The sequence below is a fragment of the Pseudomonas sp. GW823-FHT04A03 genome, from assembly GCF_058796615.1.
The window spans coordinates 1-57,671 of sequence record NZ_JBXAIV010000002.1; the positions used below are offsets into that span (position 1 = coordinate 1).

48 protein-coding genes and 1 pseudogene (1 of these 49 running past the window's edge) are annotated in these 57,671 nt (G+C 60.9%); 27 read left to right on the top strand and 22 right to left on the bottom strand.

The features are described from left to right. Both AC1Q9F_RS05860 and AC1Q9F_RS05865 read left to right on the top strand, forming a co-directional pair. Positions 1-663 (top strand): annotated as a pseudogene (locus AC1Q9F_RS05860) (hypothetical protein); the annotation flags it as partial. Between the two features lie 726 nt (positions 664-1,389). Next, on the top strand, positions 1,390-1,767 hold the full coding sequence (locus tag AC1Q9F_RS05865) for a DUF6124 family protein (RefSeq protein WP_492619784.1): 378 nt from the start codon (positions 1,390-1,392) through the stop codon (positions 1,765-1,767). Between the two features lie 62 nt (positions 1,768-1,829). On the opposite strand, the gene AC1Q9F_RS05870 is transcribed toward AC1Q9F_RS05865, so the two are convergent. Further along, positions 1,830-10,487, bottom strand: coding sequence for a retention module-containing protein (locus AC1Q9F_RS05870; protein WP_492619783.1), 8,658 nt, complete (start codon positions 10,485-10,487; stop codon positions 1,830-1,832). Positions 10,488-11,018: 531 nt separating this feature from the next. Between AC1Q9F_RS05870 and AC1Q9F_RS05875 the strand changes: the two genes are divergently transcribed. Genes AC1Q9F_RS05875 through AC1Q9F_RS05885 form a run of 3 tightly spaced genes read left to right on the top strand, consistent with a single transcriptional unit; the run spans position 11,019 to position 15,942 of the window. Beyond that, on the top strand, positions 11,019-12,377 hold the full coding sequence (locus tag AC1Q9F_RS05875) for a TolC family outer membrane protein (protein WP_492619782.1): 1,359 nt from the start codon (positions 11,019-11,021) through the stop codon (positions 12,375-12,377). Between the two features lie 33 nt (positions 12,378-12,410). Beyond that, complete coding sequence (locus AC1Q9F_RS05880; RefSeq protein WP_492619781.1) at positions 12,411-14,570, top strand: type I secretion system permease/ATPase; 2,160 nt, start codon at positions 12,411-12,413, stop codon at positions 14,568-14,570. Positions 14,571-14,580: 10 nt separating this feature from the next. Continuing rightward, a complete protein-coding gene (locus AC1Q9F_RS05885; RefSeq protein WP_085605682.1) occupies positions 14,581-15,942 on the top strand; it encodes an HlyD family type I secretion periplasmic adaptor subunit in 1,362 nt (453 codons plus the stop codon). Positions 15,943-16,087: 145 nt separating this feature from the next. Here the strand turns inward: AC1Q9F_RS05885 and AC1Q9F_RS05890 are convergent, their stop codons facing one another. Beyond that, entirely contained in the window at positions 16,088-16,681 is a 594-nt protein-coding gene (locus tag AC1Q9F_RS05890) for a tRNA-uridine aminocarboxypropyltransferase (protein ID WP_492619780.1), read from the bottom strand. Positions 16,682-16,687: 6 nt separating this feature from the next. Further along, positions 16,688-17,581: a LysR family transcriptional regulator gene (locus AC1Q9F_RS05895; protein WP_039772530.1), complete on the bottom strand. Its 894-nt coding sequence runs from the start codon at positions 17,579-17,581 to the stop codon at positions 16,688-16,690. 293 nt (positions 17,582-17,874) lie between these two features. Here AC1Q9F_RS05895 and speB point away from each other — a divergent pair, with 293 nt between their 5' ends. The 6 genes from speB (at position 17,875) to AC1Q9F_RS05925 (ending at position 23,387) form a co-directional block, all read left to right on the top strand. Further along, on the top strand, positions 17,875-18,825 hold the full coding sequence (gene speB, locus AC1Q9F_RS05900) for an agmatinase (protein ID WP_007956591.1): 951 nt from the start codon (positions 17,875-17,877) through the stop codon (positions 18,823-18,825). A gap of 10 nt (positions 18,826-18,835) precedes the next feature. After that, positions 18,836-19,258: a YybH family protein gene (locus tag AC1Q9F_RS05905; protein ID WP_007956584.1), complete on the top strand. Its 423-nt coding sequence runs from the start codon at positions 18,836-18,838 to the stop codon at positions 19,256-19,258. A 55-nt stretch (positions 19,259-19,313) separates the two neighbouring features. Then, positions 19,314-20,825, top strand: coding sequence for a purine-cytosine permease family protein (locus AC1Q9F_RS05910; RefSeq protein ID WP_492619779.1), 1,512 nt, complete (start codon positions 19,314-19,316; stop codon positions 20,823-20,825). Positions 20,826-20,904: 79 nt separating this feature from the next. Further along, complete coding sequence (locus tag AC1Q9F_RS05915) at positions 20,905-22,284, top strand: sodium:solute symporter family protein (protein WP_492619778.1); 1,380 nt, start codon at positions 20,905-20,907, stop codon at positions 22,282-22,284. 84 nt (positions 22,285-22,368) lie between these two features. Then, positions 22,369-23,094, top strand: a complete 726-nt coding sequence (locus AC1Q9F_RS05920) for an MBL fold metallo-hydrolase (protein ID WP_492619777.1) — start codon at positions 22,369-22,371, stop codon at positions 23,092-23,094. 44 nt (positions 23,095-23,138) lie between these two features. Then, positions 23,139-23,387 (top strand): hypothetical protein, encoded by a 249-nt coding sequence (locus tag AC1Q9F_RS05925; RefSeq protein WP_007956577.1) that lies wholly within the window; start codon positions 23,139-23,141, stop codon positions 23,385-23,387. Between the two features lie 94 nt (positions 23,388-23,481). On the opposite strand, the gene AC1Q9F_RS05930 is transcribed toward AC1Q9F_RS05925, so the two are convergent. Continuing rightward, the gene (locus tag AC1Q9F_RS05930) at positions 23,482-23,610 is read right to left on the bottom strand and encodes a PA1414 family protein (RefSeq protein WP_003184145.1); all 129 of its coding nucleotides are present in this window, start codon (positions 23,608-23,610) and stop codon (positions 23,482-23,484) included. Positions 23,611-23,752: 142 nt separating this feature from the next. Then, positions 23,753-24,646, bottom strand: a complete 894-nt coding sequence (ptrR, locus tag AC1Q9F_RS05935; RefSeq protein ID WP_007956575.1) for a putrescine utilization regulator PtrR — start codon at positions 24,644-24,646, stop codon at positions 23,753-23,755. A gap of 104 nt (positions 24,647-24,750) precedes the next feature. Here ptrR and AC1Q9F_RS05940 point away from each other — a divergent pair, with 104 nt between their 5' ends. Next, positions 24,751-25,932: an MFS transporter gene (locus AC1Q9F_RS05940; RefSeq protein WP_492619776.1), complete on the top strand. Its 1,182-nt coding sequence runs from the start codon at positions 24,751-24,753 to the stop codon at positions 25,930-25,932. Here the strand turns inward: AC1Q9F_RS05940 and AC1Q9F_RS05945 are convergent. The 3 genes from AC1Q9F_RS05945 to AC1Q9F_RS05955 all read right to left on the bottom strand — a co-directional run bounded on the left by AC1Q9F_RS05945 (position 25,877) and on the right by AC1Q9F_RS05955 (position 28,245). Then, complete coding sequence (locus AC1Q9F_RS05945; protein ID WP_492619775.1) at positions 25,877-26,809, bottom strand: DMT family transporter; 933 nt, start codon at positions 26,807-26,809, stop codon at positions 25,877-25,879. The genes AC1Q9F_RS05940 and AC1Q9F_RS05945 overlap by 56 nt on opposite strands. Before the next feature lie 164 nt (positions 26,810-26,973). Then, positions 26,974-27,363: a DUF2177 family protein gene (locus AC1Q9F_RS05950; protein ID WP_085605668.1), complete on the bottom strand. Its 390-nt coding sequence runs from the start codon at positions 27,361-27,363 to the stop codon at positions 26,974-26,976. Between the two features lie 45 nt (positions 27,364-27,408). Then, positions 27,409-28,245, bottom strand: coding sequence for a CvfB family protein (locus AC1Q9F_RS05955; protein WP_127797242.1), 837 nt, complete (start codon positions 28,243-28,245; stop codon positions 27,409-27,411). 351 nt (positions 28,246-28,596) lie between these two features. On the opposite strand from AC1Q9F_RS05955, the gene AC1Q9F_RS05960 reads away from it, so the two are divergent. The 3 genes from AC1Q9F_RS05960 (at position 28,597) to AC1Q9F_RS05970 (ending at position 30,665) form a co-directional block, all read left to right on the top strand. Beyond that, positions 28,597-28,785, top strand: a complete 189-nt coding sequence (locus AC1Q9F_RS05960; RefSeq protein WP_016985943.1) for a PFL_1563 family small protein — start codon at positions 28,597-28,599, stop codon at positions 28,783-28,785. 216 nt (positions 28,786-29,001) lie between these two features. Next, on the top strand, positions 29,002-29,718 hold the full coding sequence (locus tag AC1Q9F_RS05965) for a TorF family putative porin (protein ID WP_115076941.1): 717 nt from the start codon (positions 29,002-29,004) through the stop codon (positions 29,716-29,718). Positions 29,719-29,795: 77 nt separating this feature from the next. Beyond that, positions 29,796-30,665 carry a DUF6279 family lipoprotein gene (locus AC1Q9F_RS05970; protein WP_492619774.1) on the top strand — a complete coding sequence of 290 codons (870 nt, stop codon included), beginning with the start codon at positions 29,796-29,798 and terminating at the stop codon, positions 30,663-30,665. A 62-nt stretch (positions 30,666-30,727) separates the two neighbouring features. Here AC1Q9F_RS05970 and AC1Q9F_RS05975 read toward each other — a convergent pair whose 3' ends face one another. Continuing rightward, positions 30,728-31,120 (bottom strand): transcriptional regulator, encoded by a 393-nt coding sequence (locus AC1Q9F_RS05975; protein ID WP_127797239.1) that lies wholly within the window; start codon positions 31,118-31,120, stop codon positions 30,728-30,730. 177 nt (positions 31,121-31,297) lie between these two features. Here AC1Q9F_RS05975 and AC1Q9F_RS05980 point away from each other — a divergent pair, with 177 nt between their 5' ends. The 4 genes from AC1Q9F_RS05980 (at position 31,298) to AC1Q9F_RS05995 (ending at position 33,834) form a co-directional block, all read left to right on the top strand. Beyond that, positions 31,298-32,032 carry a DUF899 domain-containing protein gene (locus AC1Q9F_RS05980; protein ID WP_492619773.1) on the top strand — a complete coding sequence of 245 codons (735 nt, stop codon included), beginning with the start codon at positions 31,298-31,300 and terminating at the stop codon, positions 32,030-32,032. Between the two features lie 80 nt (positions 32,033-32,112). Continuing rightward, on the top strand, positions 32,113-32,388 hold the full coding sequence (locus tag AC1Q9F_RS05985) for a hypothetical protein (RefSeq protein ID WP_492619772.1): 276 nt from the start codon (positions 32,113-32,115) through the stop codon (positions 32,386-32,388). Positions 32,389-32,637: 249 nt separating this feature from the next. Beyond that, positions 32,638-33,222, top strand: a complete 585-nt coding sequence (locus tag AC1Q9F_RS05990) for a papain-like cysteine protease family protein (RefSeq protein WP_207985355.1) — start codon at positions 32,638-32,640, stop codon at positions 33,220-33,222. Positions 33,223-33,234: 12 nt separating this feature from the next. Further along, entirely contained in the window at positions 33,235-33,834 is a 600-nt protein-coding gene (locus tag AC1Q9F_RS05995; RefSeq protein ID WP_492619771.1) for a hypothetical protein, read from the top strand. Between the two features lie 63 nt (positions 33,835-33,897). On the opposite strand, the gene AC1Q9F_RS06000 is transcribed toward AC1Q9F_RS05995, so the two are convergent. Continuing rightward, on the bottom strand, positions 33,898-35,238 hold the full coding sequence (locus AC1Q9F_RS06000) for a DEAD/DEAH box helicase (RefSeq protein ID WP_085605653.1): 1,341 nt from the start codon (positions 35,236-35,238) through the stop codon (positions 33,898-33,900). A 191-nt stretch (positions 35,239-35,429) separates the two neighbouring features. Between AC1Q9F_RS06000 and AC1Q9F_RS06005 the strand changes: the two genes are divergently transcribed. Beyond that, on the top strand, positions 35,430-36,728 hold the full coding sequence (locus AC1Q9F_RS06005; RefSeq protein ID WP_492619770.1) for a mechanosensitive ion channel family protein: 1,299 nt from the start codon (positions 35,430-35,432) through the stop codon (positions 36,726-36,728). A gap of 67 nt (positions 36,729-36,795) precedes the next feature. On the opposite strand, the gene AC1Q9F_RS06010 is transcribed toward AC1Q9F_RS06005, so the two are convergent. Continuing rightward, a complete protein-coding gene (locus tag AC1Q9F_RS06010) occupies positions 36,796-38,274 on the bottom strand; it encodes a S41 family peptidase (protein ID WP_492619769.1) in 1,479 nt (492 codons plus the stop codon). Between the two features lie 196 nt (positions 38,275-38,470). After that, on the bottom strand, positions 38,471-39,115 hold the full coding sequence (locus AC1Q9F_RS06015) for a hydrolase (RefSeq protein ID WP_179692324.1): 645 nt from the start codon (positions 39,113-39,115) through the stop codon (positions 38,471-38,473). A gap of 169 nt (positions 39,116-39,284) precedes the next feature. Between AC1Q9F_RS06015 and AC1Q9F_RS06020 the strand changes: the two genes are divergently transcribed. Next, the gene (locus AC1Q9F_RS06020) at positions 39,285-40,190 is read left to right on the top strand and encodes a LysR family transcriptional regulator (protein ID WP_007956547.1); all 906 of its coding nucleotides are present in this window, start codon (positions 39,285-39,287) and stop codon (positions 40,188-40,190) included. Here the strand turns inward: AC1Q9F_RS06020 and AC1Q9F_RS06025 are convergent. From AC1Q9F_RS06025 to AC1Q9F_RS06035, 3 genes are all read right to left on the bottom strand, one after another. Continuing rightward, positions 40,135-41,016 carry a carboxylate/amino acid/amine transporter gene (locus tag AC1Q9F_RS06025; RefSeq protein WP_085605643.1) on the bottom strand — a complete coding sequence of 294 codons (882 nt, stop codon included), beginning with the start codon at positions 41,014-41,016 and terminating at the stop codon, positions 40,135-40,137. The genes AC1Q9F_RS06020 and AC1Q9F_RS06025 overlap by 56 nt on opposite strands. 212 nt (positions 41,017-41,228) lie before the next feature. Continuing rightward, on the bottom strand, positions 41,229-41,828 hold the full coding sequence (locus tag AC1Q9F_RS06030; protein WP_007956545.1) for an FMN-dependent NADH-azoreductase: 600 nt from the start codon (positions 41,826-41,828) through the stop codon (positions 41,229-41,231). 159 nt (positions 41,829-41,987) lie between these two features. Then, a complete protein-coding gene (locus tag AC1Q9F_RS06035; RefSeq protein WP_492619768.1) occupies positions 41,988-42,302 on the bottom strand; it encodes a 3-phosphoglycerate kinase in 315 nt (104 codons plus the stop codon). 49 nt (positions 42,303-42,351) lie between these two features. On the opposite strand from AC1Q9F_RS06035, the gene AC1Q9F_RS06040 reads away from it, so the two are divergent. The 5 genes from AC1Q9F_RS06040 (at position 42,352) to aqpZ (ending at position 47,464) form a co-directional block, all read left to right on the top strand. Next, positions 42,352-43,275 (top strand): PA3225 family LysR-type transcriptional regulator, encoded by a 924-nt coding sequence (locus AC1Q9F_RS06040; RefSeq protein ID WP_007956543.1) that lies wholly within the window; start codon positions 42,352-42,354, stop codon positions 43,273-43,275. A 14-nt stretch (positions 43,276-43,289) separates the two neighbouring features. Beyond that, complete coding sequence (locus AC1Q9F_RS06045; RefSeq protein ID WP_007956542.1) at positions 43,290-44,093, top strand: alpha/beta fold hydrolase; 804 nt, start codon at positions 43,290-43,292, stop codon at positions 44,091-44,093. Positions 44,094-44,096: 3 nt separating this feature from the next. Continuing rightward, on the top strand, positions 44,097-44,660 hold the full coding sequence (locus tag AC1Q9F_RS06050; protein ID WP_093103676.1) for a peptidylprolyl isomerase: 564 nt from the start codon (positions 44,097-44,099) through the stop codon (positions 44,658-44,660). A gap of 87 nt (positions 44,661-44,747) precedes the next feature. After that, entirely contained in the window at positions 44,748-46,580 is a 1,833-nt protein-coding gene (locus tag AC1Q9F_RS06055) for an ABC transporter ATP-binding protein (protein ID WP_102685995.1), read from the top strand. A 188-nt stretch (positions 46,581-46,768) separates the two neighbouring features. Next, on the top strand, positions 46,769-47,464 hold the full coding sequence (gene aqpZ / locus AC1Q9F_RS06060; protein ID WP_064383176.1) for an aquaporin Z: 696 nt from the start codon (positions 46,769-46,771) through the stop codon (positions 47,462-47,464). Positions 47,465-47,479: 15 nt separating this feature from the next. Here aqpZ and AC1Q9F_RS06065 read toward each other — a convergent pair whose 3' ends face one another. Next, positions 47,480-48,604: a GNAT family N-acetyltransferase gene (locus AC1Q9F_RS06065; protein ID WP_492619767.1), complete on the bottom strand. Its 1,125-nt coding sequence runs from the start codon at positions 48,602-48,604 to the stop codon at positions 47,480-47,482. A gap of 283 nt (positions 48,605-48,887) precedes the next feature. Between AC1Q9F_RS06065 and AC1Q9F_RS06070 the strand changes: the two genes are divergently transcribed. Next, complete coding sequence (locus tag AC1Q9F_RS06070; protein ID WP_039772596.1) at positions 48,888-50,210, top strand: putative porin; 1,323 nt, start codon at positions 48,888-48,890, stop codon at positions 50,208-50,210. 129 nt (positions 50,211-50,339) lie between these two features. Here AC1Q9F_RS06070 and AC1Q9F_RS06075 read toward each other — a convergent pair whose 3' ends face one another. From AC1Q9F_RS06075 to AC1Q9F_RS06100, 6 genes are all read right to left on the bottom strand, one after another. Then, entirely contained in the window at positions 50,340-50,576 is a 237-nt protein-coding gene (locus AC1Q9F_RS06075) for an anti-sigma factor family protein (RefSeq protein ID WP_273902230.1), read from the bottom strand. Then, the gene (locus AC1Q9F_RS06080; protein WP_492619766.1) at positions 50,570-51,181 is read right to left on the bottom strand and encodes an RNA polymerase sigma factor; all 612 of its coding nucleotides are present in this window, start codon (positions 51,179-51,181) and stop codon (positions 50,570-50,572) included. The genes AC1Q9F_RS06075 and AC1Q9F_RS06080 overlap by 7 nt, the downstream gene beginning before the upstream one ends. Positions 51,182-51,316: 135 nt before the next feature. Continuing rightward, positions 51,317-52,438, bottom strand: coding sequence for a beta-ketoacyl-ACP synthase III (locus AC1Q9F_RS06085; protein WP_007956533.1), 1,122 nt, complete (start codon positions 52,436-52,438; stop codon positions 51,317-51,319). Between the two features lie 330 nt (positions 52,439-52,768). Further along, the gene (gene hrpA, locus AC1Q9F_RS06090; protein ID WP_492619765.1) at positions 52,769-56,680 is read right to left on the bottom strand and encodes an ATP-dependent RNA helicase HrpA; all 3,912 of its coding nucleotides are present in this window, start codon (positions 56,678-56,680) and stop codon (positions 52,769-52,771) included. An 81-nt stretch (positions 56,681-56,761) separates the two neighbouring features. Next, positions 56,762-57,340, bottom strand: coding sequence for a DUF4276 family protein (locus AC1Q9F_RS06095; protein WP_492619764.1), 579 nt, complete (start codon positions 57,338-57,340; stop codon positions 56,762-56,764). After that, a protein-coding gene (locus AC1Q9F_RS06100; protein WP_492619763.1) for an AAA family ATPase crosses the window boundary here: on the bottom strand, positions 57,337-57,671 show its 3' portion. The gene runs 853 nt beyond the window's last position; the window shows 335 of its 1,188 coding nt (coding positions 854-1,188); its start codon lies beyond the right edge, outside the window — the gene reads right to left on this strand; its stop codon occupies positions 57,337-57,339. Before AC1Q9F_RS06100 ends, AC1Q9F_RS06095 begins: the two co-directional genes overlap by 4 nt.

Here is a 57,671-nt window from a genome sequence, read left to right on the forward strand (position 1 = left end):
GCCGTGCATCACAGCTTCACCGCCAAGGCGTTGTATGGAACAGGGGCGACCTCGGCTGCGCGGACCTTCACCGTAACGCCTGTGGTTGTACAGACCATCGACAATATTCTCGACAACGCGGGCAAGGAAATACCGGAAGGCGGGACAACCGTCAGCCCCACCGTGACGGTGAGGGGCAAGGCAAGCAAAGGGCAGAGTGTCGAGATCTGGGAGGGAGACGGAGCCACCGCCGTCCTCATGGGCACGGCAATCGCAGACCGGACCACCGGCATCTGGGAAAAAGCGTTCCCGCTGGCCTTAGGTCTTCGCCGATTGGCTGCGAAACGCCTGTACGTGGGCGCTCCTCTCTGGAGCAATGTTCGGTTGTTGACGGTGGTTACGCTCGTTAAACCCAGGATTACTTCGATACAAACTGCATCAGGGCAGTCGATTCCCCACAATACGATAACAAGCGATCGGAACGTCACGGTGTTCGGAAGAACCACTGCATGGCTGGAGAGCCAGCTTTTCGATGGCGAGGAACCAAAAGGTAAATCATCGGCAAACGGATCTGGTGACTGGTCTGTGCATGCACTGAATATGGGCGACGGTCACCACAGTTTCACAATAAGAACAACGGATGGATCCGACGCGGTTTCAGATCCACATATAGTGAGAGTCTAACAGTGGCAAATCCTTTACGGCACAGGTACGTGGTCATATGACGGGCAAGGCAGGCTCTTGGAAGAGACAATTGGAGTCAGGGTAAATAACGCCACTTTTACCGGTACTTTGTCTATTCACCCGGCAGCCGCAAATGGAAACGCAACGGGTTCATTCACGGGGGCGCCTGTCAACGGTTGGTACACGATCCCCGCTGGTACCTTCGCTAGACGTGTTCCCGGGTGGACATACTTCGAACTTTTCATCGAAAACGGTGCGGTGAAGATTCCGGTAGTCATCGACGCTGTTGCTAATAACTGAAGGAAGTAAAAGGGGACGCATTTATTTATCAGTTCCCCGCCTGAAAGCCCGCAATTCCCTTCAACCTGGAGTGCGGGTTTTGTCGTTTAATCTCAAGCCAACGCACTTGTTGAAGAGTGTTGAAAGTTATGTCCACAAAGCCACGCAACCTTGCGCCTTTGCCTACGCATCCGCCAGAATCCGCCGGCTTGTGCGCCTTGGGGGGCGGGTTCTATTGTTTGGCGGTCGCTGAAAAGCAGCGATCGGGTTTAGCAGCCCGGTTAACTTCAAGGCACGTTGGTGTCGCCAATGTTTTGTTATGGCGGCTGACGTGGGGCACTTCGGTGCGCCGGGATCCTTGAGCCTGGTCTGCTAACCCGCGTTCAGCCGCCACCTAATTCGTTTAGCAGCGATGGATGACGGCTCCATTTCTCAAGGAGCTTCACCATGATCAAACCAACGCCAAACCCGCCCGAGGCCGATTCGACTTCCCCATACGAAACCCTCGATTCAAAGAAATTCCACGAAGCCGCCGAGCGCGCGCTCGACCACTACCTCAATCCCCTCCTCCCCCGAAAACCGCTGCTCAAACCCAACACCCGCTACCTCATCGCCCCCGGCATCGACAGCGAAGAACTGCTGGCCGACGCCTGCGAAACCCTGACCTCGGCCAAGGTCATGGCCAATGACTTCGCCGGGCTGGTGGATGGCTCGCATCGGCATGTGCTGTTGGGGATTGCGCAGTTGATCATGCTGGGGGAGCTGGCGGTGAATCGCGTGCTGGATAATCTGGAGTTGAAGGCTGAGGCGCCCGCTGTAGCCTGAGCAAAGAAAAACCCGCCGTCCCGTTTGATCGGGACGGCGGGTTTTGTCGTTTCAGCTCCGGCTTACACCGTATCCACCTTCAACGAATGATCATTGAGCATGCCGTTGATGATGGTCGCTGTGTCATGCCCGCTGGCGATCAACCCACCCGCCCCCGGTGTTACACCGTAGTGGCTGGCCAGGTTGACGCCGGCCAGGTCGATGGTCTGGTTCGGTGTGGCGCCGGCCATGGCGCTGACGTCGATGCTGGTCATGACCGAGGCGCCGCTGCCGGTGACGGTGAAGTGCAGGTAGTCATCCAGTGACGCCGACGTGCCGTTTTCACCTTGCAGCAGTTGCGACAGGTCGAGCTTGTCGGTGCCGGGGGTGAAGTCGGTGACGAGGTCGTGCCCACTGTTGCCCTTGAGCCACTGGAAGGTGTCGGCACCCGGCCCGCCGGTCAGGGTGTTGTTGCCCATCCCGCCGATCAGCAGGTCATCGCCCCCGCCACCGTTGAGGATGTCGTTGCCCAGGCCGCCGTTGATCACGTTGTTATTGTTGTCGCCGGTGAGGGTGTCGTTGAAGTTCGAGCCGACGAGGTTTTCGATGCCGGTCAGGGTGTCCGTCCCGGCGCCAATGGTGTTTTGCGCACCGAGCAGGCCGAGGTTGACCGTTACCCCGGCGGTCGCGTGGGCGTAGCTGGCGGTGTCGATGCCAGTGCCGCCGTCGAGCAAATCGTTGCCCGGGCCGCTGTAGAGCAAGTCGTTGCCGGCGCCGCCGTGCAGTTCGTTGTTGCCGGAACCTGCGGTGAGCACATCGTTGCCGTCGCCGGCGTTGATGATGTTGTCGCCGGTGCCGGCCACCAGCACGTCATCGCCCGAGGTGCCGGTGAGGGTGTGGCCGTCCTGATAGCTGATGGTCACGTTCGCCGTGTCGCTGCCGCCGTGGTTGTCGTTGGCGGTGTAGATGCCGTGGTAGTCCGGCGTGATGTCGTGGGCCCCGGCGTAGTTGAGGGTCATGGTCAGCTGGTAGTTCTCCGCCGCGTTGGCGTTGCTGCCCGTGGTGTTGGTGATATTGGTGATGTGGATCTGGTAGACGCCATCGGACGTCGCGGTCAGGGTCTGGCCGTCCGCGAGGGCGATGTAGGCGCCGCCGTTGATCGAGTACTCCATGGTGATGTGACCGGCCGCCAGGTTGTGGTCCAGGTTGAGGGTTTCGCCCTGGCGCAGGTTGACGGTGATGCGATCTTCATCGTTGGCGTTGGTGTTGGTCACCGCGCCGAGGTAACCGCTGACCACCAGCACGGCGGTCATGGTGGCGGCGTTGGCGCTGAACGAATTACGCACGTTGGCCAGGTTCTGGTTGGCGGCGGTGTTGGCGTTGGTGCCGGTGAAGCTGATCGCGCCGGTGCCGGTGAAGTCTGCCGACCTGGAGATCCAGCCGGTGTTGAACGAGGTTGGCGTGGCGTTGAGGGTGTCGCCGTTGGGGTCGGTGTCGTTGGCCAGCAACAGCTCGCCCGGCACCACGATGTTGCCCGACAGCACGTTGGTGATGATGTGGTCGTCCACCGCCACCGGAGGCGCGTTGGGGATCACTTTCACGGTCAGGGTCGAGCTGGCGAGGTCGCCGTCGTTGTCGCTGAGGGTGAAGCCGATGTTTTCGGTGATCACCACGGCGGTGGTTTTCTGCGAGGTGTAGCTGTAGTCGCCGGTGTCGAGGTTGACCACCAGGGTGCCGCTGTTGTTGGTGGCGATGCTGAGGGTGTTGTTCACCGTGTTGAACGTGCCGTGGTTGGCGCCGCCGCTGGCGACCAGTGAACCTTGGCCACCGTTGGCTTTCGGGTCATAGGTGTAGGTGGTGCCGTCGACCACGATGGATTTGATGAACCCGCCATCGGCGCCGAACGTGCCGCCCTCGCCGATAAACGAACCGGTGACCGGTGCCCCTTCGACGGTGCCGGACAACACCGAGTTGAGCTGGTTGAGATCGGTGACCACCACCGCGTTGGTGTTGGTGTGGGTGATGCCGTCGTACGCCAGCGGATCGAGGTTGGCGTTGCTCACGCCGCTGCCCAGGCCGATCGCGTAGTTCTTGATGTTGTTGGCATCAAGGAAGTTTTTCAGGGCAGCTTCGTCAGCCGCGTTGATATCACCCTCGTTGGGTTTGCCATCGGAGAAGAAGTAGCCGACGTTCTGCGCCCCGGTGAGTTTGCCCGAGGTGTTAAACGCGGTCTGCATGGTCGCCACGGCCGCATCGTAGTTGGTACCGCCGCCCGCGCTGAGGCCGGCCAGTATCGTCTTGGCCGTGGCGACATCGACCCACACCGAAGTGCGGTCAGTGGCGTTGCTGCTGAAGGTGACGAGCTGCACTTTCACATCGCCCAGATCGTCGTACTTGTCGAGCAAGGCGCTGATCGCCTGCTTGGCCAGTGCCAGCCGCGACAGGCCCGGCACGCCGGAGGCGTCGGCCATGCTGCCGGAAATATCGAGGACGATGAGGATGTTGGAGTCGATCTCCACCGCCGCCACCGAACGCTCCGACGCCACCGCTTTTGGCACGTCGTCGACGATGTTGACCACGATGGTGCTGGTGGTGCTGTTGCCCAGCGCATCGGTGGCTTTGTAGGTGAAGCTTTCGCTCAGGGTGTTCGGCCCGTCGTTGGCGTTCGGCGTGGTTTTCGGCGCCGAGGTCAGGGTGTAGGTGTACGTGCCGTCGGCGTTGAGCTGGATCTGCCCGTAAGTCCCGGTGGCGCTGCCGACCAGGGTGTAGGTGATCGCCCCGCTGCCGCCGCTGACCGAACCGACCAGCGTGCCGCTGGCAGTTTCGCCGGTGTTGCCCGGGTCGCTGCCGGTGACCGTGCCGGGGGCCAGGTCTTGCCCGTCCTTCGTCAGGTCGAGGGCTTTCTCGTAGACGGTCACGTCCTGATCGGTCGAGGCCACGAGTTTGCTGTCGGCGACGTTGACGGTGATGGTGGTGGTGCTTTCGTCGCCGTCACTGTCACGGATGGTGTAGGTGAAGGTGTCGGTGGCGCCCGGCGGGCTCACCGAGTTCGGGTTGCTGTGATAGACCGCGTTACCGGCCGCATCGAGGGTCAGGTAACCGTAGCTGCCGTTGATGTTGCTGTTGAGACCGCCGATGGCCGAGGTCGCGGTGTTGCCGCCGGCGCGCACGCCGACCACGATCGCCGCGCCATCCGCGCCGCTGATGTCATTGCCCAGCACGCTGATGTTGACCGTGCCGCCCTCCGCCACCGAGCCGGTGTCGGCCTTGGCGGTCGGCAAGTCATCAATGATGTTGACGTTGATCTGCCCGGTCGCCGTGCTGCCGTCGGTGTCCGTCGCCACCACGTTGAAGTTCTCGGTGATGCTGTTGGCGCCGTTGGCGTTCGGGTGGGTTTCGTTATCCACCAGGGTGTAGCTGTAACTCACCACGCCGGTGGTCGGGTTGTAACCGGTGATGGTCAGCGTGCTGCCCAACGGGGTGACGGTCGATTGCGGGAAGCCGGCCGCCACGCCGTTGGTCATCACGGCGATGCCACCCACGGTCAGGGTTTGCAGACCGTCGAGGGCCGTCACGGTGAAGGTGCCGCTCTGGGTCAGCGCCGGGATGTTGGGGCTGGTGCCGTCGCTGAGGTTTTTCTCGTAGACGGTGAGTTCGCCGCCATTCACGTCGAGGCCGTTGAGGACAACCGGATCGTCGTTGTTGTGGATGTTCAGCACCAGATTCGCAGTGCTGGTGTCGCCGTCGGCATCGGTCAGGGTGTAGGTGAAGGTCTCGGTGCCGTTGCCACCGCCGTGCAGGTTTTTGAAGTCTGCGTCGTTGGTGTTCAGCGTGTAGGTGTACGTGCCGTTGGCGTTCAGCACCAGGGTGCCGTAAGTGCCTGTGAAGGTGCCGGGGGTGATCGGGCCGGCATTCGGGCCGGTCGCCACCACGTCAGCGCCTTGCACGTCGTTGGTCAGCACGTTGCCGTTGAGGGTCAACTGGGTTTCCGACGCGGTGCTGGCGTTGCTGTCGTTGATTGCCTTCGGCACGTCATCGACGATGCTGACCACGATGGTGCTGGTGACGACGTTGCCCAGCGAATCGGTGGCCTGGTAGGTGAAGGTTTCGGTCAGGGTGTTGGCGCCGTCGTCGGCGTGCGGGGTGGTGCTGGCCGGTGAGGTCAGGGTGTAGGTGTACGTGCCGTTGGGGTTGAGCACGATCTGCCCGTAGTTGCCGGTGGCGCTGCCGACCAGCGCATAGCTGATCGCACCGACCGCGCCGGTGACCGAGCCGACCAAAGTGCCGGACGCGGTTTCCCCGGTGCTGGTCGGATCGCTGCCGGTGACCGTGCCAGGGGCCAGGTCTTGCCCGTCCTTGGTCAGGTCGAGGGCTTTTTCGTACACGGTGACGTCGGTATCGCTGACCGCGCACAGTTTGCTGTTGGCAACGTCGATGGTGATGGTGGTGGTGCTTTCATCACCGTCGGAATCGCGCACGGTGTACACAAACACATCCACCGCACCCGGGCCGCTCACGGCATTCGGGTTGCTGTGATAGACCGCGTTGCCGTTGGCGTCGAGGGTCAGGTAGCCGTAGGTGCCGTTGATGTTGCTGTTGAGCCCGCCGATGGCCGAGGTCGAGGTGTCGGAGCCGGCGCGCACACCCACTACCGCGCCACCCGCTGCCGGGCCGTCGGCGCCGCCGATGTCGTTGTCCAGCACGTTGCCGCTGACGGTGCCGCCCTCCTGCACCGACGTCGCGTCGGGTTTGGCGGTCGGCAGGTCGTCGATGATGTTGACGTTGATCTGCCCGGTGGCGGTGCTGCCATCGGTGTCGGTCGCCACCACGTTGAAGTTCTCGGTGAGGCTGTTGGCGCCGTTGGCGGTCGGATGGGTTTCGTTATCCACCAGGGTGTAGCTGTAGCTGACGACGCCCGTGGCCGGGTCGTATCCGGTGATGGTCAGCGTGCTGCCCAGCGGGGTGACCGCCGATTGCGGGAAGCCGGCCGCGACACCGTTGGTGATCACGGCAATGCCGCCCACGGTCAGGGTTTGCAGACCGTCGAGGGCGGTGACGGTGAAGGTTCCGCTCTGGGTCAGTGCCGGGGTGTTGGGACTGGTGCCGTCGCTGAGGTTTTTCTCGTAGACGGTGAGTTCGCCACCGTTGACGTCGAGGCCGTTGAGGTAGACCTGGTCGTCGTTGTTGTGGATGTTCAGCACCAGGTTCGCAGTGCTGGTATCGCCGTCGGCATCGGTGATGGTGTAGGTGAAGGTTTCGGTGCCGTTGCCGCCGCCGTGCAGGTTTTTGAAGTCCGCATCGTTGGTGTTCAGCGTGTAGGTGTAAGTGCCGTTGGCGTTCAGCACCAGGGTGCCGTAAGTCCCGGTGAACGTGCCGGCGGTGATCGGGCCGGCATTCGGGCCGGTCGGTACGCGGTCAGCGCCTTGCACGTCGTTGGTGAGGACGTTGCCGCTCAATGTGAGATTGGTTTCCGAAGCAGTCCCGGCGTTGCTGTCGTCCACACCTTTTGGCAGGTCGTCGACGATGTTCACGTCCAGCGTGGCATTGGCGGTGGTGCCGTTGTCATCGACCACGGTGACGGCGAACTGCTCGTTGAGCACGTTGGCGCCATTGGCAGTCGGGTGCGCTTCGTTGTCGACCAGGGTGTAGCTGTAGCTGACGACGCCGGTCGCCGCGTTGAAGCCGGTGATGGTCAGTGTGCTGCCTAACGGGGTGACGGTGGATTGCGGGAAGCCTGTGGCTACACCGTTGGTGACCACGGCGATGCCGCCGATGGTCAGCGTGGTGACACCGTCCAGCGCGGTGATGGTGAAGGTGCCGCTCTGGGTCAGGGCGGGAGCATCGGGGCTGCTGCCGTCTCCGAGGTTTTTCTCATAGACAGTGAGCTCGCCGCCGTTCACGTCGAGGCCGTTGATGATCACCGGATCGTCGTTGTTGTGGATCTGCAGGACGAGGTTCGCGGTGCTGGTATCGCCGTCGGCATCGGTGATGGTGTAGGTGAAAGTTTCAGTGCCGTTGCCGCCGCCGTGCAGCGCTTTGAAATCGGCGTCGCTGGTGTTGAGGGTGTAGGTGTAAGTGCCGTTGGCGTTCAGCACCAATGTCCCGTAAGTCCCGGTGAACGTGCCGGCGGTGATCGGGCCGGCGTTTTCACCGACAGGCACGCGGTCGGCGCCCTGTACGTCGTTGGTCAGCACGTTGCCAGTCAGCGTCAGATTGGTTTCCGAGGCGGTGCCGGCGTTGCTGTCGTCCACGCCTTTTGGCAGGTCGTCGACGATGTTCACGTCCAGCGTGGCATTGGCGGTGGTGCCGTTGTCATCGACCACGGTGACGGCGAACTGCTCGCTGAGCACGTTGGCGCCATTGGCAGTCGGGTGCGCTTCATTGTCGACCAAGGTGTAGCTGTAGCTGACGACGCCGGTCGCCGCGTTGAAACCGGTGATGGTCAGCGTGCTGCCCAGTGGCGTGGTCACCGATTGTGGGAAGCCTGCCGCCACGCCATTGGTGACTACAGCGATGCCGCCAATGGTCAGGGTGGTGACGCCGTCCAGCGCGGTAATGGTGAAAGTACCGCTTTGGGTCAGGGCTGGCGCATCGGGGCTGCTGCCGTCGCCGAGGTTTTTTTCGTAGACGGTGAGTTCGCCGCCGTTGACGTCGAGGCCGTTGATGATCACCGGATCGTCATTGTTGTGGATCTGCAGGACGAGGTTCGCCGTGCTTGTGTCGCCGTCGGCATCGGTGATGGTGTAGGTGAAGGTTTCGGTGCCGTTCCCGCCGCCATGCAGATTTTTGAAATCCGCATCGTTGGTGTTGAGGGTGTAGGTGTACGTGCCGTTGGCATTCAGCACCAAGGTGCCGTAAGTACCGGTGAAAGTGCCTGCGGTGATCGGGCCGGCGTTTTCGCCGACAGTTACGCGGTCGGCGCCCTGCACGTCGTTGGTCAGCACGTTGCCAGTCAGCGTGAGATTGGTTTCCGAAGCGGTGCCCGCGTTGCTGTCGTCCACACCTTTTGGCAGGTCGTCGACGATGTTCACGTCCAGCGTCGCGTTGGCGGTGGTGCCGTTGTCGTCAACCACGGTCACCGCGAATTGCTCGTTCAGTACGTTGGCGCCGTTGGCAGTCGGATGCGCTTCGTTGTCGACCAGGGTGTAGCTGTAGCTGACGACGCCGGTGGCAGCGTTGAAGCCAGTGATGGTCAGTGTGCTGCCCAGTGGCGTGGTCACCGATTGCGGGAAGCCTGCGGCCACACCGTTGGTGACAACGGCGATGCCGCCGATGGTCAGCGTGGTGACGCCATCCAGCGCGGTGATCGTGAAGGTGCCGCTTTGAGTCAGGGCTCCCGAATCCGGCGCGCTGCCGTCGCCAAGGTTTTTCTCGTAAACAGTGAGTTCACCGCCCTCGACGTTCAACCCGTTGATAACCACAGGATCGTCGTTGTTGTGGATCTGCAACACGAGGTTGGCGGTGCTGGAGTCGCCGTCTGCATCGGTCAGGGTGTAAGTGAAAGTCTCGGTGCCATTGCCACCGCCATGCAGATTCTTGAAGTCCGCATCACTGGTATTCAGCGTGTAGGTGTAGGTGCCGTTGGCGTTGAGCACCAATGTGCCGTAAGTCCCGACGAATGTACCGGGAGTGATCGGGCCGGCGTTTTCGCCGACGGGTACGCGGTCGGCACCTTGCACGTCGTTGGTCAGCACGTTGCCGGTCAGCGTCAGTTGAGTCTCTGTCGCCGTACCATTGTTGTCATCGAACGCTTTCGGCACGTCGTCGGTAATGTTGACGTCCAGCGTGCCAGTAGCTGTGTCGCCATTGCTGTCGCCGGCGATCACGGTGAATTGTTCGCTGAGGTTATTGGCACCGTCGCCCGCCGCGTGGGTTTCGTTGCCGTTGAGGGTGTAGCTGTAACTCACCGTGCCGGTGGCGGGGTTGTAGCCGGTGATGGTCAGGGTGTTGCCCAATTGTGTGGTGATCGATTGCGGGAAACCGATCGGCACGCCGCCGACAATCACGTTGATGCCGCCGATGCTCAGGCTGCTCAGGCCGTCCGGTGCCGACACCGTGAAGCTGCCGGTCTGGGTCAGCGCGCCAGGGTTGGCGGCGGAGCCGTCGGGCAGATTGGCTTCGTTGAGGGTCAGTTCGCCGCCGGGCACGGACAGGCCGCCAAGGGTCACCGGGTTGTTGACCGGTGGCGGTGGCGGAACAATCGGGGCGGCCTGGCCGTCACCGTTGTCGATCACGGCGTTATGCCGCTCTTCGGGAAACTCGGGGATGCCGTTGAAACCGGCCGTCGGGAAACCGATGACCGGATCGACCCGGCCCGCCACTTCAGTCAGCAACACAAAACTGTGGCCGCCCCCCAGCGCGCCCGGCGCACCACCGGTGGCGCCAGGACCTGCCGCCGTCGCTTCGGCGGTTTTGGTCGGGTCATCGCCGGCGGCAATGGCTTTCTGGATCTGTTCGACGTCGGTCAGTTGCGACTCGCTCGGGGTCACCGCTTCCGGGGCATTGACGTGGGCGGCCTGATCGGCGAGCAACTGGCCGGTCATGGTCAGGCTGCTGTCCCGACCGAGGGTCAGCTCCTGGCCATTTTGCAGATGGACGGCAACCGCCCCCTCCGCCCCGGTGATCAATTGATCCCCTGCAAACAGCCGATCGCCTTCGACCAATGCGCGGCGACTGCCGTCTGCCGATTGAGCGAAAACCTGACCAATGACTTTAGTGACGATCCCGATGAGCGTTGCCATGTGCATTCCTCCGCTGCCGACCACCGTCGGCGCTGGTTCGCGAAGCAGCCCATGGCTCAAGCGGGTTGTCGGGGCGACGCTCGCACCTCGACAGTTCGTTTCGCAGGTTGCGCAAATCCAGAAACTCCAGCGCCATCAATCACTTGGAATCTCTGTTCGATGCAGCAAGCCCACTAACGCTACGTAACGGTGGTGAATCACCCGAGTGACAAAAAACTGTCGCCCTTCAGCCGCTACGCGTCCCTCCCCTTTAGCAGTACTTCGCCGTATGTCGCAAAGTGAGTGGAACTTTCCTCAAGCCTTTCTGTGCTCCCTAAAGCGCATAAAACAAAGGCTTTCGAGTGGAACAATGTGCTGGATTTGGCGAACCGCATAAGTTTTTTTTGGCATAACCCATATGAAAATTTTTTCTTAGCTACGCTTCAGGATGTTCTTAGCTCTGTTGTTACAGGCATGAAACGCTTTCTACTAAAAATATCGTCAATAAATTGGCGACAGCGAAATACCATCAGGACTCAGGGAGATGCACCCATGCGCGTTCTAACCCCCCTCTGCAGCGCGGTTTTGCTGGCCATGGCTTGCACTTCCCAAGCCCAGGCCATGAACCTCACCGAAGCGATCCAGAGCACCATCGCCACCCACCCAGAACTTGCCTCGCGCGTGGACGCGCGCCTGTCAGCTGATGAACAGGTGAAAGTCGCCAAGGGCGGCTTCTATCCGTCGGTGGATCTGAATGCTGCCTACGGGCGCGGCTACAGCGACAACACCAACACCCGGGCCTTCGGTAACCACCACACCGAAATCCTCAATTACACCCAGTCCGAGCTGCGGCTGCGGCAGATGCTGTTCGACGGTTTCAACACTGCCAACGAGGTTGAACGCACCAAAGGCGTTTCCAACTCGCGCGCCTACTACGCGCAAGGCACCGCCCAGGACCTGGCACTGCGCACCATCGAGGTCTACCTCGAAGTGCTCAAGCGCCGTGAACTGGTGACCCTGGCCAGGAACAACCTGCAGGCGCACTTGCGCGTCAACGACCAGATCGGCCTGCGTACCGAGCGCGGCGTGGGCAGCACCGCCGACTCCGATCAATCGGTCGCCCGTAAGGCGCTGGCGCAGAACAATCTCGACACCGCCGAAGTCGATCTGGCCGACGCCGAATCGAACTTCTACAGCGTGGTCGGACGCATGCCCGATGAGCTGGAAGCGCCCGCTTCGACCCGTGGCGAGTTGCCCGCCACCCTGCCCGAAGCCCAGCAGAGCATGGTCGAGAACAACCCGTACCTGAAATCCGCCCAGGCTGACGTGCAATCGGCCGAGAGCCAGTACGAAGTCGCCAAGTCGCCGTTCTATCCACGCTTCGATGCGGAAGCGGCGGTCGGCGCCAACAACAACGTGCAGGGCGACGAGGGCCACGACAACGAATGGCGGGTCGGCGTGGTGATGAACTACAACCTGTTCCGTGGCGGCAGCGACAAGGCGCGACTGGCCTCCGACGCGCACCAGATCAACCAGGCGATGGACATCCGCAACAACGCCCTGCGCCAGCTCAACGAGAACATTCACCTGGCCTGGAACGCCATGGTCAACGCCAAGAAGCAGACCCCGACCGCCCGCGAATACGCCGAAACCACCAAGCGTGTGCGCGCCGCGTATCAGGATCAGTTCGGCCTCGGCCAGCGCACCCTGCTCGACCTGCTCGACAGTGAAAACGAGCTGTACAACGCCAACCGCCGCTACACCGAAATCCGCTACACCGAGGAATATTCGATGTACCGCGTGCTGGCGAACATGGGCCAGTTGTTGAACAAGCAGCGTGTGGTGCTGCCGGCCGATGCGATTGCCGCGACCGAGGTGAAGAACGAAGCGCGCTTGCCTGAACTGAAGTAGTCCCGATGATGTAGTGCCAGGGGAGCGATCAATATGACCAGCATGCAACCCGGTAACACCGGGATCGATCCGCGGCTGAGCTTCGATGACCCGTTGCTCGACGGTCTGTTGATCCTCTGCAAACTGCATGGCGCGACGGTCAGTCGCGCCAGCCTGAGCGCCGGGCTGCCCCTGGACAAACAACGCCTGAGCCTGGACCTGCTGCCCCGCGCCGCAGCCCGGGCCGGGTTGCAGGCGCGCTTACTGCGCCGGGAACTCAAAGACATTTCTCCGCTGAACCTGCCGGTGCTGTTGCTGTTGGGCAACGGGCGCACGGCGGTGCTGCGGCGGTTTGCCGAAGACGGCAAGGCGCTGATCCTGCCCAGCGAAGCCGACGGCGGCGAGCAATGGGTCAGCCGTGAAGAGCTCACCGAACACTACAGTGGCCAGGCCTTGTTCGCCCGGCCCCGGCATGAACTGGAAGACCTGCGCTCGCCATTGGTGCCACGGGTGCAGGCGTGGTTTCGCGACACCCTGAAGCTGTCGAAATGGTTGTATAGCGACGCGATCCTCGCCAGTTTTCTGATCAACCTGCTGGGCCTGATGGTGCCGCTGTTCGTCATGCAGACCTACGATCGCGTGGTGCCGAACCAGGCCACGTCGACCCTGTGGGTGCTGGCGATCGGGCTGCTGATCGGCACCGGTTTCGAACTGGTGCTGCGGGTGGTGCGTGCGCACCTGCTCGACACCGCCGGCAAGAAAACCGACGTGATCCTTTCCGCCACTTTGTTCGAGCGCATCACCGGCATGTCGATGAAGGCCCGGCCGGCGACCATCGGCGGATTCGCCCAGAGCATTCACGACTTTCAGGGCCTGCGGGAATTCCTCACCGCCGTGACCCTGACCAGCCTGATCGACCTGCCTTTCGTGGTGTTGATGCTGGTGGTGATCGGCCTGCTCGGTGGCTGGCTGGTGGTGATTCCGCTGCTGGCGTTCCCGATCACGATTGTGTTCGCGATGATCATTCAGGTTCGCCTGCGCGATACCGTGCAGAAAAGCCTGAGCCTCGGTGCCGAGCGTCAGGCGTTGCTGATCGAAACCCTCGGCGGCCTGGAAACCCTCAAGGCGTGCAGCGCCGAAAGCGAGCGCCAGCACAAATGGGAAAGCACCCACGGCGCCCTCACCCGCCTCGACAGCCACGCCCGTAATCTCTCGGCGCTGGCCACTAACGGCACGCTGTTCATCCAGCAGTTTTCCGGGATGGCGACGATTGTGGCCGGGGTCTACAGCATCATCGCCGGCAACCTCAGCGTCGGTGCACTGGTGGCCAGTTACATGCTCGGCAGCCGCGTGCTCGCGCCGCTGGGCCAGATCGCCGGGCTGATTACTCGTTACCAGCAAGCGCAACTGACCATGAAAAGCACCGACGCGCTGATGTCCCTGCCTCAGGAGCGCGACGGCAAACAGCGGCCGCTGGAGCGCACGCAACTGCAAGGCGCGCTAGACGCCAACGCGGTGACTTTCCACTACAACGGCCAGAACGCGCCGGCCCTGATCAACGTCACCTTCAGCGTCAAACCCGGCGAGCGGATCGGCATCATCGGCCGCAGCGGCTCGGGCAAAAGCACGTTGGCGCGACTGGTGATGGGGTTCTACGAACCGGAAGAAGGCCAGTTGCTGCTCGACGGCCTCGACCTGCGGCAACTGGATGTCGCCGACCTGCGCCAGCAGATCGGTTACGTCGCCCACGACCTGCCGCTGCTGGCCGGCAGCCTGCGCGACAACCTGACCCTCGGTGCTCGCTACATCAGCGATTCGCGGATGCTCGAAGTCGCCGAACTGACCGGCGTCACCGAGCTCGCCCGGCAGCATCCGCAAGGCTTCGACCGGCCGGTGGGCGAGCGTGGGCAATTGCTCTCCGGCGGCCAGCGTCAGGCGGTGTTGCTGGCCCGGGCGCTGTTGCTCGACCCGCCGATCATGCTGCTCGACGAACCCACCAGCGCCATGGACAACAGCAGCGAGGACGTCCTGCGCCAGAAACTCCACGGCTGGGTGCAAGGCAAGACGCTGCTGCTGGTCACCCACCGCACCTCGATGCTGAGCCTGGTGGACCGGTTACTGGTGCTGGACAACGGCCGGATCGTCGCCGACGGTCCGAAAGAAGCGGTCATCGATGCACTGCGCAAGGGCCGGGTCGGCTCGGCGGCGGTCTAGGAGTTGCCCCATGTCTGCTTCCTCCTCTTCAAAACCGCGCGGTTACTTCGACAGCTTCGGTAAAAGCGCCGAGGCCGAATTCATGCCGGAAACCGCCGGCGCCTCGCTGCAGGATTCGCCGCGCTGGTCGCGCATCACCGTGTGGCTGGCGGCGGCGCTGCTGATCAGTGCGCTGGTCTGGGCCAAGTTCGCGGTGCTCCAGGAAGTGACCATGGGCGAAGGCAAGGCGATTCCGTCGAGCAAGGTTCAGGTGATCCAGAACCTCGAAGGCGGGATCGTCACCGAGATCTTCGTGCGTGAAGGGCAAATGGTCAGCAAGGGCGACACCTTGCTGCGTCTGGATGACACCCGCTTTCTGTCGAACAAGGGTGAGAGCGAGGCCGATCGTTATGCCCTGACCGCGCAGGTCGAACGCTTGTCCGCCGAAGCCGAAGGCCGGCCGTTCAAGCTCTCGGACGAGGTGATTGCCAAGGCTCCACAAGTGGCCGAGGACGAGCGCTCGCTGTATGAGCAACGGCAACGGCGGCTGGCCAGCGAGCAACGCACCCTCAGCGAACAACTGCGGCAGAAGGCGCAGGAGCTGGCGGAATTTCGCTCGAAACAGGGGCAATACAGTTCGAGCCTGGCGCTGCTGCAACAGGAAATGAACATGTCGGAACCGCTGGTGAAGACCGGCGCGGTATCGCCCGTGGAGATCCTCCGTCTACGTCGTAGCGCAGTGGAAATTCGTGGCTCGTTGAATGCCACGACCCTTGCCATTCCCCGGGCCGAATCGGCGATCAACGAGATCAAGAGCAAGATCGACGAATCGGAACAGACCTTCCGCTCCGAGGCGGCCAAGGAGCTCAACGAGAAACGCACCGACCTGTCGAAAATCACCGCGTCGAGCATCGCCATCGACGACCGCGTCAGCCGCACCACCGTGACTTCGCCGGTGCGTGGGGTGATCAAGCAGATGAAGGTCAACACCATCGGCGGCGTGGTGCAGCCGGGCAGCGACATGGTGGAAATCGTGCCGCTGGAAGACAACCTGTTGATCGAGGCCAAGGTGCGGCCGCAGGACGTGGCGTTCCTGCATCCGGGCCAGAAAGCCATGGTCAAGTTCAGTGCCTACGACTACACGATCTACGGCGGACTCAGCGCCAAGCTTGAGCTGATCGGCGCCGACACCATCACTGACGACAAGGGCAACAGCTTCTACCTGATCCAGGTGCGTACCGACAAAAACCATTTGGGCGGGGATGTGAAACCGCTGCTGATCATTCCGGGGATGGTGGCGACGGTGGACATCATCACCGGGGAGAAAAGCGTGCTGGATTACCTGCTCAAACCGGTGCTGAAAGCGCGGACCGAGGCGATGCGCGAACGCTAGTGATGATCCGGACTTTGCGGTGAATGATCTGGCCCCATCGCGAGCAAGCTCGCTCCCACAGGTATGGCGTCGTACTCAGGTTTTGTATTCGACAGGGACATTGTGGGAGCGAGCTTGCTCGCGAAGGCGTCGGGACAGGCAGCGATCATTTTGAGTGATTGCGCTGGAAAGTCTCCTCCCCCATCGCCGCAATCTGCCCTTCAATCAACGCCTCGAACGGCTTGAGCAACGGCTCGAACGACGCGGGCGCCTCAAGAATCTGCAACGCCTGAACAATCGCCTCAATCGTCGACAACGCCCCCGGCCCCGGTGCCTTGCGCAGCCGATACCGTGAAACCCCGCCCTCCGCCAAAGTCACCCGTGGCAACGCTGCCAGCAATGGATTGAGGTGCAACATCTTGCGCGCCTTGCGCCACGTGCCATCCGGCACCACCAGCAACAGCGGTTCATCGGACGCTACGTAAGCCTGCATCGGCTGCGCATCCTCCGCCGGGAACAACAACCGCGCCCGATACCCCGGCCGGTTCAGCAGCGCGGGCAGATCCTCGAACACTTCACCGACAATCAGCTCGGCATTCTTCAACCCGAGCGCCGCCAGCCGTGCCGTGTTGAGCGCGTGACTGACCTCGCTCGGGTGCTGCAACAGCAACACCCGGGTGCGGCTGTCGAGGCTGGGGATCAGCGGGCACAGGCAGTGGGTTTGTGGGCGCAGGCAGCGCGGGCATTGGGGTCTGGACATGAATTCTTATGCCTGATTGAGCTGCGCTTTGAGCAGATCGCGGAAAGTCTGGATCAGCGGCTCGCGGCTGCGGCCCCGGCGCATGATCATGGAAAACGGTGCCTGATAACCGAAGGTCGCCGGCAGCAGCACCCGCAAATCGCCCTTGTCGGCCCAGGCCTGGGCGTAGTGCTCCGGCAGGTAACCGATGTAGGCACCGGACAGCACCAGAATCAGCTGCGCCTCCATACTTTCCACGGTCGCCGCGCTGTGTTTGAAACCGTGGCGTGCGAGTTCGGCCTGGCTCCAGTAACCGCGACCGACCATGCGCTGCTGGGTGATGACCTGCTCGGGAATCCGCCGCTCGTTGAACAACGGGTGACGATTACTGCAATACAGCCAGTGCTGCTCGCGGTACAGCGGCATGTACACCAGACCGCTCATGCGCGTGGAGAAAGCGCCGATGGCCAGATCGAGGCGGTTGTCCTGCACGCCGAGTTGCAGTTCATACGGGCTCATCACCGACAAATGCAGATGCACCGCCGGGTGTTCCTGGCTGTAGGCGCCGATGGCTTCGGCGAACGGCAGGGCCTTGTCGCTGACCGTCGAGTCGATCACCCCGAGGTTGAGCGTGCCGCGCAATTCGCCCTTGAGCGCGGCGGCGTATTGCTCGAAACCTTCGAGTTCGGCCAGCAGGCGCAGGGTTTCCTGATGGAACAGCTCGCCCTTGCTGGTCAGGCTGAAACCGCCGCGCCCGCGATGGCACAGCACCAGACCCAGCGCGGCTTCAAGCTGGCTCATGTAGGTGCTGATCGCCGAGGTCGACAGGTTGAGTTCCTGCTGCGCGTTGGCAAACCCCTGATGGCGCACGACGCTGACGAAGATGCGCAAAAGTTTCAGGTCGGGTAAAGCGTTGGCCATGTCTACTCCAAGGATCGTTCCCACGCTCTACGTGGGAATGCCGCCCGTGACGCTCTGGGTCACCTGCGATTACGGCTGGACGCGGAGCGTCCGTGGATGCATTCCCACGCAGAGCGTGGGAACGAGCACGTAGGGGAAGTCTGGCATTAGTTTAGAAATTTCTGAACTAAGTATTTGCCCGTAGCGATTCTTCCGTCGCACTACATTTCGCAGAATCGGCCCACAGCGGTGCCCGTGACCTTGCGAATGCGGTGCGCCGACATAAATAAAACAAAGACGATGAGGCCCTACCCGTGGACAAGATTCTTCACCAACCACTGGGCGGCAACGAAATGCCGCGCTTCGGCGGCATCGCCACCATGCTCCGACTCCCCCATGTACCGACCGCTGCCGGCCTGGACGCTGCCTTCGTTGGCGTGCCACTGGACATCGGTACTTCGCTGCGACCCGGCACCCGCTTCGGGCCGCGCGACATCCGCACCGAATCGGTGATGATCCGCCCGTACAACATGGCCACCGGCGCTGCGCCGTTCGACTCGCTGTCGGTTGCCGACATCGGTGACGTGGCGATCAACACCTTCAACCTGCTCGACGCCGTGCGCATCATCGAAGAAGCCTACGACAACATCCTCGAGCACAACGTGATCCCGATGACCCTGGGTGGCGACCACACCATCACCCTGCCGATCCTGCGTGCGATCCACAAAAAGCACGGCAAGGTCGGTCTGGTGCACATCGACGCTCACGCTGACGTCAACGATCACATGTTCGGCGAGAAGATCGCCCACGGTACGACCTTCCGTCGCGCCGTCGAAGAAGGTCTTCTGGACTGCGACCGCGTGGTGCAGATTGGTCTGCGTGCGCAGGGTTACACCGCTGACGACTTCAACTGGAGCCGCGATCAGGGCTTCCGCGTGGTGCAAGCCGAAGAGTGCTGGCACAAGTCGCTGGAACCGCTGATGGCCGAAGTGCGCGAGAAAGTCGGTGGCGGCCCGGTGTACCTGAGCTTCGACATTGACGGCATCGACCCGGCCTGGGCGCCTGGCACCGGCACCCCGGAAATCGGTGGCCTGACGACCATTCAGGCGATTGAAATCGTTCGCGGCTGTCAGGGCCTCGACCTGATCGGCTGCGATCTGGTAGAAGTCTCGCCCGCTTATGACACCACCGGCAACACCTCGCTGCTGGCCGCCAACCTGCTGTACGAAATGCTCTGCGTACTGCCGGGCGTGGTCCACCGCTGAGGGTCGGGTCATGAACGAACGTGATCAGGTTCTGAAAGCGGCCGCCGATCTGGTGTCCGCCTTCGCCCGCAACGATCGCGAAGCCTACTTCGGCGCGTTCAGCGCCGATGCCAGCTTCGTGTTCTACACCCTCGAACAGCCCCTGCTGTCGCGCGATGCCTATCAGGCGTTGTGGGACAGCTGGCGCGCCGAGGATGGCTTCGAGGTGCTGTCCTGCACCTCGAGCAACGCCTTCGTCAGCCTGCAGGGTGACGTGGCGATTTTCATCCATGACGTGGCCACCGAGCTGCGCATGCAAGGGGAGCAACACTTCAGCCAGGAGCGCGAGACGATTGTTTTCAGAAAACAAGCGTCGAGCCTAGAACAACAAGGCCATTGGCTGGCCTGCCACGAACATTTGTCCGCAATGCCGGAAGGGCTGCCATCCCCTTAGCCAAGACAGGTGACGCTCACGCACGATGAGCGCGCCTTTATGATCGGAGCAGATCATGAATAACAACAACAAAGACCAAAGCCTTACGCAGATTGAAACCCACGGGGTCGAACAGATCCCGGACTACGAACGCACCGCCGGTCCCGTGGACTTGTTCCGCATGATCTTTGGCGGCGCGAATACTTTTGCCACCGCCGTGCTCGGCAGTTTCCCGGTGCTGTTCGGCCTGTCCTTTCAGGCGGGCGTCTGGGCGATTGTCTCGGGCGTGCTGCTTGGCTCGCTGATCCTCGCACCGATGGGCCTGTTCGGCCCGCTCAACGGCACCAACAATGCCGTGTCGTCCGGTGCGCACTTCGGCGTGCACGGGCGGATCGTCGGTTCGTTCCTGTCGTTGCTGACCGCCATCGCCTTCTTCTCGCTCTCGGTGTGGAGTTCGGGGGATGCGCTGATCGGTGGTGCGAAACGCCTGATCGGCCTGCCGGAAACCGACCTGACTTTGGGCCTGGCCTACGGTCTGTTCGCGATTCTGGTGCTGACCGTGTGCATCTACGGCTTCCGTTTCCTGCTGTGGGTGAACAAGGTCGCGGTGTGGAGCGCGAGCCTGCTGTTCCTGCTGGGCATCTTCGCCTTCGCCGGCCCTTTCGATTCGCACTACGCCGGCACTGTCAGCCTCGGTCAGCCGGGCTTCTGGGCCGCGTTCATCGGCGCTGCGCTGGTGGCCATGAGCAACCCGATTTCCTTCGGCGCGTTCCTCGGCGACTGGGCCCGCTACATCCCGCGTGAAACCTCGCGTCAGCGAATCATGGCGGCGGTGGTGCTATCGCAGATCGCTACTTTCATCCCGTTCCTGTTCGGCCTGACCACCGCGACCATCGTGGCGATCCAGGCGCCGGACTACATCGCGGCCAACAACTACGTCGGCGGTCTGCTGGCGGTGTCGCCGAGCTGGTTCTTCCTGCCGGTGTGCCTGATTGCGGTGATCGGCGGCATGTCCACCGGCACCACCTCGCTGTATGGCACCGGGCTGGACATGTCCAGCGTATTCCCTCGCCTGCTGTCGCGGGTCAAGGCGACGTTGCTGATCGGCGTGCTGTCGATTGCCTTCATCTTCATCGGGCGCTTTGCGGCGAACCTGGTGCAGAGCGTGTCGACCTTCGCCGTGCTGATCATCACCTGCACCACCCCGTGGATGGTGATCATGATCATCGGCCTGGTAGTGCGTCGCGGCTTCTACTGCCCGGACGACCTGCAAGTGTTCACTCGTGGCGAGCAAGGCGGACGCTACTGGTTCAGCCACGGCTGGAACTGGCGCGGCCTGGGTGCATGGATCCCGAGCGCAGCGGTCGGCCTGTGCTTCGTCAACCTGCCGGGGCAATTCGTTGGTCCGCTCGGTGAGTTGGCCGGCGGCATCGACATCAGCCTGCTGGTGACGCTGGGGCTGGCCTCGGTGATGTACCTGATGTTGCTGAGCCTGTTCCCGGAACCGGCGCTGGTCTACGGCCCGAAGGATCCCCGCAGCAAAGGCGCACATGCGCCGGCTGAAGCGGCGCTGCGTCAGGCTGCCTGAATAAACGAATCGCCTGTGGGGGTCAGCCTTCTCCCACAGTGTTCCACCCCATAAAAAAGACAATCGGAGACACGCCATCATGGCTTTGGATTTATTCGTCGTCCTCATCTACGCCGCCGGCATGCTGTTGCTCGGCTATTTCGGCATGCGCAAAGCCAAGACCAACGAGGACTTCCTGGTTGCCGGGCGTAACCTCGGCCCGAGCCTGTACATGGGCACCATGGCCGCGACCGTTCTCGGTGGTGCGTCCACCGTCGGCACCGTCCGCCTGGGCTACGTGCACGGCATTTCCGGTTTCTGGCTGTGCGCGGCACTGGGTTGCGGCATCGTGGCGCTGAACCTGTTCCTGGCCAAGCCGCTGCTGAAACTGAAGATCTACACCGTTACCCAGGTCCTGGAAAAACGCTACAACCCGATGGCCCGCTCGGCGAGCGCGGCGATCATGCTGGCCTATGCGCTGATGATCGGCGTGACCTCGATCCTCGCCATCGGCACCGTGCTGCAAGTGCTGTTCGGCCTGCCGTTCTGGATCTCGGTACTGCTCGGCGGTGGCGTGGTGGTGGTGTACTCGGCCATCGGCGGCATGTGGTCGCTGACCCTGACCGACATCGTCCAGTTCATCATCAAGACCGTCGGCCTGATGTTCATCCTGTTGCCAATCTGCCTGTACCGCGTCGGCGGCTGGGACGAGCTGGTGCTGAAACTGCCGGCCACCGCCTTCAGCTTCACCACCATCGGCTGGGACACGATCATCACCTACTTCATGATCTACTTCTTCGGCATCCTGATCGGTCAGGACATCTGGCAACGGGTGTTCACCGTCAAGACTGCCAAAGTGGCTCAGTACGCCGGTAGCATCGCGGGCATCTACTGCATCCTTTACGGTCTGGCTTGCGCCCTGATCGGCATGGCTGCACACGTGCTGATCCCGGATCTGGACAACGTCAACAACGCCTTCGCCGCCATCGTCAAACTGTCGCTGCCGGACGGCATCCGTGGTCTGGTGATCGCCGCAGCCCTGGCCGCGATGATGTCCACCGCCAGCGCCGGCCTGCTTGCCGCTGCCACCACCCTGACCGAAGACCTGCTGCCGAAACTGCGTGGCGGCAAACAGTCGAGCCTGGCGATCAACCGCCTGTTCACTCTGCTGACCGGCGTCGTGGTGCTGGGTATTGCTCTGGTAGTCAACGACGTGATCAGCGCTCTGACCCTCGCTTACAACCTGTTGGTGGGCGGCATGCTGATCCCGCTGATCGGTGCGATCTTCTGGAAACGTGCGACCACTGCCGGCGCCATCGCCAGCATGGGCCTGGGTTTCGCCACTGCCCTGCTGTTCATGTTCAAAGATGGTCTGGATGCCAACACCCCGATCTACTACAGCCTGGCTGTGGGTCTGGTGAGTTTTGTGGTGGTCAGCCTGATGTCCCGTCGCCCAAACGTGGTGGCCAGCGCGATCTAAGCTGAACACAACGACTTGATGCTTTCTTCGGCGGGTGTGGCGTCGGTTGCCACACCCGTTTTTTTCGTCTTAAGGAAAGTGCTTATGAAGATTGTTTCTCGCGATCAGTGGTTCGAAGTGCAATCCCTGAGCGACGGCATTCGGCTGATTCACGAGCCGTTCATCCGCCCGTTCTACCGCTGCAACCTGTGGCACGTTCAGGGGCGTGACAAGGATCTGTTGCTCGACAGCGGTTCCGGGCTGGTGAGTCTGCGCGAGCAACTGCCGTGGCTGACCGAACGGCCGCTGGTGGCGGTGGCCAGTCATTGCCACTTCGACCACATTGCCGGGCATCACGAATTTGCCGAACGGCTGGTCCATCCCGCCGAGGCGGACATTCTGGCGGCGCCGGATGGCGAGAATGACTTGAGCCGAGCCTTCGTCGGCGACGACATGTTCGAAGCGCACCCGGATTGCCCGTTGTGCTACGCCGAATATCGGGTCAAGGCCGCGCCGGCCACCGGGTTTGTCGAGGATGGCGATGTGCTGGACCTGGGCAACCGCACGTTGCAGGTGCTGCACACGCCGGGGCATTCGCCGGGCGGGATCAGCCTCTATGAAGCGGCCAGCGAAACCCTGTTCAGCGGCGACATCATTTACGACGGGCCGTTGATTGAGGACGCCTACCACTCCAATCTCGAGGACTACGCCGCCAGTCTGCGACGCTTGCAGGCGCTTAGGATCCGCACGGTGCATGGCGGGCACTTCGGCAGTTTTTCCGGAGTGCATCTGCGCGGGATGATTGACGAATGGTTGCGCCAGCACGCCTGAGTCCTGCTGTACTCCAGTCAGACCAACAACCATAAAGATCTGCCATGAGAAGAGCTGCCGTGCGTGCTGCCGTGCACCGGTTCATCCTGCGCCTGCTGGAAAATCGTGAATTCGACGACAACACCAGCCTCGCGCAACTGGGGCTGGAAAAAGCGGATATCGAAGATCTGATCTTCCATCTGGAAGATGAATTCGGACTGACGGCCTTCACCGCCGAAGAGGACCGGATGCTCAAGACCGCGAAAACCGCGAATGACCTGAGCCGGTTTCTGATGGAAATCGGGCGTCACTGAAAACAAAAGATCGCACCCGCCCGCCACTCCAATGGAGCGACGGCCGGGTGCGATCTTTTGTCGTTTAAATCCTTTGATCCTTCAAAGCGGGGCATTACCGCCGACGTGGCTGACGCCGACGCTGTTCGTCATCGGTGCGAATCGGGACCGGTTGCAGAGGCGGTTCGATCAAGCCGAGGGCAACACCCAAATCGTGCAGCCAGTTTTGAATTTTCTCTTTCATCGTCATGCCCCCTTCAGGGTGGTGCTGAGCGTCCGGAATTCTGAGGCCGCTTCGCACTGATAATAGTCCGAAGTCCTACGCAATGCTCGGCCAAATCCGCAATGATCTGTTACTGAATTGATCCAAATCCCTGACCGTTCGTTCAAGCCGTTTCCCGCACATCTTCTCCAGCCACGGGATAGAGCGCCTGCTGCTGTTCGATCCACGCATTGAGGTTGGCACCGACCATGCCCCGCCGCCACATGAGCCATGTTGTCGCACTGGCAAAAGGCTCGGCCAGCGGGTGCACCGCCACGCTTTCGCGCCCCGGCAGGCTGGCGAGCATCGACTCCGACATCAGCGCCACACCGCTGCCGGCGATCACGCAGGCGAGCATGCCCTGATAGGACTCGATCTCCATCGCCCGGCCCATCGCCGCCTGATAATGCGCGAACCACGCTTCCAGCCGCGCGCGGTAGGCGCAGCCATGACGGAAGGTGAATACCGCCCGACCTTCGACATCCCTGGCGCTGCGTATCGGCGGGTGATCGGCCTCGCTGATCAGCACCAGCCGCTCGTTGCACAACGGCACCCCGTCGATCCCGGCCAGCTGCGGCGGGCCATCCACCAGCGCGGCATCGAGGCGCCCGGTGAGCAGGCCTTCGAGCAATTCGCCACTGGGCCCGGACTGCACTTGAAGATTCACCGCCGGATACTGCTTGTGATACCGCGCCAGCAGCGCCGGCAAATGAATCGCCGCCGTGCTGTACAGCGTGCCGAGCACGAAATCCCCTGCCGGTTGCCCGCCCATCACCGCCGCACTGGCCTGATCGCGCAGGGCGAACAGTTTGCCGGTGTAGTCCAGCAGGACTTTTCCCGCAGGCGACAACTGCAAACGCTGACGTTCACGGACGAAAAGTTCGACACCCAGTTGCTCCTCCAGCTGTTTGAGCCGGGTCGACAGGTTCGACGGCACGCGGTGCAAACGCTCGGCGGCGCGGGTGATCGAGCCCTCCTCCGCCACGGCCTGGAAGATCCGCAATTGGCTGAACTCCACAACCTTTCTCCTGAACAGAACAAGTTGCTCACTATTATTTAATTTTAAAGAAAGTCAATCAGTCCTAGCCTGACGGTCATTGAACCTGCAACGGAATTCAGACCATGTCACCGCTGATTCGCTTATCCGCCTGTTTCATTGCCCTGATGATGGCCATGGGCATCGGGCGTTTCGCCCTCACCCCGCAACTGCCGCACCTGCTCAGTGAAGGGCAGATCGACCTGACCGCCGCCGGTCTGATTGCGGCGGCCAACTACCTCGGTTACCTGCTCGGCGCGGTGGATGCGATGTTTTCCCGGCGGCCGGATCAGGTGCAGCGGCGCCTGCATGGCGGTCTGTGGTTGTGTGTATTGCTGACGCTGGCGTCGTTCTGGGCCAACGGTTTCTGGTCGCACCTGATGCTGCGTTTCGGTACTGGTGTGGCGAGTGCCTGGGTGCTGGTGATGATCACTGCGCTGAGTCAGCCGCTGGCTGCGGCGGCGGGTCGTCCACGGTTGGGAGCGCTGGTGTTTGCCGGACCAGGGCTGGGGATTTTTCTGACGGGGCTGCTGGCGCTGTTCTCACATCTGGCGCAGCAGACTTCCGCCACCCTGTGGCTGATCTATGCCGCCGTGGCGCTGGTGATGTTGCTGGGGATCGTGCGGATTCTGCCGCAACCGGGCGTCGGTGTGCCGGTCGTGCCGGCTGCCGTGAGTTCATCGAATCGTGGCATTGGGCGTTTGGCGGTGGTGTATGCCTTGTATGGCGTGGGCTACATCATCCCGGCCACGTTTCTGTCGCAGATGGCCAACGCGCAATTTCACGGGCAGTGGCAGGCCGATCTGTTCTGGCCGTGCTTTGGCCTCGGCGCAGCGATTGGCGTGTTGCTGGTGAGTTTGCGACGGCACGATCCGGAAACCACCCGGCATTGGTTGATGGCGACGTTGTGGCTGCAGGCTGCGGGAGTTTTCGCTTGCCTGTTGGGCAGCGGCCTCGGCCTTGCACTCGGTGTGATCCTCTGTGGCACGCCGTTTCTGGCCTGCATGCAACTGGTGATGCAACGCTCCCGGGAACTGGCGCCCCACGCCACCCAGCGCAACGCCGGCCTGCTCACCGCTTGCTTCGCCGTCGGTCAGCTCAGCGGGCCGTTGCTGGCGGCGGTCAGCAGCCACTTCAGCGGTGGCCTGCAACCGGCGCTGGTGATCGCCGGCAGCGGCCTGCTGATTGCCGGCGGTCTGGCGTGCAAATCGGTTACGGCTGACCGAGGGCTTTGCGCAAACGCCGACGCACCCACTGTTCCGCGCTGACGAAGGTGATGCCGAGCAACACCAGCACGGCGCCAATGATGAAGTTCAGGCTCAGTTCTTCGCCGAGCAACACCACGCCGAATGTCACGCCGAACAATGGCGTCATGAAGGAAAACACCGCGAGGTTGGCCGCCAGATAACGGCGCAGCAACCAGAACCAGGTCAGGTAACTGAAGAACGACACCACCAGCCCCTGGAACAGCACGCTGCCCACGGCCACGGCGGTCAGGCTGACGTGGGTGATCTGGCCGCTGAGCAGCGCAATCAGCAACAGGCCGATGAAGCCGACGATCAGTTGATAGAACAGGGTCAGGGTCACCGGCGCTTCCGACAGGCGCGAGGCGCGCACCACCACGGTGGTCGCGCCCCAACTGGCGCCAGCCAGCACGCCGAGGGCATCGCCCATCAACATCCGGCGGTCGAGGTTGTCCCACGACACCCCGCCGGCAAACGCCACGGCAATCCCGACGAACGCCATGAAGATCCCCAGCCATTGCACCGGCCGCAAGCGCTCGCTCGGCAACAGGAAATGCACGCCCAGCGCGGTGAAGATCGGCGCGGTGTAGAGGAACACCGACATGTGCGCCGCCGTGGTCAACTGCAAGCCTTCGGAGATGAACAGGAACTCGAGACCGAACAAGGCACCGGCCAGCAAGCCGCCGCGCCAGGTGCTACCTACCTGATCCCAGCCGCCCTTCCAGCAGATCAGCAGTCCAACCAGCAACGCGGAAATCCCCGAACGCCCCGCCGCTTGCATTACCGGCGCAATGTCGGTCGCCGCCCACTTGATCATCACCTGCTGCACGCCCCAGATCAGGCACAGGCCGATCATCACTTGCAGGGCAAAACCGTCGGCACTGCGCCGACTGACGCTCACCTCGACACCTCGAACACACACAACATGGCAGTTTTTCCAATGGTCAAAGCAAAGCCCCGGCTCTTTGTCCGGGGCGAAAAAGGATGGCAGGGATTATCAACCAGTCGGACAGAAATTGCCGCCCGGCAAAGACACGCAATTGCCCTGTTGCGTCATGCCCGCCGTCAGCTTCGGCGCGCGGCCCAGAACCCGACCGTACAGGCCAGCGCCGTGGCGAACGTCCCCCAGGCCCAATCCATCAGCGACACCTGCGCCGACCAGCCGCGCAATGTCGCCCAGTTGGTCAGGTCATAGGTGCCATAAGCGACCAGCCCGAGCAGCGCGCCCATCCGGGCGGCGCGTTGCCAGGTCAGCGACGGCAACACCACGAACACCACACAGCCGAAAACATACAGGCAATAAAAAACCGCTGCTGGCACCAGCAACGGTTTTTCGAGCATCAGCGAACCGAGCAGTTCGCGATAGGTCGGCGCCATCAACACGCCGAGCCAGAGCCCGTCGAGCAGAAGAAACGTCAGCAGCGTGGCGACGTAGGCAATCAGTGCTTTTTTCATCTGCCCGACCTCAAGCAAGCCCATGCAACATGGGCCACGTCAGGCTCAGGTTAGTTCAATGCGATCGGCGTGAATGACGATCTTGCCTTCCTTGTACAAGGAACCGATGGCCTTCTTGAAGTTGCCCTTGCTGACACCGAACAGGCTGCTGATCAACGCCGGGTCGCTCTTGTCGCTGACGGCCAGGGTGCCATCGTTTTCGCGCAACTTGGCGAGAATCTTCGAGTTCAGGCTGCTGGCTGCTTCCTGCCCTACCGGTTGTAGGCTCAGGCTTATCTTGCCGTCGGCGCGCACTTCCTTGATGAAGCCTTTCTCGCGCATGCCGGAACGCATGAACTTGAAGATTTCGTTCTTGTGAATCAAACCCCAGTGCTTGTTGTTGATGACGGCCTTGAAACCCATGTCGGTGGATTCGGCCACCAGCAGATCAACTTCCTGGCCCACGCTGTAGTTGGCCGGGGTCTTGTCCAGATAACGATCCAGGCGCGCGGTCGCTGTGATGCGGCGGGTGTGCTTGTCGAGGTAGACATGCACCACACAGTACTCGCCGGCGGTCATCTGGCGTTTTTCTTCGGAGTAAGGCAGCAGCAGATCCTTCGGCAGGCCCCAGTCGAGGAACACGCCGATGCTGTTGACTTCAACAACTTTCAAACTGGCAAATTCACCGACCTGAACTTTTGGTTTTTCAGTGGTGGCAATAAGTTTGTCATCGCTGTCCAGATAAATGAAAACATTGAGCCAGTCTTCATCTTCGCTGGGAATATCTTTGGGGATATAACGGTTGGGCAAAAGAATTTCGCCGTCGGCACCGCCGTCCAGATATAAACCGAAGTTAGTGTGTTTAACCACTTGCAAACTGTTGTAACGCCCGACTAAAGCCATTTCCAATACCCTCATTGCGTGGGCGGCATTCTACCCGGTTTTGCCGGATTCGTCGGTCGCCAGATCGGCCGGCCGAGTGAAAATCCGTGGGAAGCCTTGAATTTCATGGATTTGAAGCCGAGCGCGCGCCACTCGTCAGCCCAGCGTGACGGCTTTCGCTAGATCCCGACACAGCCCGGCATCCTCAAATCGAATAAATGTTGTTATTTAAAACAGCAGGTTAGCGGGATATTTCGAATAATTAATCGAGAATAATCCACCTGCACGCTGGGTTATTCCGGGGGATATTTACCAAGCAATTGTCAAGTTATTCCTGTACGATGCCTGGCCGAGTTACTTTTCTACAGGTTAATGGCCGCCATGCGTGTAAAAGCATCCACCAGCAAAGCAAAGCCAGCTCCAGCCGTTGAAACCAGCGAATCGATCAACGATCAGATCGCGGCATTCCTCAAGTCCGGCGGCGAGATCCAGCAAATTGCCAAGGGCGTCAGCGGCCAGACGTTCGGCCCGTCCAAGCAGATCAGCCTGGGCAAGAAGTAACACCCCGCAGCACACCTGTCCAAAGGCGCTTTGAGCTTCGAAGCGTCTGGACCGGATCCCTCGCAAGACCTCTCTTACGTTTAATCAAACATTCAAAACAGCAAAAATCGACGAACGGCCCTCGATGCCGATCATTCGCCGGTATCCTTGCACGCGTCTGGATCAAGCGTTTCAGCAGGTTTGTCGCACCTGCGCTCGCTGCTCAAGGAGTGACGCATGCTCAAATCTTCCTGTTTATTGCTCGTAGGCCTGCTGGCGAGTCCCGCGGCACACGCGCAGATTTTCCAGCGTGAACTCGGCGACTTCGACCTCAAGCTCGGCACCACGCCCAGCCGCAGCATGGCCCAGGGTCTGGTGAAGCCTTCGGCGGTCGGGTCGTTCCACGGCGGCCTGGACCTGAGCCACGACAGCGGCCTCTATGTCGGCCAGTACGCACCGAGCATGGGCCTCACGCCGGGGAAGAATCTCGAAATCGATTCCTACGTCGGCTTTAAACAACCTTTCGATCAGACCCTCGGCTACGAAGTCGGGATGATCCATTACAGCTATCCCAAGGTCGACACCCTCGACAGCCAGGAACTGTTCGGTGGCCTGACCCTGCTCGGCAGCCGGATCGGCATCGCCCTGAGCAACGATCCGGATAAACAGAACAACACCTTGTTTGCCGACCTGGGCGGCAATCAGCCGTTCGGCATCGGGATCAGCATGAAATACACCACACATCAGCTCAATACGCCGGTCTCGGTGGACGGGGGTTATGTCAGCAGTTTTACCGATTGGTCGGTGAAATTTTCCCGGCCGTTCATGGGCATTGACCTCGACCTGATTTACAGCAACTCAAGCCTCAGCGGCAGCGATTGCTCGGCCTATTCCGGGCATAACAGTCAATGCGACGGACTGGTCACGCTCAAGGCCGAACGCCCGTTCTATTGATTGGCTGAACTGCCGGGGCCATCCTGCGTTCACATGAGAATCAGACCCTCAAGGCTGGCTTTCGCAAGGACTCGCCCATGTCTAGCTGGTTCAAACGTCTCGCCGTTCTACTGATCCTGACCCTCGCCCTCGGCGCCTGCAGCCGTGTCGGCCTGGCCTATCGCAATCTCGACGTGATCATTCCGTGGACGCTCAGCGACTATCTGGACATGAACGGCGAGCAGAAAGGCTGGTTCAACGAGCGCCTCAAGGAGCACCTGAGCTGGCACTGCACCACGCAATTGCCGGGTTACCTCGACTGGCTCGATCGCCTGCAAACCATGGTCGAGACCAATCAGGTCACCGACGCCGCACTCCAGGCCCGCACCGCAGAAGCCAAGCAGGCGATTGCCGAAACCGCTCGGGAAATCACCCCGTCGGCGATTGAATTGCTGCAAGGGCTGGATGACAAACAGGTCGCCGAAATGAACGACGCCTTTGCCAAAGACCTGCAAAAGCGCCAGCAGGAATACCTCAAGCCACCGCTGTCACAGCAGATTGCCGAACGTGGCGCGCGTATGGACAAGCGTCTCAACGACTGGCTCGGCCCGTTGAGCGCCAAGCAGGAACAGCGGGTGATGGCCTGGTCGACCGCCCTGGGCGATCAGAACACCCAATGGATCGCCAACCGCGCCCACTGGCAGAAGCAGTTCAGCGCGGCGGTGGCGCAACGCAACAGTCCCGAATTCCCACAACGGATCGAGACGCTTCTGGTCAATCGCGAACGTTTATGGACAGCGGATTACCAAAAGGCCTACGCCAATACCGAGGCGCAGGCCCGTTCGCTGTTCGTCGATCTGATGGCCGACAGCACGCCGCAGCAGCGCCAGCGCCTATTGAAAAAGATCGAGGGGGTGCGCAAGGACTTCAATGATTTGAAGTGCCTGAAGGCCGCACAAAAAAGCTGAGATCACTGCAAAACCCCTGTGGGAGCGAGCACGTTCGCTCCCACAATTTTTTGGGCAAAGCCTCAGGCAATCTGCGCTTTGGAGGCCACCTCATCGAACGTCAGCTCATCCAGCGCATCTTCCTGATCATCCAGCACTTCACGCGGATGGTCATTGCCGGGAATGCTGCTGTCGATCAGGCTCAACAGGCTGGAGCCGCGCGGGGTCAGGCTGAAGTTGTTGCCGGTGCTGCCCTCGTCTTCGCCACGGGGCTGGATGTAACCGCGCAACAGCAGCAGTTGCTCATAGTCGCAGGCGAGGGTTTTCAGGTGATCCAGATTCTCGATCGGCTCGCCCGCCGCCGCTTTTTCCGCCGCATAAACTTCCGCAACAGACCGTGGCGCAAAGCTTTGTCCCGCGCCGTTCTGCACTTCATGCAGCAGGCGTTCAATCAAATCCCAGTTATAAGTCGTCATCCTGATTCAACCTCCGGTGCGCGTGATTTTTTGGCGCGTTCACAGGTTGTGACCGGAGCGTTGCGCCACCGTTCAGGATTATTCGGCGCCCCGACCGACCGGCGGTCTGTCGATTTCCCGGGTGGTTGAACGACTAGTCTGAGACAGACGGTTTCAACCCCCGCAGGAGAAATCATCATGAACGTTGAGAATCATCCGGTGGTGTCGCGCGAAGAATGGCTCGCCGCCCGCAAGCAGCATCTGGCCGATGAAAAGGCCTTCACCAAGGAGCGCGACCGCCTCAGCGCCAAACGCCGCGCCCTGCCCTGGGTGAAGGTCGACAAGGATTACCGCTTCATGGGGCCGAACGGCGAATTGAAACTTGCCGATCTTTTCGGCAAACACAGCCAACTCGTCGTTTACCACTTCATGTTCGCCAAGGGCTGGGAAGAAGGCTGCCCGGGCTGTTCATTCCTCAGCGACCACATCGACGGCGCCAACCTGCACCTGGCCCATCACGACATCGCGCTGGTGGCGGTGTCCCACGCACCGTTCGCCGAATTCCAGGCCTTCAAGCGGCGGATGGGCTGGGCATTCGACTGGGTGTCGTCGGACGGTTGCGATTTCAACTACGACTTTGGCGTGTGCGCCCGCGCTGAGGATGTCGAAGCTGGCAAGGCTACGTACAACTACGAAAAGACCGACAGCGCCGAGGAAGAAATGCCCGGACTCAGCGTGTTTTATCGCGCCGACAACGGTGACATTTTCCACACCTACTCAACCTATGCTCGCGGCCTCGACCTGCTGGTCGGCGCCTACAACTACCTCGACCTCACGCCCAAGGGCCGGAACGAGGACGAGATCATGGAATGGGTGCGGCACCATGACCGCTACGACGGCGCCGCAAAATCCAGTTGCTGCCATGGAGACTGAGCCCCAAACACACTGAACTTTTCACGGTTGAAAGCCCTCAACCGGTTAACCCGCCTTAACCGGAACTGAGGCCTGCCCCCATGAAAACCCTGCTCAAGCTCACCCTCGCCGCCACGCTCGCCTGCGCTCTGCCCGTCTGGGCCTGCACCCCGGAAGAAGCCACTGCCAAACGCGAGCAGCTGGCCAAGGAAGTCGCGAAGCTCACCGAGCAAAACCCGACCAAGGCCAAGGAGATCAATGCCGAATTGCAGAAAATGGACCTGGGCACCGCCTCCGCCGATCTGCCGGACAAATGCCAGTTGATCGATCAGCGTTTGAAGGAACTGGGTTCGGCGGAGAAAAAAATCGAGGGATAACACCCGCTCAGACAACGGCAGGCTTTGGCATCGATCAGGCTGGATCGATACCAGAGCCTGCTTCCTTTCGCCCGGAAGTTTGCATTAGTGCATTTTGTTAGTTGCACAAATGCATATCCAGGCCTAGGGTTACCCCGAGCCTGATCGGAACCGGCCATCGGAGATGGCAACCCTTACGCACCGATCGCTCGGCAATACCGTTATCCCGCAAACGCGGAATGTTTGTTTTCATTCATGGAGGATTGAAAAATGTTAACCACTGAAACAACGGCATTCACCGGCAACACCCTGCCCGAATGTCTGATCGGCCATCTGCTCGACCCACAACTGGTCGAAGTCGAAGCGGCTGTTCAACAGCGCGCCCTGGCTGCCGCCAGCCTGAACTTCACCATGCAGCAACAGACCCAGACCAACTGGTGCTGGGCCGCCGCTTCCGCTTCGGTCGGCAATTATTACGGCACCGGGTCCTGGACCCAATGCGCCGTTGCCAGCGCCGCGCTGGACCGCAACTGCTGCAATCAACCGGGGCCGTGCAACGTCTACGGCTATCTGGACGTTGCGCTGAAGATCACCCGCAGTTTCAACGGCATGAATTCGGGCTCGCTGCAAATGTCGGCCATCCAGAACCAGATCAACATGGGCCGCCCGATCGGCCTGCGTTGCGCCTGGTACGGCGGCGGTGCGCACTTTCTGGCGATCTACGGCACCAACGGCAATTACGTGCTGGTCGCGGATTCGATCTACGGCTATTCGACCCGCGCGCTGAGTTCCTTCCCCGGTTCCTACAACGGCGGCGGCAACTGGACCCACACTTACTTCACGGCGAAAAACTAGGAGGGCGACATCATGCAACTGACTTATCCAAAGGCGCCTTCCAACGGCGTACAGACTTTGCGTCCGGCGCTGCAGGCCGCGTTGCAGACTCAGGGTTTCGGCGTCAATCGCCAATTCGCCAGTGCTGCGCCTGCCGGGATCAGCCTCAGCGAAGCCTATCGTGGCTACTCGCTCAGTCTGGACGACTTGAGCCAGAGCAAAGGCCTGAAAAACGCCCGCGTGGGTGACTGGCATTACCTGGTGTTTTCCGGCGGTGTGTCGATTGCCGACGCGCAATTGGCTGAAGTACGCGGTCACGTCGAGTTCGCCTCGTTGAACCACGGCAACCTGGCGGCCGCCACGGTCGATGCGCTGAAACTGGCGGAGCAATCGCCGCAACTGAAGGGCAAAACCGTTGAGCTGCGGATGCTGTTTGTGTCCGCGCTGCACCTTGTGGCGATCTGGCTGCACGCGGCGGGTGAAGACGTGCTGATCCCGATCGAGCCAACGCCAAAAGAGCTGGCACTGACCGGGCTGTACAGCGAGGCCGCCCTGCTCGCACAGCTCAAACCGGCAGCCCATCAGGCCAAGCGGCGTTTTGATGCCGACACCACTGGCCTGCTGGGCAGTTGATAAATCCTGGCGATAAAAAAACCCGGACCATGTCCGGGTTTTTCTTTGCCTGCCTGAAACGGCTTATTCAGCCGCTGGCGCTGCCGGCTTGCGGCGTTTCAGCGGGGCCATGCCATCGCTGCTCACCAGTGCGTCCGGCTTCGGACGGTTGGCGCTCTTGCGTTTGGTCGGGGTCTTGGCGGCGGTTTTCTTCTTGTCGCCCTTGGCGTCGGTCTTTTTCTTCTTCACGCCGACGGCTTTGCCCGAGGCCTTGACCTTTTTCGGTCCGCCGTAGGTGCCTTTGACTTCCTTGATGGTGCGGCGCTCGAAGCTTTGCTTCAGGTAACGCTCGATGCTCGACATCAGGTTCCAGTCGCCGTGGCAGATCAGCGAGATCGCCAGACCGTCGTTGCCGGCACGGCCGGTACGACCGATGCGGTGCACGTATTCGTCGCCGCTGCGCGGCATGTCGAAGTTGATCACCAGATCCAGGCCATCAACGTCCAGACCACGGGCCGCCACGTCGGTAGCCACCAGGATCTTCACGCCGCCCTGCTTCAGACGGTCGATCGCCAGTTTGCGATCCTTCTGGTCTTTCTCGCCGTGCAGCACGAACGCCTTGTATTCCTGGGCAACGAGGCGACCGTAGATGCGGTCGGCCATGGCCCGGGTGTTGGTGAAGACGATGGCCTTCTGGTAGGTCTCGTTGGCCAGCAGCCAGTTCACGATCTGTTCTTTGTGCTGATTGTGGTCGGCGGTGATGATCTGCTGACGGGTGGTGTCGTTCAGCTGGCTTACCGCGTTGAGCTGCAGGTGCTCAGGGTTGTTCAGCACCTTGGCGATCATCTCGCGCAGGCCGGAACCGCCGGTGGTGGCGGAGAACAGCATGGTCTGCTGACGGTTCGGGCATTCGTCGACCAGACGCTGTACGTCTTCGGCGAAACCCATGTCGAGCATGCGGTCGGCTTCGTCGAGCACCAGCACTTCGACTTCTTTCAGGTCGAGGTTGCCGGCGTTCAGTTGCTCGATCATCCGGCCCGGGGTGCCGATCAGGATGTCCGGCACTTTGCGCAGCATGGCGGCCTGGACCTTGAAGTCTTCACCGCCGGTGATCAGGCCGGACTTGATGAAAGTGAACTGCGAAAAGCGCTCCACTTCCTTCAGGGTCTGCTGGGCCAGCTCGCGGGTCGGCAGCAGGATCAGGGTCTTGATGCTGACGCGGATCTTGGCCGGGCCGATCAGGCGGTTGAGGATCGGCAGGACGAAAGCGGCGGTCTTGCCGCTACCGGTTTGCGCCGTCACCCGCAGGTCACGCCCCTGAAGCGCCAGCGGAATGGCCGCGGCTTGCACAGGCGTTGGCTCGACAAATTTCAGCTCGGCCACGGCTTTGAGCAGGCGTTCGTGCAGGGCGAATTGGGAAAACACGGGTGCTACCTCGAAGATATGCAAAAAATCAGCTGCATAGGTTACCGGTTTCGAGCGCTCAGGCCGAGTTTCTTTGTGAAATCCGCCGTAATCAGTGGCTTTTTTGTTGCTCGATTTGTCTCCAACGGTAATACACAGCGTCTTAAATGCTCTAATCGCCCGTCGCGTCTTACAGAAGAATCGTCTCGCTCATGGATTTCAAACAGCTCTGGCTCAACGCCCAAGACCTCTGGGGTGCCCTCGAACAGCACCCGCTCCTGCACGCCGGCCTGGCTTTGGTCCTGCTGCTGGTGATCGCGCTGGTCCTCGGACGAGTGGCGCGTTACCTGATCCTGCATGCCAGCCGCATGCTCGGTCGCCAGCCCGCGCTGCACTGGATCAACGACTTTCGGCATAACAAGGTGTTTCAGCGTCTGGCGCAGATGACGCCGTCGCTGGTGATCCAGTTCGGCCTGCACCTGGTGCCGGAGCTGAGCAAGACCGCCACGGTGTTCCTCGGCAATGTGGCGCTGGCGTTCACCATTCTTTTCCTGCTGCTCTCGGTCAGCGCCCTGCTCAATGCCCTGCTTGACATCTACGCCCGCACCGAACACGCCCGCACCCGCTCGATCAAGGGTTATGTGCAACTGGCAAAAATGGTTCTGTACGTGTTCGGCGCGATCATCATCGTCGCCACCCTGATCGACCGATCGCCGCTGTTGCTGCTCTCGGGTCTGGGTGCGATGTCGGCGGTGATCCTGTTGGTCTACAAGGACACCCTGCTGTCGTTCGTCGCCAGCGTGCAACTGACCAGCAACGACATGCTGCGGGTCGGCGACTGGATCGAAATGCCGCAGGTCGGCGCCGATGGCGACGTGGTCGACATCACCCTGCACACGGTCAAGGTGCAGAACTTCGACAAGACCATCGTCTCGATCCCGACCTGGCGCCTGATGTCCGAGTCGTTCAGAAACTGGCGCGGCATGCAGCAGTCCGGCGGTCGGCGGATCAAGCGCAGCCTGTTCATCGACGCCAGCGGTGTGCGGTTCATCCGCGACGATGAAGAAGAAAAACTCTCCCAGGTGCACCTGCTGACCGCCTACATGGGCCGCAAGAAAGCCGAGCTCAAGGCCTGGAACGAAGCGCAGGGCAACGTTGCGGCGATGTCGGCCAACCGCCGGCGCATGACCAACATCGGCACTTTTCGCGCGTACGCACTGGCTTATCTGAAGAGTCACCCGGAGATTCAGCCGAACATGACCTGCATGGTCCGCCAGATGCAGACAACGGCCCAGGGCATTCCGCTGGAAATCTACTGTTTTACCACCACCACGGTGTGGGCCGATTACGAGCGGATCCAGGGGGATATTTTCGATTACCTGCTGGCGGTACTGCCGGAGTTCGGGTTGAGCCTGTATCAGCAGCCGAGTGGTGGGGATTTGCGTTCCGGGATATTGCCGGCAGTTCTTGGTGCGAGCCACATCCCCGACGCCGGGAAACACGTCATGTAATGACACAACGCCTCCGGAAACGCTCGGCAAGATGCTTCGAGTGACCGGAGGTTTGGAGCAGGTCTGTTCAAAAGTGACCAAGCACCCACTTTTGAACAGCGGGCGTGTCATTTATGTCGCCATCGAAAACATACCGCGGTTCATAACTCTGATTATTTCCCCGCACCCGGCCTCTCCAGACTTTCAATGGCAACCAGAACCGGGCCCCGCTCGGTAATACCTGAGCGCCAATATCGATATATACGGTGTCAGCACTCGTCGGTAACCCGAACTGGATCGCTCCTGGAACGGCCAGAACGGCGTCTGCAAAATCCAGACAGGCACTCGCACAGAACGAATCGGTCACCAGCACAAGTTGCCCCTTGAAAATTTTCTGCTTCAGGTCTTTCGAGCGATCTTGATCGAGCGAAGATGTCTCGGGCTGTCGCAACCAGTCTGTCTTCTCCTTCAGTGCAGTGTTCATTGACGCGCGCAAGCCTGAAACAAAGGCATAGGCATCGCTGCCTTTTCCGTAATTACGTTCACTACTGGCCATAGCGTTATCAAGCGTTGAAAGCGCAAGAGGAGAAACCCTCCACATGGCATACGAGCGAGAGGACCGGTCCAGGCTTTCTACAAACCTTTCACCCATCAACGCAGACAGAATCCTCGCTCCGACCAGGCTGTTACCGCCACGATTGCCGCGGGTATCGAGTACAACCAGACTGGCATCATCAATACTTTCGAGAACATCGAGCATCTTCTCGAGAGATGTATTTTCGGATGCCGAAGGTGCGAAATTCGACGCATGAACCCAATACTTTCCGTGGCCGAGGTCCAGGACCATCTGAGGCGGTTGAGGTTGATACAGAAAATCCGCTAATTGCCCGCCATCCTCCTGCCATGACAGATCGTAGTTTTGCGTCACTCCATTCGACAGAACAACCTGGCAATTGCCCGACCGTTTTCGGGCCAGCACTGGATAGTCCGCATCATCAACAGTCAAATGCTTCGCAAGGTGATTCCAGGTGGATTGCAAATCCAGTCGGCGATCTATGTAGGGTGATATCTCATTGCTCACTATCTCGCGAATTGTTTTACCGTCACATGAAATGACGCTGGAACCGATTGGCGGCAAAGGTACCGGCCAGCCCTTCGCAACACGGCTGACAACAAAGTCCTCCCCTCTCTTGTCCAGAATGAAACCGGCCCACGAAGACCTGTCTTTTTCGGATTGATAAATCCCTACATGACCATCCTTGAACCCTGAAATATAGAAACCCAGAACAGCTTGGGCATCTCTCCTGGAACCGACCAGCAGGGACAATTGCCTTGCCTCCAGATAGCCCCGTTCGACCCAGTCAGTGAAGTCTTTATTCTCTTTGTCTATGGCCCCCGGATGAGAGCTGACTATCAGTTGATGAGCCGCAGCCAGATCTTTGACAGCCAGGTCTACAAACCCGGCTTGGCGAGAATCGTCGGCCAATACGGAACCGAAAACACTGATACCCGGCAGACAGCCCAAGAGGGACGCAGCCAAAATCACTTTGCAGCGCGCAGATCTCACACAAATAATCCTTCAGTTCCAGCAATCCCACCGGCACGTGCAAGTTGTTCAAACAAGTAGATAGCCCTGGTCGCCTCGATTTCGACTGGCGGCGACGATAGCGGCTTTTACTTCGGACTACGAATCCTCAAACGACAGTAGACCCTGTGGGGGTGGATCCCACAGGGTCTAATGTCTTCAGTTTCGAAATGCCGGGTTACTTGACCTGCCGCTGCGGTGCCTTGTGCACCATGGTGTAGGCGTAATCGACGCCCATGCCGTACGCCCCGCTGTGCTCTAGCACCAGATCCATCACTGCCTGATAAGTGTCTTTGTGCGCCCAGTCACGCTGGTATTCGAGCAGCACTTGCTGCCAGGTCACCGGCACTGCGCCCGCCTGAATCATCCGCTGTACCGACATGTCGTGGGCTTCTTTGGTGGTGCCGCCGGACGCGTCGGTGACGATGTACACCTCGTAGCCTTCAGCCAGGGCTTCCAGGGCCGGGAAGGTCAGGCACACCTCGGTCCAGAGCGCGGCGATGATCAGTTTCTTGCGGCCGGTGGCCTTCACTGCGTCAACCAGCGCCTTGTCTTCCCAGGAGTTCATCGAGGTGCGCTCGATCGGCTTCTGCTCCGGGTGAACCGCCAGCAGTTCCGGCCAGATGTAGCCACTGAAGCTTTCGGTTTCGACCGAGGTGTAGATGGTCGGCACGTTGAATATCTTCGCTGCCTTGGCCAGGCCGACGGTGTTGTTCTTCAGGGTCTGACGGTCGATCGACTGCACGCCGAAAGCCATTTGTGGCTGGTGGTCGATCAGGATCAGGGCGGAGTTGGTTGGGTTCAGCAGTTCACGGATAGACATGGCGCGTTCCTTTTGATGTCGTTTCAGAGTTTCGATTGGGTAATGGGTGAGTCGAGTGGCTGGCCGTCTTCGGCGTTGTTGTCTCGGCTTGGATGTCACTTTAGGGGCTGGCAGATAAAGGGACAATTCCCTAAAATCGAGAATCATTGATTCTAAAAAAGGGACAATCATGGATCGCATCGAATGCATGCGCGCCTTCGTGGTGACGGTCGGCGAGAACGGCTTCGCGGCCGCCGCCCGGGCCATGGACGTGCCCCGCTCGAAAGTCAGCAAACAGATTCAGGCGCTGGAAGAAGCCATCGGCGTGCAACTGCTGCAACGCACCACCCGCAGCCTGCACCTGACCGAGGCCGGCGCCGAGTATTTCGAAGCGGCGCGGGAAGTGATTGCGGCACTGGACGAGGCCGAGCAGCGGGCGCGGGACGGGGTGGGTGAATTGCGCGGGGTGTTGCGGGTCAATGCACCGATGTCGTTCGGCCTGCGGCGCTTGGGCAAGCTGATTCCGCTGTTCCACGAGCAGCACCCGAACATCGAGCTGCAACTGGTGCTCAGCGACCAGCAGGTCGATCCGGTGCGCGGCGGGTTCGATGTGACCATCCGCATCGCCAGCCTGCCCGACTCGACCATGATCGCCCGGCAACTGGCGCCGGCGCCGCGCATCATGGTCGCCTCCCCCGCTTACCTCGAACGCGCGGGCACGCCGCAGTCACCGCAGGATCTGCGCTCACATCAATGCTTGAACTACGGCTATCTGCAGAGCGGGGTCAGCCTGCAACTGTGCAACGGCAAGGAGACCCAGCGCGTCAACGTGACCGGGCCGCTGCACGCCAACAACGGCGACCTGCTGGCGCAAGCGGCCGAGGCCGGCATGGGCATTGCGCTGCTGCCGGACTTCATCGTCGAAGAGGCATTGGCGGCCGGGCGACTGGTGCCGGTGCTGTGCGAATGGCAAGCCCCGGCGATCACCATCAACGCGGTGTATTCGTCAGCGCGGCGGGTGCCGCAGAAGACCCGGGCGTTTATCGAGTTTCTGGTGGGGCAACTGGCGCCGGCCTGCGAATCCCCAACCGGCTGATCCACACCGCCGCCAGAATCACGCTGCCACCGAGGAACAACCGCCCGAGCTCTTCGTGCTGATTCCAGATCAGCAGGTTCAGCAGCAGCCCCACCGGCACGTGCAGGTTGTTCATCACCGCCAGGGTGCCGCCGTTGACCAGGCACGCGCCCTTGTTCCACCAGTACAAACCGAGTGCGGTGGAGACCAGACCGAGGAACACCAGCACGCCCCATTGCAAAGGGGCTTCGGGCAGGAAGTTGGATTTGCCGAACAGCAGGAACGCCGGCAGCGCCACCGCCAGTGCGCCGAGGTAGAAGAAACCGAAGCGCCGGTAGTGCGGCAAATCGCTCGGGTGTTTCGCCACCAGATGTTTGTACAGCACCTGCCCGGCGGCGTAGGTGAAGTTGGCCAGTTGCAGCAGCAGGAAGCCCATGAAGAAGTCCGGGTTGATCCGGTCGTAGCGAATCACCGCCGCGCCGGCGACCGCCACCAGTGCCGCGATCAGCGCCCACGGGTTGAAGCGTCGGTTGAGGGCGTCCTCGATCAGCGTTACGTGCAGCGGCGTGAGGATGGTGAACAGCAGCACTTCCGGCACCGTCAGCACGCGGAAGCTCAGATACAGGCAGACGTAGGTCACGCCGAATTGCAACGCGCCGATCAGCAGCATGCCGCGCATGAACGCTGGTTCCACCGAACGCCAGCGGGTCAGCGGGATGAACACCAGCCCGGCCAGCACCACCCGCACCAGCACCGCAAAGTAGCTGTCGACATGACCGGCCAGGTATTCGCCGATCAGACTGAAGGAAAACGCCTGGATCAGCGTGACAAAAAGTAGATAGCCCATGCTCGCCTCGATTTCGAATGGCGGCGACGATAGCGGTTTTTGCCGGCCATCGCTAAATCCCGGGCAAAAAAAAGCCCGATCTCGCTAAAGCGTTCAATCGGGCTACAGCACTCAGGAGCAACAAGTGCAAAGGGAGGTTCGATGCGCGTAGAGCCTTGAAGGGGTTGCGCCAGGTCACTAGAACAATCGGCGATTATCTGGCGATTAACATATCAAGCGACCTGGGACAGTTTGGCGTTGGCCTGGTTGAGGCCCTTCTCCTGGAAGTCGCCGCCCAGGTTCATGCCTTCGGCGTGGATGAAGGTCACGTCGTGGATGCCGATGAAACCCATCACCTGACGCAGGTACGGTTCCTGATGATCCGCCGGGCCGCCGGCGTAAATGCCGCCGCGAGCGGTCAGCACGTAGGCACGCTTGCCGCTGAGCAGGCCTTGCGGGCCGGTTTCGGTGTACTTGAAGGTCACGCCGGCACGCAGTACGTGGTCGAGCCAGGCTTTCAGGGTGCTCGGGATGGCGAAGTTGTACATCGGCGCGGCCATCACCAGCACGTCGGCGGCGAGCAATTCATCGGTCAATTCGTTGGAACGGTCCAGCGAGGATTGCTCGCTGTCGTTGCGCTGCTCGGCGGATTTCATCCAGCCGCCCAGCAGGTTGATGTCCAGGTGCGGCACCGGATTCACGGCGAGGTCACGTACGGTGATCTGATCGGCCGGATGCGCCGCTTTCCACTGACTGATGAAGGTCTGGGTCAGTTGACGGGAAACCGAGTCTTGTTGGCGGGCGCTGCTTTCGATGATCAGAACGCGGGACATGTTGTGTAGCCTCCATCCGAGAATGTTGTAAGTCGATGGAGTGAAGGTTAAACAGAGTCGTATCGATGAAAAAGCGCAAATAATTGCTGCAAAGCATCGAAAAATTCGTTTAGATGCAAGCCATACCCTGTGGGAGCCCGCCCCCACAGGGCCGTGACGCTATTTCGGGGTGCAGCTCAGCTTGATGCGCAGCTTGATGATGGTCCGGGTGAACTTGGCCGTGGCGTTCTTATGCTTGCCCGCAGCCACTTCGATGTTGCGGGTGCGCGGCGCCTCCGGGCCGTTGGTGAACACCACCTTGCAGGTCGCGTCGACGTCGCCGTAGTTGTTGACCTGGATGGAGCCGATGTCGTTATCAGTGTCGAACGCGTTGTAGTCGATCTTCAGGCCGTTGAGGTCCTTTTCCACATCGATCGGGTACGCGAACGCAGTCAGCGGAAGCAGCGCCAGCAACACACAACAGATTTTTTTCATTCGGCAGTCTCCATGAGGGACCGCCAGCTTAGGACAAGAGGAGCTATTGATGAAAGCGCCCCGCGTGACCCTTGATCAATGGCGAACGTTGCAGGCCGTGGTCGACCACGGCGGATTCGCCCAGGCCGCCGAGGCCCTGCATCGCTCGCAATCGTCGGTGAGTTACACCGTCGCCCGCATGCAGGATCAGCTCGGCGTGCCGCTGCTGCGCATCGATGGCCGCAAGGCTGTGCTGACCGAAGCCGGCGGCGTGTTGCTGCGCCGCTCGCGACAACTGGTGAAACAGGCCAGCCAGCTGGAAGACCTCGCCCATCACATGGAGCAAGGTTGGGAAGCCGAAGTGCGGCTGGTGGTCGACGCCGCCTACCCGAGCGCCCGCCTCGTTCGCGCACTGACCGCGTTCATGCCGCAAAGCCGTGGCTGCCGCGTGCGTCTGCGTGAGGAGGTGCTGTCGGGCGTCGAAGAAGTGCTGCTCGAAGGCGTGGCCGACCTGGCCATCACCGGCCTGAGCATTCCCGGTTACCTCGGCGCGGAATTGAGCGACGTGGAATTCGTCGCCGTCGCCCACCCCGAACACGCGCTGCACCGGTTGAACCGCGAGCTGAATTTCCAGGACCTGGAAACCCAGATGCAAGTGGTGATCCGCGACTCCGGCCGCCAGCAACCCCGGGACGTCGGCTGGCTCGGCGCCGAACAACGCTGGACCGTCGGCAGCCTCGCCACCGCCGCCAATTTTGTCTCCAGCGGCCTGGGGTTCGCCTGGTTGCCACGGCACATGATCGAACGTGAATTGAAGGAAGGCCTGCTCAAGCTGCTACCGTTGGATCAGGGCGGCAGCCGCAATCCGAGCTTCTATCTGTACTCGAACAAGGACAAACCCTTGGGCCCGGCCTCGCAGATCCTCGTCGAACTGCTGCGCACCTTCGACACCCTGCCGCTGGACGCACCGTTTGCCGCCCCCGAACAAGCCTGACACGGAGTTCACCGATGGCGTATTTCGAGCATGAAGGTTGCAACCTGCACTACGAGGAATATGGCCACGGCGATCCATTGCTGCTGGTTCACGGTCTGGGCTCCAGCACCCTGGACTGGGAAATGCAGATTCCGGCGCTGGCCGCGCATTACCGGGTGATCGTCCCGGACGTACGCGGTCACGGCCGCTCCGACAAGCCCCGCGAGCGCTACAGCATCGCCGGGTTCAGCGCCGACATCGTCGCCCTGATCGAGCATTTGAAGCTCGGCCCGGTGCACTACGCCGGGCTGTCCATGGGCGGCATGATCGGCTTTCAGTTCGCCGTCGATCAGCCGCAGATGCTCAAGAGCCTGACCATCGTCAACAGCGCGCCCGAGGTCAAGGTGCGCAGCCGCGACGATTACTGGCAGTGGTTCAAGCGCTGGAGCCTGATGCGCCTGCTCAGTCTCGCCACCATCGGCAAGGCCCTTGGCGCCAAGCTGTTCCCCAAACCGGAGCAGGCGGATTTGCGTCAGAAGATGGCCGAACGCTGGGCAAAAAACGACAAACGTGCTTATCTCGCCAGCTTCGATGCGATTGTTGGCTGGGGGGTTCAGGAACGACTTTCCCGGGTCACCTGTCCAACCCTCGTCGTCAGCGCCGACCGGGACTACACCCCCGTTTCGCTGAAAGAAACCTATGTCAGACTGCTGCCCGATGCGCGGCTGGTGGTGATCGCCGATTCGCGCCACGCCACCCCGCTCGATCAGCCCGAACGCTTCAATCAAACGCTGCTGGAGTTCCTCGCCACAGCCGATAATCACCCTCAGGATCACTGACCCATGCTGAAAAAACTCGCCCTCGCCGCCGGCACCGTGCTGTTCGCTGCCAACCTGATGGCTGCCACGCCGGCAAAAGCGCCGCACGTGCTGCTGGACACCACCAACGGCCAGATCGAAATCGAACTGGACCCGGTCAAGGCGCCGATCAGTACCAAGAACTTCCTCGAGTACGTCGACAGCGGTTTCTACACCAACACCATTTTCCACCGCGTGATCCCGGGCTTCATGGCCCAGGGCGGCGGCTTCACCCAGCAGATGCAACAGAAAGACACCAAGGCGCCGATCAAGAACGAAGCCAGCAACGGCCTGCATAACGTTCGTGGCACCCTGTCGATGGCCCGTACTTCCAACCCGGATTCGGCCACCAGCCAGTTCTTCATCAACGTGGCCGACAACGCCTTCCTCGATCCGGGCCGCGACGCCGGTTACGCGGTGTTCGCCAAAGTGGTCAAGGGCATGGACGTGGTCGACATCATCGTCAACTCCCAGACCACCACCAAACAGGGCATGCAAAACGTGCCGGTCGACCCTGTGATCATCAAGTCGGCCAAGCGCATCGACTAAGCTTTACAGGGCATATCGAGCGGCGCGGTTCAACCCTGTGCCGCTCACACTGATAAAAGGAGAGCCCGTGCTCCGGGCGGTTATCTGATGCTCTATCGCCGTTTCGAACAACTGATCGACATATTCCGCGATGCCCCGACGGCATCCCCGCCGGACCGCGTTCTGCCCTTCTATACCTATTACCTGAAGCAGGTCTGGCCGAGTTTCGCCGCCCTGCTGATCGTCGGCCTGTTCGGTGCACTGATCGAAGTGGCGCTGTTCAGTTACCTGAGCCGCATCATCGACCTCGCGCAAGGCACGCCGAACGCCGATTTCTTCAAAGTGCATGGCGCCGAACTGGCGTGGATGGCCGTCGTGGCATTGCTGCTGCGCCCCCTGTTTCTGGCACTGCACGACATGCTGGTGCACCAGACCCTGAGCCCGAGCATGACCAGCATGATTCGCTGGCAGAACCACAGTTACGTGCTCAAGCAGAGCCTGAATTTCTTCCAGAACGACTTCGCCGGGCGCATTGCCCAGCGCATCATGCAGACCGGCAACTCACTGCGCGACTCCGCCGTGCAAGCGGTGGATGCGTTGTGGCATGTGCTGATCTACGCGATCAGTTCGCTGGTGCTGTTCGCCGAGGCCGACTGGCGCCTGATGATCCCGCTGCTGACGTGGATCGCCGCCTACGTCGGCGCGCTCTATTACTTCGTGCCTCGGGTCAAGGACCGCTCGGTGGAAGCCTCCGATGCGCGCTCTAAGCTGATGGGCCGGATCGTCGACGGCTACACCAACATCGCCACCCTGAAGCTGTTCGCCCACACCAACTTCGAACAGCATTACGCCCGCGAGGCGATTCAGGAACAGACCGAAAAAGCCCAACTGGCCGGTCGCGTGGTCACCAGCATGGACGTGGCCATCACCACCATGAACGGCCTGTTGATCGTCGGCACCACGGCGCTGGCCCTGTGGCTGTGGACGCAGTCGCTGATCAGCGTCGGCGCGATCGCCCTGGCCACCGGCCTGGTGATCCGCATCGTCAACATGTCCGGCTGGATCATGTGGGTGGTCACCGGCATCTTCGAAAACATCGGCATGGTCCAGGACGGTCTGCAGACCATCTCGCAACCGGTCAGCGTCACCGATCGGGAGCAGGCCAAACCGCTGGCTGTGGCTCGTGGTGAAGTGCGTTTCGAGCACGTGGATTTTCACTACGGCAAGAAGAAAGGCATCATCGGCGACCTCAACCTGACCATCAAACCGGGCGAGAAAATCGGCCTGATCGGCCCGTCTGGCGCCGGCAAGTCGACCCTGGTCAACCTGCTGCTGCGCCTGTACGACGTCGAGGGCGGGCGGATCCTGATCGACGGCCAGAACATCGCCGAAGTCGGCCAGGAAAGCCTGCGCGCGCGGATCGGCATGATCACTCAGGACACCTCGCTGCTGCACCGTTCAATCCGCGACAACTTGCTGTACGGCAAGCCCGACGCCACTGACGCCGAGCTCTGGGAAGCGGTGCGCAAGGCCCGTGCCGATGAGTTCATCCCGTTGTTGTCGGACGCCGAAGGGCGCACCGGATTCGATGCACATGTCGGCGAGCGCGGGGTGAAACTGTCCGGTGGCCAGCGTCAGCGGATCGCCATTGCCCGGGTGCTGCTCAAGGACGCACCGATCCTGATCATGGACGAAGCGACCTCGGCGCTTGACTCTGAGGTTGAAGCGGCGATTCAGGAAAGCCTGGAAACCCTGATGCAGGGCAAGACCGTGATCGCCATCGCCCACCGCCTCTCGACCATTGCCCGCATGGACCGGCTGGTGGTGCTGGAGAACGGCAAGATCGCCGAAAGCGGCAACCATGCCGAACTGCTGGCCCATGGCGGATTGTATGCGCGGTTGTGGGCGCACCAGACCGGAGGGTTTGTCGGCATCGACTGATCCTGCGTCAAAACACAAAAACCGCCAGAGCCCCTTGACTACGGGCTCTGGCGGTTTTTTATCGCCTGCTGGAAATCCACAAAATCCATGCTGTACTGAGCCAAGGCTCCGGAACGGAACCTGTCGTAAATCTGCAGGGAAGCATTACTCGATCCAGTCTCGATAGCACGCCTATCAAGGACTCTCTCATGTCTCTGTTCAAACGTTCAGTTACTGAGTTGTTGGGTACGTTCTGGTTGGTTTTGGGCGGTTGCGGCAGTGCGGTCATCGCCGCGTCTTCACCTTTGGGTATCGGCGTGCTGGGGGTGGCCCTGGCGTTTGGTCTGACGGTGCTGACCATGGCGTTTGCCATCGGCCACATCAGCGGCTGTCACCTCAACCCGGCCGTGTCGGTCGGTCTGGTCGTCGGCGGTCGGTTCCCGGCCAAGGAACTGCCTGCCTACGTCATCGCCCAGGTAATCGGCGGGATTCTGGCAGCGGCACTGCTCTACCACATCGCCAGCGGCAAGGAAGGCTTCGACATCGCTGCCGGCCTGGCCTCAAACGGTTATGGCGAGCACTCGCCGGGCAAATACTCGATGGCTTCCGGCTTCGTCACCGAGCTGGTGATGACCGCCATGTTCGTGGTGATCATCCTCGGCGCCACCGACAAACGCGCCCCGGCAGGGCTGGCACCGATCGCCATCGGCCTGGCCCTGACGCTGATCCACCTGATCTCGATCCCGGTGACCAACACCTCAGTCAACCCGGCCCGCAGCACCGGCCCGGCGCTGATGGTCGGCGGCTGGGCCATCGCGCAGTTGTGGATGTTCTGGGTCGCGCCGCTGCTCGGTGCGGTGGTCGGCGGCGTGCTCTATCGCTGGCTGGGCAAGGAAGACAGCTGAGGGTGCCGGCGAGGATCAGGCTTGCCGATACGGCAAGGCGCTCCTCGCCTCTTCGGCATAGGCCAGGACACCGGCGCGCTCCTGGTGCAGGAAGTCTTTGACCGCGGCTTTCAAACCGGGATGACGCAGGTAATGCCAGGAATGGGTGATCACCGGTTCGAAGCCGCGAATCAGTTTGTGCTCGCCCTGGGCACCGGCATCGAAACGCTGAAATCCATTGGCAATCGCATAGTCCATGCCCTGATAGAAACAGGTCTCGAAGTGCAGCCGGTCAAACTCGGCCAGGCATCCCCAATAGCGTCCGTAAAAACTGTCGCCGCCCACCAGACTGAACGCCATCGCCACCGGCCGTGAGCCCTGCCGGGCCAGGACCACGCGGATCGATTCCGGCATGCGCTCGGCCAGCAGACTGAAGAATTCCCGGGTCAGGTAGGGTGCCTGCCGGCGTACCGCGTAGGTGTTGGCGTAACAGGCGTAGACGAAATCCCACTGGGCCTCGTCCAGCTCGCGGCCTTCCAGCCATTCGAACTCGAAGCCCTGCGCCGCCACTTGCTCGCGCTCCTTGCGCATCTGTTTGCGCTTGCGCGAGGCGAGCACGTCGAGGAAATCCTGAAAGTCGCGGTAACCGCGATTCTGCCAGTGGTACTGACAGCCGATGCGTTGCAGCCAGCCCGGCTGCTCGGCCATCGCGGCATCGGTAAACGCGTCGGTGAAGTTGATGTGGGCGCTGGAGAGTTCTTCGATTTCCAGATACCCCGGCAGGCTCTTGAGCAGTTCGAATCCGTCTTCGACGTTCGCAGCCAACAACCGAGGGCCGCTGACCGGGCTGAACGGAACGGCGCTGAGGAATTTGGGGTAGTAATCGATGCCGGCCCGGGCGCAGGCATCGGCCCAGCCGTGATCGAACACGTATTCACCGTAGGAATGCCACTTGCGATAACCGGGCAGCGCCGCGATCACGCGCCCCGCTTCAACGTGCAGCAAATGCTCCGCTTGCCAACCCGTGTGCGGGCCGACGCAGCCGCTGTCCTCCAGCGAAGCCAGAAAGGCGTGGCGCAGAAACGGCTGGTTTTGCGGGACCAGAACATCCCAGTCGGACGCTGGAATTTCCGACAGTTTATGCAGGCGTTGCAGCGGCATTTTCCTCTCCACTTTCGGGCGTGAACGCCCGGCGAGTATCGCTGATCGGCCGGGCGTTGCCCACGCCCGAATGCGCGACAGCGCTCTAGATCAATAGTTCACGGCAGTTTTGTATCGTCATCAACCTGCCATCATCGTGCCACTGCTCTGTCATAAACCATCGCGATACTGGCGCCTGTTTTTAGAGCGCCGGGTTCTACCCCGGACACTGTTTTCCGACCGTCAAACCGTCGGTTGTGCCCAGGATGGTTCAGCCATCCCCTTTTCATCTTCGGAGATTGCTATGCGTCTTGCTTCCACGAAAACTGCGGCGGCCCTGTGCGGTGGCCTGTTGCTGGCCATGAGTGTACCGGCCAGTGCCGCAGTCGACGCCAAACTGCTCGACATGCTCAAGGCTAACGGTTCGATTTCCCAGGCGCAGTACGTTGAACTGCAAACTGAACTGGCCAAGGATCAGAAGGCTCAGCAAATCGCGCAGCAGGCGCAGCAAGAGACCAACGAGCAAATCGCGGCGACCGCGAAGAAAACCAACGAACTCAGCAGTTTCGACCAGAAACTGGCCTGGGCCGCCAAGACCCAGTTCAAGGGCGACGTGCGTATCCGTCAGGAAACCATCAAGATCGATGGCGAGCCGAACAACGGCGGCCGCGACAAGGATCGCCAGCGTATCCGTGCCCGTTTGGGTGCGTACACCGAGATCAACCCGCAAGTCGACACCGGCATCCGTATCGCCACCGGCGGCGGCGACGACGCCCGTTCGACCAACCAGGATCAGGACAACTACTTCGACAAGAAGCAGATCTGGCTCGACCTGGGCTACATCGACTACCACCCGGACCAGATCAAGAACCTGCACATCATCGGCGGCAAGATGCTGCAACCGTGGGTGAGCATGGGCGACGTAATCTGGGACAGCGACATCAACCCGGAAGGTCTGGCCGTTACCTACAAGTATCCATTGGGTAGCAGCGTCGAACTGTTCGGCAGCCTGGGTAACTACAACCTCAAGGACAACGTCGACGGCGACGGCGTGCAATTCCGTCACGACCTGCGCCTGACTGCCGGCCAGCTGGGCAGCCGCTTCGCCATCACCGACAACCTGAAACTGACCCTGGGCGGCAGCGTCTACGCCTACCAGAACGACGAAGACAGCCGTTGCACCGGTACTTCCACGCCGTGCGCCCTGGCCGTCAACGGCAACTCGGCCGACAACGAATTCCGTCTGTACGAAGGCTTCAGCCAGGTCGACATCGGCGGCCTGCCAATGCCGCTGTCGTTCTACGGTCAGTACGTGAAGAACAACGATGCAGTGACCGATCAGGACACCGCCTGGCTGGTGGGTGCCAAGTCGAAAGTCTTCGGCCTGAACCTCGACTACAACTATCGTGACGTGCAGCGCAACGCTGTGGTCGGCGCCTTCACCGATTCGGACTTCGCCAACGGCACCACCGGTTCCCGTGGCCACAAGTTCAAGGTCGGTTACGACATCGACAAGAACTTCGCCATCGGTGCGACTTACTTCCTGACCAAGGCCGACTTCTCCAGCCGTACCCAGCGTGATGCAGACACCAACACCCTGCAGCTGGACGCGGAAGCGAAGTTCTAAGCAACCCGGCAACAGACTTCAAACGATGGGTTGTACATCCGGTTCCATCGTTTGAAGAGGCTTCAACAGACTGGCGCGGCCGCAGCGATCCCCATCATCCGTTCGCTGCGACCGCGCCAGTCTGTGTTTTCAGGGACTGTCCTTGCGCCGCAGCTGTGCCAGCTGCTCGGCCAACGCGTCCACGCCCTCTTCAGGCTTTTGCGGCATCGCCCGCAACGTCGCCTGCATCAAACGCATCTGGCGAATGAAACGCCGGCAATTGCGGCAGAACATCAGGTGATGACGCACCATCAGTTTCTCGCGAAAGCTCAACTGGCCATCAAGATAATCGCTGGATCGCGCCACTTGCTCCTTGCAGGTCAACATTCTCCCGTCTCCTCAAAATGCTCCACGGTCGCAAAGACCTTCAAACGTGCCCGATGCAGCAGCACGCGGACATTGGAGAGCGAGATCTCCAGAAGATTACAGATCTCCTCCAGCTCCAGGCCCTGACGTTCGCGCAACAACAGAACGCTGCTTTGCAGTTCCGACAGGCTCAACAACGTGTGCTCGAGGCATTCACGCAGCTCGCCTTCTGTCAGCAACGCTTCGGGCGTGTCCTGGTGCCAGGCGAACGGTGCGACCAGCCAGTGGCCGTCGCCGGGAGAAAAACGATCGTCGTCGATGGTGCCGTGGGGGGACGGCAGATCATCCAGCAACACTTCGCGACGATTGAGTTTGTAGCGGCTCTTGGCCGAGTTGGCGGTGATGGTCAGCAGCCAGGTCTTGAGACTGGAGCGGCCTTCAAAGCTGCCGATATGGCGCACCACCGACAGCCAGGCATCCTGCACCACTTCTTCGACATGGCGCTGACCGACAATCGCGTAGGCCACCGCGCGCATGGGGCTTTGATAGGTACTGACCAGCTCCTTGAAGGCCTTTTGCTCACCGGCGAGCAGCCGCTCAAGCAATCGGGTGTCGTCAACTGCCATCCATCAATCCCCTGTTCCTGACTTCGAAAATGATAGCGGCAGGACTTCGCCTGCCGCCACTTTCGAAAATTACAGCGTTCGCGCCGATTCGGATGTAGGAAACGTCAGCGCGATTAAGAGGAAATGAACCCGATTTTAGCGTTTACGCAGAATCACACTACCAATCGAGTAACCGGCACCGAACGAACTCAGCACCGCCAGCGAGCCGGCTGCCAGATCGTCCTGATATTTGTGGAACGCGATCACCGAACCGGCGGAGCTGGTGTTGGCGTAGGTGTCGAGAATCACCGGGGCTTCTTCTTCGGTGGCTTCGCGGCCCAGCAGCTTGCGCACGATCAGGTGGTTCATGCTCAGGTTGGCCTGGTGCAGCCAGAAGCGCTTCACGTCACCGACGTTGAGCTTGTTCTCTTCCAGGTGCTCGCCGATCAGTTCGGCCACCATCGGGCAGACGTCCTTGAACACCTTGCGACCTTCCTGCACGAACAGTTTGTCGCGGGCGCCGATGCCCTCTTCCGCTGCGCGGTTGAGGAAGCCGAAGTTGTTGCGGATGTTGTTGGAGAACTTGGTGAGCAGTTTGGTGCTGACCACGTCGAACTGGTGTTTCGACGTCGCCGTATCGGCACGCTCGATGATCACCGCAGTAGCCGCGTCACCGAAAATGAAGTGGCTGTCACGGTCACGGAAGTTCAGGTGACCGGTGCAGACTTCCGGGTTGACCATCAGGATCGCCCGGGCCTGGCCCAGTTGCACGGTGTTGGCCGCTTGCTGGATGCCGAAGGTCGCCGACGAGCAGGCAACGTTCATGTCGAAACCGAAACCCTGGATGCCCAGCGCTTCCTGGACTTCGATGGCGATGGCTGGATAAGCGCGTTGCAGGTTGGAGCAGGCGACGATTACACCGTCGATGTCAGCGGCAGTCTTGCCGGCACGCTGCAGGGCTTGTTCGGCAGCGCCGATGGCCATCTGGCAGAGCACCGACCATTCGTCGTTGGAACGCTCCGGCAGACGTGGCGCCATGCGTTGCGGGTCGAGGATGCCGTCCTTGTCCATGACAAAGCGGCTCTTGATGCCGGAAGCTTTTTCGATGAACGCGGCGCTGGACTCGGTCAGGGCCTGGACTTCGCCGCTGGCGATGGCTTCGGCGTTGTCCGCATTGAACTGGGCGACGTAGGTATTGAAAGACTGCACCAGCTCTTCGTTGGAGATGCTGTTGGCCGGGGTGTACAGGCCGGTGCCGCTGATGACGACGTTATGCATGGTCGTTTCTCTAATCTGTTCAGGCAGAAAGTGCTGGCACCGACGTGCCAACACGCAAAGGGTCCATTCCCGTATAAGGGACGCAAAAACCTGGCATCGCTTTATTCCGTTGCGCGGCCCGGCAAAGGCTCTGGGACGCGAAAACGGCATTTATGGTGGCGAAGTTTGCCATAAACCCAAGGTTTTGGCCCCATTCCCGGGAGCAACGGGAAATTCCTTGTGGGAGCGAGCTTGCTCGCGAAGGCGGTACATCAGTCAAAATCTTGATCGCCTGACCCGCCACATTCGCGAGCAAGCTCGCTCCCACAGGGGATCTGTACAGCCTCGGAATCAGGGTTCTACCTGGCTCCATTGTTTGTTCAGCCGCTTGTCGGAGATCGGCACTTTCGTCCCCAACTGTTGGGCGAACAGCGAAACCCGATACTCCTCCAGCCACCAGCGATACAGCTCGAGCTGCGGATCGCGTTTGCCTTCCTGCGCATGTTTGGCGGCGCGGGTCTGGTATTGCGTCCAGAGCCCGGCGAGTTCGCCGCTCCACACCCGATCCTTCTGCACCTGCGCGCCCAGCTTCTCGAAACGTTGCTCGACCGCTTTCAGATAGCGCGGCAACTCCTTGAGCCAGAGCATCGGCGTTTCCCGGACGAAGCCCGGATACACCAGATGACTGAGCTGCTGCTTGATGTCGTTCAGCGCCACCGCCTGAGCCAGGTCGATCTTGCCCTTGAAGCGTTTTTGCAGGCCGTGCCAGAGCTTGAGGATTTCCAGGGTCAAACGTGCCACGCGCTCGGCGTGCTCGGTCCAGCTGCCGCGCTTGCGCTCGGCCAGTGCCGCCAGACCTGCGCCGTCACGCGGCAACGGGTCTTCGCCGTCGAGAATGCAGCTGTCGAGGCTGGCCAGCAGAATGTCTTCCACCAGCGCATCGACGCGGCCCAGTTCGCGGTACAGCAGGCCCATTTCAGTCAGGCCCGGCAACTTGCCGCGCAGGAACTTGGCCGGTTCCGCCAGTTGCTGCATCAACAGGCGCTGCAAGGCGCGGCGATGCTGAAATTCGGCTTCGGCCGGGGTCGAGAAGCGACCTTCCTTGACGGTGCCGCCCTCTTCCACCAGCGCCGGATAAACCGTCATCGACAGCCCGGCGATCTTCTGCTGAGTCTTTTCCGCCACCGGGGCGAAGACCTTGGCCTCCACCGGTTGCTGGCTTTTCGCACTTTGCGGCACGGCCAAAGCAGCCTGGCTGGCTTCAGCGAAACGTGCGGTCAGCTCGGCCAGATCCCGTCCTTCGCCAAGGAACTTGCCCTGGCCGTCGACGATTTCCAGGTTCATCCGCAGGTGACTTTCGACTTGTTGCGCCGCTTCGGCCCAGGCTTCATCGCTGACCCGCGCGCCGGTCATGCGCAGCAGTTCGCGGCCCAGCGCTTGCGGCAACGAACCTTCGGCAAACGTCATGCGTTGCAGCGCGGCCTTGATGAAGTCCGGCACCGGCACGAAGTTCTTGCGCAGGGCCTTGGGCAGGTTGCGCACCAGCGCAATGCACTTGGCCTCGATCAGCCCCGGCACCAGCCACTCCAGGCGCTCCGGCGGCAGCATCGGCAACAGCGGCGCCGGCACACGCAGGGTCACGCCGTCGCGCGGGTGATTCGGTTCGAAGTGATAACTCAGCGCCAGTTCCAGATCGCCGATGTGCAGCGTGTCCGGGTAATGCTGGGCTGTGACTTCACTGGCTTCGCGAGCCAGCACGTCTTCCTCGCGCATGATCAGCAGTTGCGGATCTTTCTGACTGTTGACCCGATACCAGCTGTCGAAGGTCGCGGTCTGGTGAATCTCCGCCGGCAAACGCGCGTCGTAGAACGCGTATAGGGTTTCCTCGTCGGCCAGAATGTCCCGGCGACGGGCCTTGGCCTCCAGTTCGTCGAGCTGTTCGAGCAATTGTTTGTTGGCAGTCAGGCATTTGGCCCGGGACTGAATCTCGCCCCGCACCAGGCCTTCGCGGATGAACAGCTCGCGCGATACCACCGGATCCACCGGGCCGTAATGCACCGGTCGACGACCAACCACGATCAGGCCGAACAGGGTGATCTGTTCGAACGCGACGACCTGGCCGCGCTTCTTCTCCCAGTGCGGTTCGAAGTGGTTCTTCTTGATCAGGTGCCCGGCGAGCGGTTCGATCCAGTCGGCGTCGATCTTCGCCACCATCCGCGCGTAGAGCTTGGTGGTTTCCACCAGTTCGGCGGTCATCACCCACTGCGGGCGCTTCTTGCCGATGCCCGACGACGGGTGAATCCAGAACCGCCGTTGACGGGCGCCAAGGTAATCGCCGTCCTCGGTTTTCTGTCCGATCTGGCTGAGCAAGCCGACCAGTACCGCTTTATGCAGCTTCGGATAATCCGCCGGCTCTTTGTTCAGGCTCAGCTGCAAGTCGCGGCAGATCAGGCTCAACTGACGATGGGAGTCGCGCCACTCGCGCAACCGCAGGTAGTTGAGGAAATTCTTCCGGCACCAGTTGCGCAGTGGGCTGGCGGTCAGCGCCTGGCGCTGCTCTTCAAAACCACGCCACAGATTGACCAGCCCGGCGAAGTCCGAATCGATATCCTTCCACTGGGCGTGGGCCTGGTCAGCGGCTTGCTGACGCTCCGGTGGACGCTCGCGCGGGTCCTGAATCGACATGGCGCTGGCGACAATCAGCACTTCCTGCAGGCTGCCGAGTTTTGCCGCTTCGAGCAGCATGCGGCCCATGCGCGGGTCCACCGGCAGGCGCGCCAACTGGCGGCCGAGCGGGGTCAGCTGACTGTTGCGATCCACCGCCGAGAGTTCTTGCAGCAGGTTGAAACCGTCGCTGATCGCCTTGCCGTCCGGCGGCTCGATAAACGGGAAATCGGTGATCTCGCCGAGACGCAGATGGAGCATCTGCAGGATTACCGCCGCGAGGTTGGTGCGCAGGATTTCCGGATCGGTGAATTCCGGGCGACCGAGGAAATCCTCCTCGCTGTACAGGCGCACGCAGATACCCGGCTCGACCCGGCCGCAGCGACCTTTACGCTGGTTGGCGCTGGCCTGGGAGATCGCTTCGATCGGCAGTCGCTGGACCTTGGCGCGGTAGCTGTAGCGGCTGATGCGCGCGGTGCCGCTGTCGATCACGTAACGGATGCCCGGCACGGTCAGCGAAGTTTCGGCAACGTTGGTCGCCAACACCACACGACGGCCCGGATGCGACTGGAAAATCCGCTGCTGTTCGGCCGGTGACAGGCGCGCGTACAACGGCAGGATCTCGGTGTGTTTGAGCTGCGCCTTGCGCAGCATGTCGGCAGCGTCGCGAATCTCGCGCTCGCCCGGCAGGAACACCAGCACATCGCCGGGACTGCGGCGCTCGCTGCGCTCGTAAGCGGCGATTTCGTCGAGGGTGGCGAGGATCGCCTGATCCACGGTCAGGTCGTCTTCGACGCGGTTGCCCTCTTCGTCCTGCTCAAGCGTCAGCGGGCGATACCAGGTTTCAACCGGGAAGGTGCGGCCGGAAACCTCGACAATCGGTGCATCGTCGAAATGCTTGGAGAAACGCTCCAGATCGATGGTCGCCGACGTGATGATGACTTTCAGGTCCGGACGACGCGGCAGCAGGGTTTTCAGGTAACCGAGCAGGAAGTCGATGTTGAGGCTGCGTTCGTGGGCTTCGTCGACGATGATCGTGTCGTAGCGTTCGAGGTAGCGGTCGTTCTGGGTTTCCGCCAGCAGAATGCCGTCGGTCATCAGTTTGATCAGGGTATTGGAATCGCTCTGATCCTCGAACCGTACCTGATAGCCGACCAGCGCGCCCAGCGGCGTGCCGAGTTCTTCGGCAACCCGACTGGCCACGCTGCGCGCCGCGATCCGCCGAGGCTGGGTGTGGCCGATCAGACCATGCTGGCCACGACCGATCTCCAGACAGATTTTCGGCAACTGGGTGGTTTTACCCGAGCCGGTTTCGCCGGCGATGATCAGCACCTGGTGCTTTTCCAGGGCCTTCTTGATTTCGTCACGATTGGCCGCAATCGGCAGGCTGTCGTCGTAACGGATCACCGGCAGGCTGGCCTTGCGCGCCAGCACCTGATCGCAGGAAGCCTGCATGCGCGCCACCCACTGGGCCAGCCTGGCCTCGTCGGGTTTCTTGCGCAGCTCAAGCAACTGCCGCCGCAGCCGGTGGCGGTCGGCGAGCATGGCGTGATCGAGGTTTTTCAGCAGTTTGTCGATGGAGGGCGATTCGTCGGTCATCGGGAATACAAATTTCTTATAAATGGTTGCAGTGTAGAAAACTTACCACACAAAGTTCGAGAGCACCGAATAGCGTCTCTATCACAAGGAGAGAAGCTCTCTTTCTAGAAGCTTTATCCCTTGGACCAAATTACGAAAACTATCAGAACGGACATTATCAATATCCAAATATCGCCCTATCTCACGCGAACCATTAATCTTTTCATACTTCTGCTTACTTATAATTTTCAGCTCATGACTAGGCGACACCAGATAGTCTGGACTACGAAACTTTGCAGCATTCTGCTTTTCGCTTATTCCTTTTAAGGAGAGAGCTTCTTCTACAGCCTTAAGATCCGCCAGATAAAAAGTTTCGAGTTCTCGGCAAGCGATACGAACCAAGCTGACCGCCCCTCTACCTGATTCTTGGCACTTGGCGACCAATCTTGATTTTAGAGCTATGCAGTTTGGGTCACTATCCTGATCTCGCATTACAACAAAGCGGGCCTCAGCATTTACATACCCCTTCATGCGCATAACCATGCGTTTTTCCAAGTCCTGCTTGCCCTCAAAAGCAATTAATCTAAATTCAATTCGTTCATCGAGCATTCTCGGCAGAAGGCTTTCCAGCATAACTTTCGCAGAGCGCTCTTCTAATAAAAACACTAACTCTTTTCTCATTGTGGATCGGCCCCATCAAAAAAGCCTTGTTTCCACAAGTATCCCAGTTGATCGCCATCAGCCATATAGGCACAAATTTGCGCATCGTCCTTAGCTCGGCGAACTTCAGTCCCACCCTCTTTTTTCACCAACCAGCAAACTTCATCCAACTCTGCCGCATTCAAAAAATCAGGCGAGTGAGTTGAAACAAGAACCTGACCACCTCGCAACGCATAGCCTCGAAACTCCTCAGCCAACTCTTGCATTAGCGTTGGATAGAGCTGATTTTCTGGCTCCTCAACACAAAGCAGCGGGTGAGGTGCTGGATCATGCAAAAGCACCATATAGGCAA

Excerpts from the sequence above, each read along its gene's own strand:
- AC1Q9F_RS05865 (WP_492619784.1), top strand. The coding sequence starts at position 1,390 with ATGATCAAACCAACGCCAAACCCGCCCGAGGCCGATTCGACTTCCCCA.
- AC1Q9F_RS05870 (WP_492619783.1), bottom strand. The coding sequence starts at position 10,487 with ATGGCAACGCTCATCGGGATCGTCACTAAAGTCATTGGTCAGGTTTTC.
- AC1Q9F_RS05875 (WP_492619782.1), top strand. The coding sequence starts at position 11,019 with ATGCGCGTTCTAACCCCCCTCTGCAGCGCGGTTTTGCTGGCCATGGCT.
- AC1Q9F_RS05880 (WP_492619781.1), top strand. The coding sequence starts at position 12,411 with ATGACCAGCATGCAACCCGGTAACACCGGGATCGATCCGCGGCTGAGC.
- AC1Q9F_RS05885 (WP_085605682.1), top strand. The coding sequence starts at position 14,581 with ATGTCTGCTTCCTCCTCTTCAAAACCGCGCGGTTACTTCGACAGCTTC.
- AC1Q9F_RS05890 (WP_492619780.1), bottom strand. The coding sequence starts at position 16,681 with ATGTCCAGACCCCAATGCCCGCGCTGCCTGCGCCCACAAACCCACTGC.
- AC1Q9F_RS05895 (WP_039772530.1), bottom strand. The coding sequence starts at position 17,581 with ATGGCCAACGCTTTACCCGACCTGAAACTTTTGCGCATCTTCGTCAGC.
- AC1Q9F_RS05905 (WP_007956584.1), top strand. The coding sequence starts at position 18,836 with ATGAACGAACGTGATCAGGTTCTGAAAGCGGCCGCCGATCTGGTGTCC.
- AC1Q9F_RS05910 (WP_492619779.1), top strand. The coding sequence starts at position 19,314 with ATGAATAACAACAACAAAGACCAAAGCCTTACGCAGATTGAAACCCAC.
- AC1Q9F_RS05915 (WP_492619778.1), top strand. The coding sequence starts at position 20,905 with ATGGCTTTGGATTTATTCGTCGTCCTCATCTACGCCGCCGGCATGCTG.
- AC1Q9F_RS05920 (WP_492619777.1), top strand. The coding sequence starts at position 22,369 with ATGAAGATTGTTTCTCGCGATCAGTGGTTCGAAGTGCAATCCCTGAGC.
- AC1Q9F_RS05925 (WP_007956577.1), top strand. The coding sequence starts at position 23,139 with ATGAGAAGAGCTGCCGTGCGTGCTGCCGTGCACCGGTTCATCCTGCGC.
- AC1Q9F_RS05930 (WP_003184145.1), bottom strand. The coding sequence starts at position 23,610 with ATGAAAGAGAAAATTCAAAACTGGCTGCACGATTTGGGTGTTGCCCTC.
- AC1Q9F_RS05940 (WP_492619776.1), top strand. The coding sequence starts at position 24,751 with ATGTCACCGCTGATTCGCTTATCCGCCTGTTTCATTGCCCTGATGATG.
- AC1Q9F_RS05950 (WP_085605668.1), bottom strand. The coding sequence starts at position 27,363 with ATGAAAAAAGCACTGATTGCCTACGTCGCCACGCTGCTGACGTTTCTT.
- AC1Q9F_RS05955 (WP_127797242.1), bottom strand. The coding sequence starts at position 28,245 with ATGGCTTTAGTCGGGCGTTACAACAGTTTGCAAGTGGTTAAACACACT.
- AC1Q9F_RS05960 (WP_016985943.1), top strand. The coding sequence starts at position 28,597 with ATGGCCGCCATGCGTGTAAAAGCATCCACCAGCAAAGCAAAGCCAGCT.
- AC1Q9F_RS05965 (WP_115076941.1), top strand. The coding sequence starts at position 29,002 with ATGCTCAAATCTTCCTGTTTATTGCTCGTAGGCCTGCTGGCGAGTCCC.
- AC1Q9F_RS05970 (WP_492619774.1), top strand. The coding sequence starts at position 29,796 with ATGTCTAGCTGGTTCAAACGTCTCGCCGTTCTACTGATCCTGACCCTC.
- AC1Q9F_RS05975 (WP_127797239.1), bottom strand. The coding sequence starts at position 31,120 with ATGACGACTTATAACTGGGATTTGATTGAACGCCTGCTGCATGAAGTG.
- AC1Q9F_RS05980 (WP_492619773.1), top strand. The coding sequence starts at position 31,298 with ATGAACGTTGAGAATCATCCGGTGGTGTCGCGCGAAGAATGGCTCGCC.
- AC1Q9F_RS05985 (WP_492619772.1), top strand. The coding sequence starts at position 32,113 with ATGAAAACCCTGCTCAAGCTCACCCTCGCCGCCACGCTCGCCTGCGCT.
- AC1Q9F_RS05990 (WP_207985355.1), top strand. The coding sequence starts at position 32,638 with ATGTTAACCACTGAAACAACGGCATTCACCGGCAACACCCTGCCCGAA.
- AC1Q9F_RS05995 (WP_492619771.1), top strand. The coding sequence starts at position 33,235 with ATGCAACTGACTTATCCAAAGGCGCCTTCCAACGGCGTACAGACTTTG.
- AC1Q9F_RS06005 (WP_492619770.1), top strand. The coding sequence starts at position 35,430 with ATGGATTTCAAACAGCTCTGGCTCAACGCCCAAGACCTCTGGGGTGCC.
- AC1Q9F_RS06015 (WP_179692324.1), bottom strand. The coding sequence starts at position 39,115 with ATGTCTATCCGTGAACTGCTGAACCCAACCAACTCCGCCCTGATCCTG.
- AC1Q9F_RS06020 (WP_007956547.1), top strand. The coding sequence starts at position 39,285 with ATGGATCGCATCGAATGCATGCGCGCCTTCGTGGTGACGGTCGGCGAG.
- AC1Q9F_RS06025 (WP_085605643.1), bottom strand. The coding sequence starts at position 41,016 with ATGGGCTATCTACTTTTTGTCACGCTGATCCAGGCGTTTTCCTTCAGT.
- AC1Q9F_RS06030 (WP_007956545.1), bottom strand. The coding sequence starts at position 41,828 with ATGTCCCGCGTTCTGATCATCGAAAGCAGCGCCCGCCAACAAGACTCG.
- AC1Q9F_RS06035 (WP_492619768.1), bottom strand. The coding sequence starts at position 42,302 with ATGAAAAAAATCTGTTGTGTGTTGCTGGCGCTGCTTCCGCTGACTGCG.
- AC1Q9F_RS06040 (WP_007956543.1), top strand. The coding sequence starts at position 42,352 with ATGAAAGCGCCCCGCGTGACCCTTGATCAATGGCGAACGTTGCAGGCC.
- AC1Q9F_RS06045 (WP_007956542.1), top strand. The coding sequence starts at position 43,290 with ATGGCGTATTTCGAGCATGAAGGTTGCAACCTGCACTACGAGGAATAT.
- AC1Q9F_RS06050 (WP_093103676.1), top strand. The coding sequence starts at position 44,097 with ATGCTGAAAAAACTCGCCCTCGCCGCCGGCACCGTGCTGTTCGCTGCC.
- AC1Q9F_RS06055 (WP_102685995.1), top strand. The coding sequence starts at position 44,748 with ATGCTCTATCGCCGTTTCGAACAACTGATCGACATATTCCGCGATGCC.
- aqpZ (WP_064383176.1), top strand. The coding sequence starts at position 46,769 with ATGTCTCTGTTCAAACGTTCAGTTACTGAGTTGTTGGGTACGTTCTGG.
- AC1Q9F_RS06065 (WP_492619767.1), bottom strand. The coding sequence starts at position 48,604 with ATGCCGCTGCAACGCCTGCATAAACTGTCGGAAATTCCAGCGTCCGAC.
- AC1Q9F_RS06070 (WP_039772596.1), top strand. The coding sequence starts at position 48,888 with ATGCGTCTTGCTTCCACGAAAACTGCGGCGGCCCTGTGCGGTGGCCTG.
- AC1Q9F_RS06075 (WP_273902230.1), bottom strand. The coding sequence starts at position 50,576 with ATGTTGACCTGCAAGGAGCAAGTGGCGCGATCCAGCGATTATCTTGAT.
- AC1Q9F_RS06080 (WP_492619766.1), bottom strand. The coding sequence starts at position 51,181 with ATGGCAGTTGACGACACCCGATTGCTTGAGCGGCTGCTCGCCGGTGAG.
- AC1Q9F_RS06085 (WP_007956533.1), bottom strand. The coding sequence starts at position 52,438 with ATGCATAACGTCGTCATCAGCGGCACCGGCCTGTACACCCCGGCCAAC.
- hrpA (WP_492619765.1), bottom strand. The coding sequence starts at position 56,680 with ATGACCGACGAATCGCCCTCCATCGACAAACTGCTGAAAAACCTCGAT.
- AC1Q9F_RS06095 (WP_492619764.1), bottom strand. The coding sequence starts at position 57,340 with ATGAGAAAAGAGTTAGTGTTTTTATTAGAAGAGCGCTCTGCGAAAGTT.